The sequence below is a fragment of the Patulibacter americanus DSM 16676 genome, assembly GCF_000420025.1.
Taxonomy (GTDB): Bacteria; Actinomycetota; Thermoleophilia; order Solirubrobacterales; family Solirubrobacteraceae; genus Patulibacter; species Patulibacter americanus.
On sequence record NZ_ATUD01000006.1, the window covers coordinates 1 to 56,628 of the forward strand.

General features: G+C 74.1%; 47 protein-coding genes and 2 pseudogenes (1 of these 49 only partly in view). 36 read left to right on the forward strand and 13 right to left on the reverse strand.

What is annotated here, in order from left to right; translation table 11 throughout:
* Window positions 1-228: pseudogene (locus F593_RS24395) on the reverse strand (hypothetical protein); the annotation flags it as partial.
* 219 nt (window positions 229-447) lie between these two features.
* On the opposite strand from F593_RS24395, the gene F593_RS24400 reads away from it, so the two are divergent.
* Entirely contained in the window at window positions 448-882 is a 435-nt protein-coding gene (locus tag F593_RS24400; protein ID WP_022928816.1) for a VOC family protein, read from the forward strand.
* 6 nt (window positions 883-888) lie between these two features.
* Here F593_RS24400 and F593_RS0111070 read toward each other — a convergent pair whose 3' ends face one another.
* Complete coding sequence (locus F593_RS0111070; RefSeq protein ID WP_022928817.1) at window positions 889-2,265, reverse strand: FAD-binding oxidoreductase; 1,377 nt, start codon at window positions 2,263-2,265, stop codon at window positions 889-891.
* Complete coding sequence (locus tag F593_RS24405) at window positions 2,262-3,044, reverse strand: FadR/GntR family transcriptional regulator (RefSeq protein ID WP_022928818.1); 783 nt, start codon at window positions 3,042-3,044, stop codon at window positions 2,262-2,264. Before F593_RS24405 ends, F593_RS0111070 begins: the two co-directional genes overlap by 4 nt.
* A 53-nt stretch (window positions 3,045-3,097) precedes the next feature.
* Between F593_RS24405 and F593_RS0111080 the strand changes: the two genes are divergently transcribed.
* From F593_RS0111080 to F593_RS0111095, 4 genes are all read left to right on the forward strand, one after another.
* Entirely contained in the window at window positions 3,098-3,526 is a 429-nt protein-coding gene (locus F593_RS0111080; protein ID WP_022928819.1) for a VOC family protein, read from the forward strand.
* 158 nt (window positions 3,527-3,684) lie between these two features.
* Window positions 3,685-4,155 carry a hypothetical protein gene (locus F593_RS0111085; RefSeq protein WP_022928820.1) on the forward strand — a complete coding sequence of 157 codons (471 nt, stop codon included), beginning with the start codon at window positions 3,685-3,687 and terminating at the stop codon, window positions 4,153-4,155.
* Window positions 4,152-5,753, forward strand: coding sequence for a GMC family oxidoreductase (locus F593_RS0111090; RefSeq protein ID WP_022928821.1), 1,602 nt, complete (start codon window positions 4,152-4,154; stop codon window positions 5,751-5,753). The genes F593_RS0111085 and F593_RS0111090 overlap by 4 nt, the downstream gene beginning before the upstream one ends.
* A 189-nt stretch (window positions 5,754-5,942) precedes the next feature.
* The gene (locus tag F593_RS0111095) at window positions 5,943-7,469 is read left to right on the forward strand and encodes an MFS transporter (protein WP_022928822.1); all 1,527 of its coding nucleotides are present in this window, start codon (window positions 5,943-5,945) and stop codon (window positions 7,467-7,469) included.
* Window positions 7,470-7,487: 18 nt separating this feature from the next.
* On the opposite strand, the gene F593_RS24410 is transcribed toward F593_RS0111095, so the two are convergent.
* Window positions 7,488-10,739, reverse strand: coding sequence for an AfsR/SARP family transcriptional regulator (locus F593_RS24410; RefSeq protein WP_022928823.1), 3,252 nt, complete (start codon window positions 10,737-10,739; stop codon window positions 7,488-7,490).
* 212 nt (window positions 10,740-10,951) lie between these two features.
* Between F593_RS24410 and F593_RS0111105 the strand changes: the two genes are divergently transcribed.
* From F593_RS0111105 to F593_RS0111130, 6 genes are all read left to right on the forward strand, one after another.
* The gene (locus F593_RS0111105) at window positions 10,952-11,959 is read left to right on the forward strand and encodes an LLM class flavin-dependent oxidoreductase (RefSeq protein WP_028721615.1); all 1,008 of its coding nucleotides are present in this window, start codon (window positions 10,952-10,954) and stop codon (window positions 11,957-11,959) included.
* 97 nt (window positions 11,960-12,056) lie between these two features.
* Window positions 12,057-12,818, forward strand: coding sequence for a MerR family transcriptional regulator (locus tag F593_RS0111110; protein ID WP_022928825.1), 762 nt, complete (start codon window positions 12,057-12,059; stop codon window positions 12,816-12,818).
* A 148-nt stretch (window positions 12,819-12,966) separates the two neighbouring features.
* Window positions 12,967-14,301, forward strand: coding sequence for an NAD-dependent malic enzyme (locus tag F593_RS24415; protein ID WP_022928826.1), 1,335 nt, complete (start codon window positions 12,967-12,969; stop codon window positions 14,299-14,301).
* Between the two features lie 35 nt (window positions 14,302-14,336).
* Complete coding sequence (locus F593_RS0111120; protein WP_022928827.1) at window positions 14,337-14,924, forward strand: hypothetical protein; 588 nt, start codon at window positions 14,337-14,339, stop codon at window positions 14,922-14,924.
* Window positions 14,925-15,039: 115 nt separating this feature from the next.
* The gene (locus F593_RS0111125; protein ID WP_022928828.1) at window positions 15,040-16,605 is read left to right on the forward strand and encodes a GMC family oxidoreductase; all 1,566 of its coding nucleotides are present in this window, start codon (window positions 15,040-15,042) and stop codon (window positions 16,603-16,605) included.
* A gap of 28 nt (window positions 16,606-16,633) precedes the next feature.
* Complete coding sequence (locus tag F593_RS0111130; protein WP_022928829.1) at window positions 16,634-18,118, forward strand: NAD-dependent succinate-semialdehyde dehydrogenase; 1,485 nt, start codon at window positions 16,634-16,636, stop codon at window positions 18,116-18,118.
* A 10-nt stretch (window positions 18,119-18,128) separates the two neighbouring features.
* On the opposite strand, the gene F593_RS24420 is transcribed toward F593_RS0111130, so the two are convergent.
* Both F593_RS24420 and F593_RS0111140 read right to left on the reverse strand, forming a co-directional pair.
* Complete coding sequence (locus tag F593_RS24420; protein ID WP_022928830.1) at window positions 18,129-18,770, reverse strand: TetR/AcrR family transcriptional regulator; 642 nt, start codon at window positions 18,768-18,770, stop codon at window positions 18,129-18,131.
* An 88-nt stretch (window positions 18,771-18,858) separates the two neighbouring features.
* Complete coding sequence (locus F593_RS0111140) at window positions 18,859-20,043, reverse strand: cytochrome P450 (protein ID WP_022928831.1); 1,185 nt, start codon at window positions 20,041-20,043, stop codon at window positions 18,859-18,861.
* A 181-nt stretch (window positions 20,044-20,224) separates the two neighbouring features.
* Here F593_RS0111140 and F593_RS24425 point away from each other — a divergent pair, with 181 nt between their 5' ends.
* From F593_RS24425 to F593_RS0111185, 9 genes are all read left to right on the forward strand, one after another.
* Entirely contained in the window at window positions 20,225-21,700 is a 1,476-nt protein-coding gene (locus tag F593_RS24425) for an APC family permease (RefSeq protein WP_022928832.1), read from the forward strand.
* A gap of 168 nt (window positions 21,701-21,868) precedes the next feature.
* Window positions 21,869-23,821 carry a primary-amine oxidase gene (locus tag F593_RS24430; protein ID WP_022928833.1) on the forward strand — a complete coding sequence of 651 codons (1,953 nt, stop codon included), beginning with the start codon at window positions 21,869-21,871 and terminating at the stop codon, window positions 23,819-23,821.
* Window positions 23,814-24,647, forward strand: coding sequence for an SDR family NAD(P)-dependent oxidoreductase (locus F593_RS24435; RefSeq protein ID WP_051160511.1), 834 nt, complete (start codon window positions 23,814-23,816; stop codon window positions 24,645-24,647). Before F593_RS24430 ends, F593_RS24435 begins: the two co-directional genes overlap by 8 nt.
* Complete coding sequence (locus tag F593_RS28215; RefSeq protein ID WP_022928835.1) at window positions 24,644-25,453, forward strand: MoaF C-terminal domain-containing protein; 810 nt, start codon at window positions 24,644-24,646, stop codon at window positions 25,451-25,453. Before F593_RS24435 ends, F593_RS28215 begins: the two co-directional genes overlap by 4 nt.
* A gap of 7 nt (window positions 25,454-25,460) precedes the next feature.
* The gene (locus F593_RS0111165) at window positions 25,461-26,177 is read left to right on the forward strand and encodes an SDR family NAD(P)-dependent oxidoreductase (protein WP_022928836.1); all 717 of its coding nucleotides are present in this window, start codon (window positions 25,461-25,463) and stop codon (window positions 26,175-26,177) included.
* 93 nt (window positions 26,178-26,270) lie between these two features.
* The gene (locus F593_RS0111170) at window positions 26,271-27,767 is read left to right on the forward strand and encodes an aldehyde dehydrogenase family protein (RefSeq protein WP_022928837.1); all 1,497 of its coding nucleotides are present in this window, start codon (window positions 26,271-26,273) and stop codon (window positions 27,765-27,767) included.
* A gap of 96 nt (window positions 27,768-27,863) precedes the next feature.
* The gene (gene hpaE / locus F593_RS0111175; protein WP_022928838.1) at window positions 27,864-29,393 is read left to right on the forward strand and encodes a 5-carboxymethyl-2-hydroxymuconate semialdehyde dehydrogenase; all 1,530 of its coding nucleotides are present in this window, start codon (window positions 27,864-27,866) and stop codon (window positions 29,391-29,393) included.
* Between the two features lie 28 nt (window positions 29,394-29,421).
* Window positions 29,422-30,453, forward strand: coding sequence for a 3,4-dihydroxyphenylacetate 2,3-dioxygenase (hpaD, locus tag F593_RS24445; protein WP_084629907.1), 1,032 nt, complete (start codon window positions 29,422-29,424; stop codon window positions 30,451-30,453).
* Between the two features lie 129 nt (window positions 30,454-30,582).
* Window positions 30,583-31,254, forward strand: a complete 672-nt coding sequence (locus F593_RS0111185) for a GntR family transcriptional regulator (RefSeq protein ID WP_022928840.1) — start codon at window positions 30,583-30,585, stop codon at window positions 31,252-31,254.
* Window positions 31,255-31,341: 87 nt separating this feature from the next.
* On the opposite strand, the gene F593_RS24450 is transcribed toward F593_RS0111185, so the two are convergent.
* A complete protein-coding gene (locus F593_RS24450; protein ID WP_084629909.1) occupies window positions 31,342-33,210 on the reverse strand; it encodes an amidohydrolase in 1,869 nt (622 codons plus the stop codon).
* Between the two features lie 71 nt (window positions 33,211-33,281).
* Here F593_RS24450 and F593_RS0111195 point away from each other — a divergent pair, with 71 nt between their 5' ends.
* Window positions 33,282-34,268 (forward strand): helix-turn-helix transcriptional regulator, encoded by a 987-nt coding sequence (locus F593_RS0111195; RefSeq protein ID WP_157251734.1) that lies wholly within the window; start codon window positions 33,282-33,284, stop codon window positions 34,266-34,268.
* Window positions 34,269-34,279: 11 nt separating this feature from the next.
* Here F593_RS0111195 and dapA read toward each other — a convergent pair whose 3' ends face one another.
* The 3 genes from dapA to F593_RS0111210 are packed head-to-tail and all read right to left on the reverse strand — an operon-like array spanning window position 34,280 to window position 38,558.
* Window positions 34,280-35,197, reverse strand: a complete 918-nt coding sequence (gene dapA / locus F593_RS0111200) for a 4-hydroxy-tetrahydrodipicolinate synthase (protein ID WP_022928843.1) — start codon at window positions 35,195-35,197, stop codon at window positions 34,280-34,282.
* A gap of 39 nt (window positions 35,198-35,236) precedes the next feature.
* The gene (locus tag F593_RS0111205; protein ID WP_022928844.1) at window positions 35,237-36,649 is read right to left on the reverse strand and encodes a fumarylacetoacetate hydrolase family protein; all 1,413 of its coding nucleotides are present in this window, start codon (window positions 36,647-36,649) and stop codon (window positions 35,237-35,239) included.
* Window positions 36,650-36,668: 19 nt separating this feature from the next.
* On the reverse strand, window positions 36,669-38,558 hold the full coding sequence (locus tag F593_RS0111210) for an FAD-binding monooxygenase (protein WP_022928845.1): 1,890 nt from the start codon (window positions 38,556-38,558) through the stop codon (window positions 36,669-36,671).
* A gap of 130 nt (window positions 38,559-38,688) precedes the next feature.
* Between F593_RS0111210 and F593_RS0111215 the strand changes: the two genes are divergently transcribed.
* On the forward strand, window positions 38,689-39,348 hold the full coding sequence (locus F593_RS0111215; protein WP_022928846.1) for an IclR family transcriptional regulator: 660 nt from the start codon (window positions 38,689-38,691) through the stop codon (window positions 39,346-39,348).
* A gap of 21 nt (window positions 39,349-39,369) precedes the next feature.
* On the opposite strand, the gene F593_RS0111220 is transcribed toward F593_RS0111215, so the two are convergent.
* Complete coding sequence (locus F593_RS0111220; protein ID WP_022928847.1) at window positions 39,370-40,356, reverse strand: ArsR/SmtB family transcription factor; 987 nt, start codon at window positions 40,354-40,356, stop codon at window positions 39,370-39,372.
* Between F593_RS0111220 and F593_RS24455 the strand changes: the two genes are divergently transcribed.
* From F593_RS24455 to F593_RS28220, 3 genes are all read left to right on the forward strand, one after another.
* Window positions 40,355-40,732, forward strand: coding sequence for a cupin domain-containing protein (locus F593_RS24455; protein ID WP_022928848.1), 378 nt, complete (start codon window positions 40,355-40,357; stop codon window positions 40,730-40,732). The genes F593_RS0111220 and F593_RS24455 overlap by 2 nt on opposite strands.
* 116 nt (window positions 40,733-40,848) lie before the next feature.
* A complete protein-coding gene (locus F593_RS0111230) occupies window positions 40,849-41,280 on the forward strand; it encodes a VOC family protein (RefSeq protein WP_022928849.1) in 432 nt (143 codons plus the stop codon).
* A gap of 129 nt (window positions 41,281-41,409) precedes the next feature.
* Complete coding sequence (locus tag F593_RS28220) at window positions 41,410-41,970, forward strand: MarR family winged helix-turn-helix transcriptional regulator (RefSeq protein ID WP_022928850.1); 561 nt, start codon at window positions 41,410-41,412, stop codon at window positions 41,968-41,970.
* A 242-nt stretch (window positions 41,971-42,212) separates the two neighbouring features.
* On the opposite strand, the gene F593_RS0111240 is transcribed toward F593_RS28220, so the two are convergent.
* Entirely contained in the window at window positions 42,213-42,437 is a 225-nt protein-coding gene (locus F593_RS0111240; RefSeq protein WP_022928851.1) for a hypothetical protein, read from the reverse strand.
* A 155-nt stretch (window positions 42,438-42,592) separates the two neighbouring features.
* Here F593_RS0111240 and F593_RS0111245 point away from each other — a divergent pair, with 155 nt between their 5' ends.
* On the forward strand, window positions 42,593-44,032 hold the full coding sequence (locus F593_RS0111245) for an L-fucose/L-arabinose isomerase family protein (RefSeq protein WP_022928852.1): 1,440 nt from the start codon (window positions 42,593-42,595) through the stop codon (window positions 44,030-44,032).
* 74 nt (window positions 44,033-44,106) lie between these two features.
* On the opposite strand, the gene F593_RS0111250 is transcribed toward F593_RS0111245, so the two are convergent.
* Window positions 44,107-44,571: a hypothetical protein gene (locus F593_RS0111250; protein WP_022928853.1), complete on the reverse strand. Its 465-nt coding sequence runs from the start codon at window positions 44,569-44,571 to the stop codon at window positions 44,107-44,109.
* A gap of 222 nt (window positions 44,572-44,793) precedes the next feature.
* Here F593_RS0111250 and F593_RS24465 point away from each other — a divergent pair, with 222 nt between their 5' ends.
* The 10 genes and pseudogenes from F593_RS24465 to F593_RS0111295 form a co-directional block, all read left to right on the forward strand.
* Entirely contained in the window at window positions 44,794-46,278 is a 1,485-nt protein-coding gene (locus F593_RS24465) for an MFS transporter (protein WP_022928854.1), read from the forward strand.
* A 163-nt stretch (window positions 46,279-46,441) separates the two neighbouring features.
* Window positions 46,442-47,533: a hypothetical protein gene (locus tag F593_RS0111260; protein WP_022928855.1), complete on the forward strand. Its 1,092-nt coding sequence runs from the start codon at window positions 46,442-46,444 to the stop codon at window positions 47,531-47,533.
* A gap of 168 nt (window positions 47,534-47,701) precedes the next feature.
* Entirely contained in the window at window positions 47,702-49,267 is a 1,566-nt protein-coding gene (locus F593_RS0111265) for an anchored repeat ABC transporter, substrate-binding protein (protein ID WP_028721621.1), read from the forward strand.
* A gap of 56 nt (window positions 49,268-49,323) precedes the next feature.
* Complete coding sequence (locus tag F593_RS24470; protein ID WP_022928857.1) at window positions 49,324-50,331, forward strand: choice-of-anchor M domain-containing protein; 1,008 nt, start codon at window positions 49,324-49,326, stop codon at window positions 50,329-50,331.
* Window positions 50,328-51,140, forward strand: coding sequence for an anchored repeat-type ABC transporter ATP-binding subunit (locus tag F593_RS0111275; protein WP_084629914.1), 813 nt, complete (start codon window positions 50,328-50,330; stop codon window positions 51,138-51,140). The genes F593_RS24470 and F593_RS0111275 overlap by 4 nt, the downstream gene beginning before the upstream one ends.
* A complete protein-coding gene (locus F593_RS0111280; protein ID WP_022928859.1) occupies window positions 51,140-52,057 on the forward strand; it encodes an anchored repeat-type ABC transporter permease subunit in 918 nt (305 codons plus the stop codon). Before F593_RS0111275 ends, F593_RS0111280 begins: the two co-directional genes overlap by 1 nt.
* Window positions 52,058-52,222: 165 nt before the next feature.
* Window positions 52,223-52,894, forward strand: a complete 672-nt coding sequence (locus F593_RS24475) for a choice-of-anchor M domain-containing protein (protein WP_022928860.1) — start codon at window positions 52,223-52,225, stop codon at window positions 52,892-52,894.
* 58 nt (window positions 52,895-52,952) lie between these two features.
* Window positions 52,953-54,545, forward strand: coding sequence for a choice-of-anchor M domain-containing protein (locus tag F593_RS24480; RefSeq protein WP_022928861.1), 1,593 nt, complete (start codon window positions 52,953-52,955; stop codon window positions 54,543-54,545).
* Window positions 54,542-55,696, forward strand: a pseudogene (locus tag F593_RS30835) (choice-of-anchor M domain-containing protein). Before F593_RS24480 ends, F593_RS30835 begins: the two are co-directional and overlap by 4 nt.
* Before the next feature lie 74 nt (window positions 55,697-55,770).
* Window positions 55,771-56,628: the 5' portion of a PKD domain-containing protein gene (locus F593_RS0111295; protein WP_022928862.1), read on the forward strand. Its footprint extends 294 nt past the window's final position; the window shows 858 of its 1,152 coding nt (coding positions 1-858); it begins with the start codon at window positions 55,771-55,773; its stop codon lies beyond the right edge, outside the window.

Genomic DNA, 56,628 nt, shown 5'->3' on the forward strand with positions numbered 1-56,628 from the left:
GGCGACGATGGACACGTAGAGCCAGGCCTGGCGGGCGACGAACTCGTCCGTGCCCTCGGTGTCGCCGCCCTTGATGAGCGCGGCGCTCACCAGGATGCCGACGATCACGGCGATCATCGCGAAGAACTCCGTCGTCTTCGTGGCGTGCTTCGTCTCGGTCGTAAGACGCTGGGCGCGGGCCGGGGCGACGTCGGTGCTGCGGGTGTTCGTGGTGGCGTTGGTGGCCATGAGGGACTGCTCCTTGGGGAGGGAAGAGCGGAGAACAGGTGTGCACTCCGCTCGTCGTCCTTGCCCGCCGCTCGCCCTGGCAAACCCGGGGGCCCCGCGGCAGACTGCGATCTCGACGGCTGCCCGGCGGAACCGATGAGTTCTGCGGAGCACGGTCGTCTCCCTTCCAGATCGACCGAACGGCCCCGCTCCCGCGGCGGCCCCCCGAAGGAGTCCCCGATGCCCCGCATGATCTTCCCCAACCTCCCCGTGAAGGACGTCAAGGCGTCCCGCGCCTTCTACGAAGCCCTGGGCTTCCCGATCAACGAGGCGTTCTGCGACGACCAGACCGCGTGCGTCGTGATCGACGAGCACATCATGGTGATGCTGCTGGAGGAGGCGAAGTTCCAGAGCTTCATCAAGAACGAGATCGCCCCGCGGGACACGACGGAGTCGCTGCTCGCGCTCTCCTGCGCCGACAAGGCCGAGGTCGTCGAGCTCGCCGCGAAGGCCAAGGCCGCCGGCGCCGAGGCGTGGAACGACCCCATGGACATGGGCTTCATGTACGGCGAGAGCTTCCGCGACCTCGACGGCCACGTCTGGGAGCTGATGTGGATGGACCCCGCCGCCGCTGCCGGCGACATGGCGGGCGACGCGGAGACCGCCTCGGCCTGATGGACGTCAGACGGCCTTGCCGGGATTCATCGTCCCGGCGGGGTCCCACGCGTCCTTGATCGCCCGGCCCAGCGCGCGGGCCTCGCCGAGCTCCGCGTCGAGGAACGGGGTCTTCAGCGCGCCGACCCCGTGCTCGCCGGAGACGGTGCCGCCGAGGCGCAGCGCGAGCGCCACGATCGCGTCGAAGGCCCCGCGCGCCCGCCGCACGGCGTCCGCGTCGCGGTGGTCGTAGACCACGGTGGGGTGCATGTTGCCGTCGCCCGCGTGCCCGAACGTCCCGATGAGGACCCCGTGCTCCCGGGCGATCTCCTCCACGCCGGCCAGGAGCGCGGGGATCTGCGGCAGCGGCACGGCGACGTCGTCGAGCAGCGTGCTGCCCTTGCGCTCCAGCGCGGGGTAGGCGAGCTGGCGGGCGACGGTGATCATGCGGCCCTCCTCGAGGTCGTCCGAGGCGACGGTGAGCGTCGCGCCCGCGGCCTCGCACAGCACCTCCATCAGTGCGATCTCGCGCGGGCCGGCGTCCGGGCCGGCGTCGGAGCGGGCGAAGAGCACGGCGTGGACGTCGTCCTCGTAGCCCAGCGGCTCGAGCTCCTGCACGGCCTGCAGGGTCGTGCGGTCCATGAGCTCGAGCATCGACGGGCGGACCCGGCGCACGATCGCCGCGACGGCCTCGCCCGCGTCGACGAGCGACGAGAACGTCGCGGCCAGCGTGCTCGCCCGCGGCGGCGCCGGCAGGAGCTTGACGGTGACCTCGGTGATGATCCCGAGCGTGCCCTCGGACCCGCACACCAGGCCGGCGAGGTCGTAGCCCGCGACGCCCTTGCGGGTGCGGTGGCCGACGCGCACGGCGCGGCCGTCGGCGAGCACGACCTCGCAGGAGAGCAGCGCGTCGCGGGTGACCCCGTACTTCACGCAGCACAGGCCCCCGGCGTTCGTGGCGACATTGCCGCCGATCGTGGAGAACTCGCGGCTGGCGGGGTCGGGGGCGTACCAGAGGCCCTCCGCGGCGGCCGCCGCGCCGAGGGCCGCGTTGACCACGCCGGGCTCGACGGTGGCGGTCAGGCCCGCGGCGTCGAGCTCGACGATCCGGTCCATCCGCTCGAGGCTGATCACGAGCCCGCCGTCGATCGCGTTCGCGCCGCCGCTCAGGCCGGATCCGGCGCCGCGGGGGACGATGGGCACGCCGTGGGCGGCGGCCGCGTGCACGGCCGCCTGGACCTCGGCGGTCGACGTCGGGCGGACGACGGCCGCGGGGACGCCGGCCGGCAAGAGGCCCGGTGCCGCCTGGTCGTAGCGGTACGAGGCCAGCAGGTCGGGGTCGACGAGGACGTCGCCGGCGGCGGCCAGGTCGGCGAGCAGGGCGTCGACGGCGACCGCGCTCACGCCACGGCCTCCGGCGCCTGGTCGGCGGGGTCGGCCACGGGCCGCGGACCCGAGGGCGCGGGGTCGTCGATGACCGTCGTGCGCTCGTAGAGGGCGCGGATGTGGTCGCCCACCAGGCGGGCGGCGTCGTCCGCCTGACCCTCCCGCACGGCGGCGAGGATCGACGCGTGCTCGGCCCGCAGGCGGTCGAGCTCGTCCGCCACCTCGGGCAGCCTGTGCAGCGCGGTGCGCAGGTGCTCGGATATCGAGCTGCGGACGGCGAGCATCACGAGCCGCAGCGCGCTGTTGCCCGACGCCTCGACGAGGGCCAGGTGGAACTGCACGTCGGCGACCTCGAACGCGTCGACGTCCGTGCCCGCGGCGTCCATCGCCGCCAGCGCCGCGGTGGCGGCGGACAGGTCGGGCCGGGGCCGGCGGGCGGCCGTCGCCGCGAGCGCCGCACCCTCGAGCGCGCGGCGCAGCTCGATGAGGTCTCCGAGCGGGACGCCGCCGAGGCGCAGGAGCGCGGTGAACGCCTCGCCGACGGGCCCCTCGGAGAGCACGTCGACGGCGGTGACCCGCAGTGGCGCGGTCGGGCCGGCCGCGACCACGAGGCCCTGGGCCTGCAGGGCGCGCAGCGCCTCGCGCACGCTCGTGCGGCCGACGCCGAAGCGCAGGCAGAGCTCGCGCTCCGACGGCAGCTCGTGCCCGGGGCCGAGCTCGCCGTCGAGGATCGCGGCGCGCAGCTGGGCGGCGACCTGCTGGTACACCGGCCGGCGCTCGAGCGCTTCGTAGACCATGCCGCCACCCTACCCCCCGACGGGCTGGTCAGACAAGCTAGCCTGGCGGCACCATGACCCGTTCCCTGGTTCACACCTGCGTCCGCGTCCTCGACGTCGACGCGTCCCTCGTCTTCTACCGCCGCCTCGGCTTCGAGGAGCGCGGCCGCCTCAACTTCGAGAGCGCCTACAACGTCTACCTGGGGCTCCCCGGTGGCGGCGACGCGCTCGAGCTGACCGTCAACGTCGGGCAGGAGGAGCCCTACGCGCTCGGCACGGGCTACAACCACATCGCCGTGACCGTCGAAGATCTCCCCGCCCTCCTGGAGGAGCTCGCCGCCGCCGGCATCGAGCCGGAGAAGCCGGCGTTCCACCCGGGCGGCCGCGAGGACCTGCCCCTGATCGCGTTCGTGCAGGACCCGGACGGCTACCGCATCGAGCTCATCGACGGCGGGCGCTTCGACACGCCGCAGGACGGCCCTCACCCGTCGACGACGGCCTGATCGGCGCACCCGAGGCGGGGCGGCGGCTTTCCCACCCCGCCCCGCCGGGGGGCCTTTGCGTGTCCGCGGACACATTGGACTTGTCAGACCAGCAGTCAGGGGTCTAGGCTCGCGGCCATTCCGGGCCCTGACCCCGGCTGACGAGAGGAGAGGACCCGATGGCCACCACGCCGAGCACCCCGGTCGCGACGACCCTGACGTCGCCCGCGAGCCGTGAGCTGCTGAAGGACGTCGCCCGCGCGATGTTCCCCCACCCGTCGTTCCCCGATGCGCCGTACGAGCGCGCCGTGGGCACGATCCTCGAGGCCGCCGAGGCCGACGTCCGCCTGCGGGCCCAGCTCGAGCAGGGCCTGCGCGACGTCGACGTCGTCGGCGGCTCCCCGTTCGCCGAGCTCGACGACGCCGCGCGCCTCGCGGTGCTGCGCCGGATCGAGGGCACCGCGTTCTTCGAGCACGTCCGCACCCGCCTGGTCACCGGGCTCTACGACCAGAAGCCGGTGTGGGACCTGCTGGGCTACGAAGGCTCCTGTCCCGACGGGAACGGCTACCTCGGCCGCGGCTTCGACGACCTGGACTGGCTCCCCGAACCGCAGATCGTCGACCCGCACCGCGACGAGATCGTCCGATGAGCACCGTCCAGATCCGCGGGCGCTTCGACACCCCCACCTTCGCCGAGGACGACGAGGACGTCGTCGTCATCGTCGGCTCCGGTCCCGGCGGCGGCACGCTCGCCCACGAGCTCTGCGAGCGCGGCATCCGCTGCGTCGTCCTCGAGGCCGGGCCGCACCTGACCGCCGAGGACTACGTGCAGGACGAGTGGGAGGCCTTCAACCAGATGGCCTGGCTCGACCCGCGCACGACCTCGGGCTCCTTCCGCCTGGCGAAGGACTTCCCGAACCTGCCCGCCTGGACCGTGAAGGCCGTGGGCGGCACCGCGACGCACTGGGCCGGCGCGACGCCGAGGTTCAAGGCGCACGAGTTCCAGACGGCGACGCGCTACGGCGCGATCGACGGTGCGACGCTGCTCGACTGGCCGATCGGCCTGGAGGACCTTGAGCCGTACTACGACCGGGCGGAGGAGAAGATGGGGGTCACCCACGTCGGGGGCCGCCCGCCGCTGCCGGCGAACAACAACTTCAAGGTCATGGGCAACGGGGCGAAGGAGCTGGGCTACCGGCACATCGCCACGGGGCCCTACGCCACGAACTCCGCACCCTTCGACGGCCGCCCCGCCACGGTGCAGGACGGGTTCAACTTCCAGGGCGACAAGCAGGAGGCCAAGTGGTCGCCGCTGGTCTCCGAGCTCCCGAAGGCCGTGAGGACGGGCAACCTCGACCTGCGCGCCGGCTGCCACGTCGTGCAGATCACCCACGACGCCCGCGGCCGCGCCGACGGCGTGCTCTACCTCGACGAGGAGGGTGGCCTGCACAAGCAGCGCGGCCGGGCGGTCTGCGTGGCGGGCAACGCGATCGAGACCGCGCGCCTGCTGCTGCTCTCGGACTCCCCGCTGTTCCCTGACGGCCTGGCGAATTCGTCCGGCCAGGTCGGCCGCAACTACATGCGCCACCTGACGGCCTCCGTCTACGGCCGCTTCGACCGCGAGGTCAAGATGTGGCGCGGCGAGACGATGGCCGGCGTCGTGGCGGACGAGTCCCGGCACGACACCGACCGCGGGTTCGCCGGCGGCTACTACATGCAGCTGATCTCGCTCGGCGTGCCGTTCCTCGCAGCGTTCGTCGAGCCGGGCGGCTGGGGCCCGGACTTCACGGCCACGATGGACGCGTACTCGAGCACCGCGGGCATGTGGCTCGTCGGCGAGGACATGCCGCAGGCCGACAACCGCGTCACGCTGAACCAGGGGATGACGGACGCGCACGGCCTGCCTGTCCCGCACGTGCACTTCGACGACCACCCCAACGACGTGGCGATGCGCGAGCACGGGTGGACGCAGGGCACGAAGCTCTACGAGGCCGTAGGCGCGACGAACGTGCACCGTACTCCGCCCTACCCGTCGACCCACAACCTCGGCACGTGCCGGATGAGCGCGCGGCCCGAGGACGGCGTCGTGAACGAGTGGGGCCGCGCGCACGACGTGCCGAACCTCTTCGTCTCGGACGGCTCGCAGTTCACGACGGGCGCGGCGGCGAACCCGACGCTGACGATCGTCGCGCTCGGCATCCGCCAGGCCGAGCACATCGCGGCCGAGATCGGCCGCGGGGCGCTCTGAGGGAGACGCCCAGGGCCGTCCGGCGCCTCCCCGGTCACGGCGGGGAGGCGCCCCGTGACCAGGGAGACCCGTCGGCGGACGGCGGCGGATCCGGCACCGGCGTGGCGGGGAGCGCACGGGTGCCCCGGCGGGCCGCCCGTGTGAGCGGCGTGTGCGGGTGCTGTGAGCGGCCCCGCGGATGCTGCCGGCATGAGCACCACCACCGCCGCGCCACAGGCGCCCGCGCCGCCCACACCGGCGCCCACCTCGTCCCGCACGTACACGTCGCTCCGCGCCGCCTGGATCCCGCTGGCCGCCCTCTGCCTCGCGTTCTTCGTCGAGATGGTCGACAACACGCTGCTGTCGATCGCGCTGCCCACCATCGCCCGCGACCTCGGCACCGGCACCACCGGCCTGCAATGGGTCACCGGCGCGTACTCGCTGACCTTCGGCGGCCTGCTCCTCACCGCCGGGTCGATCGCCGATCGCTGGGGACGACGGCGGGTCCTCTCGATCGGGCTCGCCGTGTTCGGCGCGCTGAGCCTCTGCGTCGTCTTCGTGCAGTCCGCCGAGGAGCTGACCGCGCTGCGCGCCGGCCTCGGCGTCGCCGCCGCGGCGATGGCGCCGATCACGAACTCCCTCGTCTTCCGGCTCTTCGACGACGCGGCGCTGCGCATGCGCGCGATGACCCTGATGATCGTCGTCGGCATGTCCGGGTTCGTCCTGGGCCCGGTGCTGGGCGGCAGCGTCCTGACGCACGTGAGCTGGGAGTGGCTGCTCGTCGTCAACGCGCCGATCGCGCTGATCGCCTACATCGGCGTGCGGATGGGCGTCGCGGCCGACCGTCCGGAGGACCTGACCGCCGACCGGCTCGACCTGCCCGGCGCGGTCCTCAGCGTCGCCACCATCGGCCTGGCCTGCTACTCGCTCACGAGCGGCATCGAGCACGGCTGGGCGTCCATCAGCACGGTCGCGGCGGTCGTCGGCGCCCTCGCCGCCGGCCTCGGCTTCGTGTGGCACGAGCGCCGCGCCGCCGCACCGATGCTCGACCTGGGCCTGTTCAAGAACGGCACCGTCCGCGGCGCCGCGATCGCGCAGACCGGGACGTCGATCGCCATGGCCAGCGTGATGTTCGGCCTGATCCTGCACTTCCAGTACGCCTACGGCTGGAGCCCCATGAAGGCCGGGCTGGCGAACCTGCCGCTGATCGCGACGATGATCCTCGCGACCCCGATCTCCGAGGGCCTCGGGAAGCGCTTCGGGCACCGCGTCGCGTGCCTGGTCGGTGCCGCGCTGCTCGCCGGCGGGCTGGCCGGGCTGTCCTGGGGCGTCTCCCACGGGTACCTCGCCATCGCCCTCTCGATGGTCGTCATGACGATCGGCCTGCGGACGATCATGACCATCTGCGCGGTCGCCCTGGTCGACGCGATGCCCGCGAACCGCACGTCGATGGGCACGGCCCTGAACGACACGGCGCAGGAGGTCGGCACGAGCGTCGGCACCGCCGTCGTCGGCACGCTGATCGCCGTCCTCGTCACCACCGCGCTGCCCGCCGGGACGTGGAGCCCCGAGCTCGTGAGCTCGTTCTTCCACGGCGAGCGGATCACGTTCGGCATCCTCGCGGTCGTCGTCGGCCTGGTCGCCGGGTACGGCGCGCACACCCTCACCGACTCGCGGTCCGTCGAGGAGGATCACGGGGAGGAGCCGGCCGTCGCGGGCAGCGCACAGCCGGCCTGAGGCCCGCCGGGGCGCCGGTCAGCGGCCGAGCCGCGCCGGGTCGAGCAGGGCGAGGGCCGCGTCCCGGCCGCGCCCGCGGCCGGACCGGTACCCGGCCTCGAAAGCCTCGTCCCCGAGGGTCTCCCGCAGGTGCGCCGTCAGCCGCACGATCTCGGGGTCGGTGGCGTCCGCGGCGCCGCGCAGCCGGGCGGCGCCGCCGAGGGCCTCGGCGGCCGCCGTGGCCTCGCCGATGGCGCTCGCGAAGGCGGCGACCGCGACCCCGACCAGCGCGACGATCGGCCCGTCCTGGGTCCCGGACGCCGCCGGGTATGCGAGTCCCACGTGCTCCCGTGCGGCGTCGAGGTCGTGGTCCGCGACGGCGACCAGGGCCGCGGAAGCGTGGACGCCCGCCACGATGTGCCCGCGCTCCGGGCGGGTCGGGGCGACGCGCTCGAGCGTCCGGAGGGCCGCGGCGGTCAGCTCCCGGGCCTCCTCCTCGTCGCCGAGCTGCCAGCCGATGCGGGCCAGGAACGCCCCGGCGAACGCCGCCTCGATGCCGCCGACGTCGGTGGCGTCCCGCGAGCGGCGCGCGTAGTCGCGGGCGCCCTCGAGGTCGCCGCGGCGCCAGCGGACGCCGGCGATGTCGAGCAGCAGCCGCGCGTTGTCGCCGTCGGCACCGACCTCCTGGAGCAGCGCGCGCGCCTCCTCGAGCGCCGCGGCGGCGGCCTCGAGATCGTCCTCGAGCGTCAGCAGGCCGCCGAGCGCGGTCAGCGCCGCCGCGAGCCCCCAGCGCTCGCCGAGCGCGCGGAAGGCGACGAGGGCCTCGCCGACGTGACGCCGCATGCCCTCGACGTCCCCGTCGTTCTCCGCCGCGTGCGCGAGCGCGAGCGGGACGGTCGCGCGGACCCACGCGTCGTCGTTCTGCAGCGTGCGGGCGAAGAGGCGCTCGGCGCGGGCGGTCTGCCCGGAGAACCAGGCCATCACCGGCACGAAGGCCGCGGCGACCGGGCGCGACGAGAGGTCCAGCCCGTCGAGCTCGTCGAGCAACGCGGCGAGGTCGGTGCGGACGTCGGCGCCCGGCGCGTCGCCCTGCACCACGAGCAGGCTCTCCGCGACGAGGCGGTCCAGGGGGTCGGCGTCGCCGGGCACGGCCTGTGCGAGCCGGACGGTCGCGATCACGTCGTTCGGGCTGCCGGAGAGCACCCAGAACCACCCGAGGGACAGTGCGAGGCGCAGGGCGGCGCGGGCGTCGCCGTCGTCGGCGAGCCAGCGCAGGGCGGCGAGCAGGTTGTCGCGCTCGGCCTGGAGGAGGGCGAACCACGGCAGCTGCTGCGGGCCGCGCAGGTGGGCGTCGGCCTGCTCCGCCAGCGCGGCGAAGTAGTGGGCGTGCGCTGTCCGCGTGCCGGTGAGCTCGTCCCGCTTGCCGAGCTGCTCGACCCCGTACTCGCGGATGGTCTCGAGCATCCGGTACCGGGGCGCGTCGCGGTTCACGAGGACGAGCAGCGAGCGGTCGACGAGCGCCGCGAGCAGGTCGAGCACCGCGTCGGCGTCGAGGCCGTCGCCCGCGCACACGGCGGCCGCGCTCTCCGGGGTGACGCCGGCCGGGAAGACGGCGATGCGGCGGGCGACGAGGCGTTCGTCCTCGCTCAGCAGGTCCCAGCTCCAGTCGACGACGGCTCGGAGCGTCTGCTGCCGGGGCAGCGCGGCGCGGCTGCCGCCGGTGAGCAGGCGGAACCGGTCGTCGAGGCGGGCGGCGATCTGCGCCACCGGCAGCGACCGCAGGCGGGCGGCGGCGAGCTCGATCGCGAGGGGGAGCCCGTCGAGGCGCCGGCAGATCTCGACGACGCTGCCGACGCTCGCCGCGTCCACGACGAAGCCCGGCGAGACGGCGGCCGCGCGATCGGCGAACAGGCGCACGGCGGGGTGCTCGAGCGCGGTGGGCGCGTCCGCGTCGGCGGCGGGCAGGCCGAGCGGCCCGACGGTCTCCAACCGCTCCCCGGCGATGCCCAGCGGCTCGCGGCTCGTGGCGATGATCCGCAGCCGGGGGCAGTGGGCGAGCAGCCGGTCCGCGAGGACGGCGGCCGCCGTGATCACGTGCTCGCAGTTGTCGAGGACGAGCAGGCAGTCGCGCTCGGCGAGGACGTCGAGCAGGTGCGCGACCGGATCAGGGGCGGACGGCCCGCCGCCCGTCGTGGGCGCGACGCCGCCGGCGTGCTGCAGCAGCCGGGCCTCGCGCAGGCCGAGCGCCCCGAGGGCGGTCGCGCCGACGTCCGCCGGGTCGCCGATCGCCGCGAGCTCGACCATCCAGACGCCGTCGGCGGCCCGGTCCTGCCGGCGGCCCGCGACCTCGCCGGCCAGCCGCGTCTTGCCGGCCCCGCCGGGGCCGACCAGGGTGAGCAGGCGGTGCTCGTCCAGGAGCGCGTCGAGACGCTCCACCTCGTCGTCGCGACCGACGAAGCTCGTCACGGGGTGACGCAGGTTCGTGCGGCGGGGGGTCGCGGCGGCCGGGGCGCCGTTCGTCGCCCGGGCACCGGCGTCCGCGGTCGGCGCCCTCGCGCCGGCCGTCCCGTCGATCACGGCCTGGTGGGCGGCGCGGAGCTCCGCGGAGGGCACGGCGCCCAGCTCGGCGTCGAGGCGCCGGCGGATCCCCTCGTAGGCGTCGAGCGCCTCGGCGGCCCGGCCGGCGGCCGCCAACGCGCGCATCCGCTGCGCGACGAGCCGCTCGTGGAGCGGGTGGTCCACGGTCAGCCCGTCGAGCTCCGGGACGAGGTCGGCACCGCCGCCGAGCAGCAGGTCGGCCTCGACGCGGTCGACCGTCGCGGCGACGCGCAACGCCTCGAGCCGGTCGGCCGCCTCCGCGGCGAACCGCTGCTCGCCCGCGAGCTCCCCGAGCGCGGGACCGCGCCACGTGACGAGCGCGCGGCGGAGGACGTCGGCGGCGCCCGGCGCGTCGCCGGCCCGCAGCGCCGCCGACCCCGCCCGCGCGGCGGCCTCGAAGGCGAGGGCGTCGACGTCCGCGGCGGCGACCGCCAGGCGATATCCGGCGGCGCCCGAGACCACAGCGTCCGTCCCGAGCGCGCGCCGGAGCCGCGAGACCAGGGCCTGCAGCGCGTGGCCGGCGTCGCGCGGCGGCGTCTCCTCCCAGATCGCGTCGATCAGTGCGGGGCGCGAGACGTCGCGCCCGGCGTCGAGGGCCAGCCGGGCCAGGAGCGCGCGGACGCGGGCCCCCGCGACGGGCACGGGGCGCTCGTCGCGCCAGACCTCCAGACCGCCGAGGATGGCCACGCGCACGCGCCCACTCTTGCACGGGCTGGCGGCGGCCCCACCGACGGCTGCGCACGCGCCACCCGCGGGGGCAGGCGCGTCGTCCTCCCGACGCGGTGGACGCGCGCAACCCGCGTCCCCACGGGCCCCGGCGGGCGTCGCGCTACCTTCGGGGGAGGGGTCCGGGAGTCGCCCGGACCGCGTGCCCGGGGTGCTCCCGGGCCGGCTGGGAGGTCTTCATGGGGACGCGGTTGTCGGTACTGGATCTGGCCACGGCGGGCGGCGGCGTCTCGCCGCGGGACGCGCTGCTCGGCAGCGCCGAGCTCGCCAAGCGCGCCGAGGAGTGGGGCTACGGCCGCTACTGGTTCTCGGAGCACCACAACATGCCGAGCATCGTCTCGTCGACGCCGGCGGTGCTCGCGGGCTTCATCGCGTCGCACACGGACCGCATCCGGGTCGGCTCGGGCGGCGTGATGCTGCCGAACCACTCCCCGCTGATCATCGCGGAGCAGTACGGCACGCTGGCCACGCTCTACCCGGGCCGCGTCGACCTGGGTCTCGGCCGCGCGCCGGGTACCGACCTCGACACGGTGCGCGCGATGCGCCGCTCGCCCCAGGCGTCGGATCGCTTCCCGCAGGACGTCGTCGAGCTGCAGCGCCTGCTCGGCCCCTCCCAGCCCGGGCAGACGGTCCGCGCGATCCCGGGCGAGGGCACCGAGGTTCCCCTCTACATCCTGGGCTCCTCCCTGTTCGGCGCCCAGCTGGCCGCCCAGCTCGGGCTGCCCTACGCGTTCGCCTCGCACTTCGCGCCCGCCGAGCTCCTGAACGCCGCGCGCGTGTACCGCGAGGAGTTCCAGCCGTCGGAGAAGCTCGCCGAGCCCTACATGATCGCCTCGATGAACGTGTTCGCCGCCGACACGGACGACGAGGCCCGTCTGCTGCACGCGACGGCGCTCGAGAAGATGGCCCGCGCGCTCAGCGGCCGCGCGCCCGACGGGGACCGCGAGGAGACCGAGGCGATCCTCCGCTCCCCGGTCGGCCGCCACGCGATGCAGATGCTCCACTACTCCGCCGTGGGTGACGCCGACGGTGTGGGCGAGCAAGTCGCCGCCTTCGCGGACGGCTGCGGCGCCGACGAGGTCATGGTCGCGATGAACGTCGCCGACCTCCCCGCCCGCATGCGCTCGTACGAGCTGCTCGCGTCGCGGATCGTGCAGGACGCCGCGCAGACGGTCGCGGGCGGCTGAGGACCGGCGGGGCGGACGCCTCGCCGAGGGTCGGGGGACGCGGGTCTTCGCCCGATCCCTTGACCCTCACGCCACGTGAGGCCCCATAGTCCGACTCGTGGACGAGCACACGGTGGGAGAGGTCGCCCGGTTGTCGGGCGTGTCGGTGCGGACCCTGCACCACTACGACGCGATCGGGCTGCTGACGCCGAGCGGGCGCAGCGAGGCCGGCTACCGCCTGTACTCGGCCACGGATCTGGCGCGGCTGCGCCGGATCCTCGTCTACCGCGAGCTCGAGCTCGGCCTGGAGGGGATCCGCCAGATCCTCGCCGACCCCGACGCACGGGCCGCGGATCACCTGCGCCGGCAGCACCGCCTGCTCCGCGACCGTCGGTCGCGGATCGACGAGCTGCTCGGCGCGATCGAGCACGAGATGGAGGCACACGAGATGGGCATCGCACTGACCCCGGAGGAGCAGTTCGAGATCTTCGGCACCGACCGCCTGGAGGAGCACGCGGCGGAGGCGAAGGAGAAGTGGGGGGACGAGGACACGTGGCGGGAGTCCGCACGGCGCACGGCCGCCTACACGAAGGACGACTGGACCCGGATCAAGGCCGAGGCGGACGCGAACATCCAGGGGTTCGTCCGCGCGATCGAGGCGGGCCTGCCCGCCGACGGGCCCGAGGCGAGGGCGCTGGCCGAGGAGCACCGGCGGCACCTCGACCGCTGGTTCTACCCGTGCACCCTCCATGCGCACCGCGGGCTTGCCGCCCTCTACGTGTCGGACCCGCGGTACACGGCGCAGTGGGATGCCGCCGCTCCCGGGTTCTCCCGGTACGTCCACGACGCGATCCTGGCCAACGCGTCGGGCTCGGCGTAGGCCACGCGGTGGCGGGGGGGCTCGGGTCGTCCCACCCCCGGATCCGGGGGATCCGGGGCCCCGCGGAGCCCCTCCCGCGGCCCGGTGGGCGATCCTGTCCTGCGGCGCCCTCGGCACGACCGCCGACGCCGAGACAGGAACGACACCCATGGCCCTCGACTGCACCTACCGCCTGCACATCCCCCACCGCGTCGGGCAGCTCGCGAAGCTGACCACGCGGATCGCCGAGCACGGGGGCGTCATCGGCGACATCGTCACGGTGTCCGTCGCCCGCCACGAGGCGTTGCGCGAGATCACCGTCGAGGTGCGCGACAAGGCGCACGCCGACGAGCTGGCCCGCGCGCTGGGCGAGCTGGAGGACGTCTCCGTCTCCTGGTACCACGACCGCGCGTTCATCGCCCACGAGGGGGGCAAGCTGCGCACCTCCGGCAAGCCCGTGACCACGGTGCAGGAGGTGCGCGACGTCTACACCCCGGGCGTGGCGCGCGTGTCCCAGGCCATCGCGGAGCACCCCGAGCTGGCGGACCGGTTCACGATGATCGGCCGGTCGGTGGCGATCGTCACCAACGGCAGTCGCGTGCTCGGCCTGGGCGACATCGGCCCGGTCGCCGCGATGCCGGTGATGGAGGGCAAGGCGCTCTTCTACTCCCAGTTCGTCGGGTTGACGGCCGTGCCGATCCTCATCGATAGCCACGACGTGGACGAGATCGTCGAGACCGTCCTGCGGATCGCCCCGGGCTTCGGCGCGATCCACCTCGAGGACATCTCCGCCCCCGCCTGCTTCGAGATCGAGCGCCGGCTCGACGAGGCGCTGCCCAAGCCGGTGATGCACGACGACGTCCACGGCACCGCCGTCTCCACCTTCGCCGCCGCCCTGGCCGCCTGCCGCCACGTGGGCCTGCGGCTCGACAAGGCCGTCGTCGGGCAGATCGGCCTGGGCGCCGCCGGATCGGGCATCGCCAACCTGATCCACGACGCCGGCGTCGACCGGCTCGTCGCCACGGACCCGAACCCCGCCGCCCGCGAGCGCGCGGCGGCGAGTGGGCTCGAGGTCGTCGACGGGGTCGAGGCCGTCATGGCCCAGGCCGACGTCGTCATCGCCACGAGCGGCCAGCCCGGGCTGATCCGCCCGGAGTGGGTGCGCCCCGGCACCGTCGTCCTGGCGCTCACGAACCCGGCGCCCGAGATCGAGCCCGAGGCCGCGCTCGCCGCCGGGGCCGCGTTCGCCGCGGACGGCACGAGCGTGAACAACGTCCTGGGCTACCCGGGCATCTTCAAGGGCGCGCTCGAGGCCGGCGCCACCCGCATCAACGTCGAGATGAAGCGCGCCGCGGCCTGGGCGCTGGCCGGCCTGACGGTCGAGTCCGAGCTCGTCCCCGACGTGCTGGACCCCGCGGTCCACGCCGCCGTCGCCGAGGCGGTGCGCAAGGCCGCGATCGAGAGCGGGGCCGGCGCGGGGCGGGACGAGACGCCGCTGCGGTAGGGCGACGGAACGCCCGGTCCGGGACACTCCCGCACGTGTGGACCACGAGACGAGCCGGCGGCCGACGCCGGGCCGACGCCGCGTGGGCTCTCGCGGCGGCCCTGGCCGTGACGGCCCCCCTCGTGACCGGTTGTGGGTCCGGCCGGGACGAGCCAGCTGGATCCCCGGCGCTCCGCGAGTTCCGGCAGCAGTTCGCCGTGCTCCGGGCGGCTCCGGGCCAGGCCGACGAACCTCCGAAGGGCTCCGACCTGGCCGGCACGCCCGAGCTGCGTCGCGTCGGCCCGCGGGCGGTCATGGGCGCGAGCCTCTGGCTCGCGTTCGACGCCGAGACGTCCAAGCTCTGCCCGTGGCTCGAGGAGGATCCGCCCGGGACGCTCCAGAGGGCGTGCCTGACGCCGAGCGAGACCCGCGACGGCAGCGCCGGGCACGCCACCGCGGGAGGGCACGGACAGGACCGGGCGGTGACCTACGGCATCGTCCGTGACGGGCCGCGGTGCGCGGTGCTCCTTCGAGCCGACCGGACGAGGGTCGAGGTGCCGATCGTCCGGAACGGGTGGATGACCGAGACCCGCTTCAGCAACGCCCTGCAGAGCGTCGCCTACCGCGACGCCCCCTGCGACTGACGACACGCGACGCAGCCCCCGCCTCGCCGCCGTCCCCGGGAGCCGCGCTCGTCCGTGCGGCGGCCTCAAAAGGATTTTGCCCTCATTTCCTATATGACCGGCTACGCTGCCCGCCATGACATCTCCGGAGGGCAGCGCCGCGCGGCAGCTGAAGGACGCCGACACGATCGTCGTCGGCGGCGGGTCGGCCGGCTCGGTGGTTGCGCGGCGCTTGGTCGACGCGGGCCAGCGGGTGCTGCTGATCGAGGCGGGATCGGCGGCCGAGAACCCCGCCATCCACGACCCGGGCCGGGCTGGCGAGCTGTGGCTCTCGCCCCAGGACTGGGGCTACCACACGGTCCCGCAGCCGCACGCGGCCGGACGCCGCCTGCACCTGCCGCGCGGCAAGGTGCTCGGCGGCTCGCACGCCCTGAACGCGATGATCTGGGTGCGTGGGGCGCCGAGCGACTACGACGCCTGGGCCGCCGCCGGCTGCGACGGCTGGGCGTGGGACGACGTCCTCCCCGTCTTCCGCGCCATCGAGGACTACGACGGAGGGGCGTCCGAGCTGCGGGGCGCGGGCGGCCCGCTGACCGTCGCCGGCGACTACCCGCGCGCCCCGATCCACGAGGCGATCGTGGCGGCAGCGCAGGAGGCCGGCGTGCCGCTCAACCCCGACTACAACGGCGAGCGGCCCGACGGGGTCTCCTGGATGCAGCTGACGATCCGCGATCGCCGCCGCCTGACCACGGCGGGCGCGTACCTCGAGCCGCTCGCGGACGACCCGGGGCTGGCCGTGCGGACGGACGCGCCGGTCGAACGACTCCTGCTCGAGGACGGTCGCTGCGTCGGCGTCCGGGTGGTCGGTCCCGACGGGCCGGAAGACCTCCGCGCCGACGAGGTCGTGCTGTCCGCGGGGGCGATCGGCTCGCCGCTGATCCTGCTGCGGTCCGGCATCGGGCCGGCCGGGCACCTCGCCGAGGTCGGTGTCGAGACGGTCGTCGACCTGCCCGGCGTGGGGGAGAACCTGCACGACCACTACCTCTCGCCCGTCATCCTGGGCGCCGAGCGGCCGATCGACGCGCCCGTCGTCGGCGGGACGCCCGCCCAGACGCACCTCTTCTGGCGCTCGCGCGAGGGGCTGCCGGCCCCCGACGTCCAGCCGATCTTCTTCGCGGTACCGATGTACGAGGAGTGGATGGAGGGGCCGGCGAACGGCTTCTCGCTCATGGCCGGCATCGTCCGGCCCGAGAGCCGCGGCCGGCTGCGGCTGGGCGGTCCCGGCCTCGACGACGAGCCGCTCATCGACCTCGGCACGCTCGAGGCCGAGGCGGACGTGGACGCCCTCGTCGCCGCGGTCGAGCTGTGCCGCCGCATCGCCGGGCAGGACGCGCTGCGGGCGTGGGGGACGGCCGAGCTCTACCCCGGACCCGACATCGCGGACCGCGACGCGCTGCGCGACTACGTCCGCCGGACGGTCATCACCTACCACCACCAGGTCGGGACTTGCCGCATGGGCGTCGACGAGGGGGCCGTCGTCGACCCGCGCCTGCGGGTGCGAGGCGTCGCCGGGCTGCGCGTGGTCGACGCGTCGATCATGCCGGTCGTCCCGAGCGGCAACACGAACGCGCCCGCGGTGATGATCGGCGAGCGCGGCGCGGCCTTCCTGCTGCAGGACCGCGCCGGAGCCGTTGTAGGATAGGAAATCCTATAGGACACGGTCGCGGGCGATGCCCGCCGGAGGCAGCATGATCGAGGACACGACGCGGGAGCTCCCGCTGCGCACGCCGCCGCAGGCGCTCGTCGACGGGCGCTGGACGGCGCTGGGAGGCGCGACGTTCGCGGTGACGGACCCGTTCGACGGCGCGGAGCTGGTGCGGATCACCGACGCGGGGCCCGCCGACGCCGACGCCGCGATGGAGGGCGCCTGGGAGGGGTTCCTGGCCTGGCGGTCGACGCCCGCGCGGGAGCGCGCCACCGTCCTGCGTCGCGCGCACGACCTGCTGCTCGTGCGACAGGAGGAGCTGGCGACGCTGATCGCGACCGAGATGGGCAAGGCCCTGCCCGACGCGCGCGGCGAGGTGGCCTACGCCGCCGGGTTCCTCCTGGAGTACGCCGAGCGGGCACCGCGGATCGAGGGGCGCCACGCGCTGCACGAGCGGACCGGGGCGCGGATTCTCACCCAGCAGGACCCGGTCGGGCCGTGCGTCCTGGTGACGCCGTGGAACTTCCCACTGGCGATGGGCGCGCGCAAGATCGCCCCGGCGTTGGCGGTGGGCTGCTCCGTCGTGGTCAAGCCGCCGCAGCAGACGCCGCTGACGATGCTGGCGCTCGCCGGCATCCTGCTCGAGGCCGGGGTGCACCCCAAGGCGGTCTCCGTCGTGCCGACGACGGATTCGCGCGCGACGACGTCGGCGCTGATCGCGCACCCGCGGACCGCGAAGCTCTCCTTCACCGGATCGACGCCGGTCGGGCGCGACCTCGCGCGGCAGGGCGGCGAGGCGCTCCTGCGGATGTCGATGGAGCTGGGCGGCAACGCCCCCTTCCTCGTCTTCGAGGACGCCGACCTGGACGCGGCGCTCGAGGCCGCCCGGATCGCGAAGTTCCGCAACGGCGGCCAGGCGTGCACGTCGGCCAACCGGTTCCTCGTGCACGAGGCGGTGGCGCCCGCGTTCGTCGACGGCCTCGTGCGGATCGCCGACGCGTTCGTGCTCGGACGCGGGACGGATCCGGCGACGACGCTCGGGCCGATGATCGACGACCGGGCCGTCGGCAAGGTGCGGGAGCTCGTGGGGGACGCCGTCGCCCGGGGCGCCACGGTCCGGGCGGGCGGCGACGGCCGGGCCTCGGGGCGCCTCTACCCCGCCACGGTCCTGACGGACGTCCCCGCGGGCGCCCGGATCCTGCGGGAGGAGGTCTTCGGGCCGGTCGCCCCGGTCGTGACGTTCGGCAGCGAGGCCGAGGCCGTGCGGATGGCCAACGACACGGAGTACGGCCTGGTGGCCTACGCGTTCACCCGTGACGCCGCGCGCGCGGACCGGCTCTCGCGGGTCCTCGACGTCGGCATGGTCGGCCTGAACACGGGCCTCGTGTCGAACCCGGCCGCACCCTTCGGGGGCGTCAAGGCCTCGGGCTTCGGGCGCGAGGGCGGCCCGGAGGGGCTCGAGGAGTACCTGCAGACGCGGTACGTCGCCTCGCCGGCGCCGGGCGCCTGAGGTCGGCGGATCAGTCCGCGGCGGACGCGTCCGCGCCGGTCCCCTGGGTGGCGCCGACGCCGTCGCTCGCCTGCGCCCCTCGGCGCGCGTCCTCGAGCAGCCGCTGCAGACGGCGGACCGCGCTGTCGGTGTCGTCGGACCGGCCGTGGAGGAGCTGCTGCACGATGAGCCCGTCGAGGGCGGCGAAGACCACGCGGGCGAGCGCCTCGTCCTCCTCGTCGAACCCGGCGCGCACGAGCTCGCGGCGCGCCGCGGCGATGTACATGGCGTAGGTGTCGCGGATGGCCTCGCCGATCTCGGGCTGTCTGCGGCTGTCCAGCGCGAGCTCGAGCTCGAAGCGGAAGGGGGCGTCGTCTGCGGCGATGACGGAGCCCAGTTCGGAGGCGAACCCCGACAGGTCGCCGGTCTCGCGCTCCAGGCCGGTGCGCTCGGCGGAGCGCGCGGCCGAGGCCAGGACCGTCGCGCGCAGCAACGCGTCGCGCGAGCCGAAGTGGTGGGCCACGAGCCCGTGCGTGACGCCCGCCTCCTGCGCGACGGCGCGGTAGGTGAGGCCCCGCAGGCCCCGCTCGCCCACGACGCGGACCGCGGCGGCGATCAACGCCGCCCGCCCGCCGCCGTAGCCGGGGCGGCTCGACTTCTCCTGCGCGCTCACCCGCCGAGCATAGGCCGCAGGGTCGGGGCCGGCACCCACGGGACTGATCGAACGGCGGATGCGATGGGTGCTCCCTGGGGCCCGCTGCTCAGGCGTTCCACCGCACGTGGAGCTCCCGGGGCGCCCGGAAGGCCCACCCGCGGACGACGGCGGGCCGCTCCGGGTCCAGGTGGAGCCCGGGGAGCGCGGAGACGACCTCCTCCAGCACGATGCGCTCGAGCTGCCGGGAGAAGAAGTGGCCGGAGCAGAAGTGGGCGCCCTTCCCGAACGCCATGTGCGACCGGCGCTCGCGGTCGAGGTCGTAGCGGTCGCCCTGTTCGAACCGCCGCTCGTCGCGGTTGGCCGAGGCGACCGCCGCCAGCACGATGTCGCCCTCGCGGATCAGGGTGCCCTCGACCTCGACGTCCCGGGTGGCCTGGCGCTCGACCGTGCCGATCGGCGCGATCCAGCGCAGCCCCTCGGTGACGGCGTCCGGCGCGAGCGAGGGGTCCTGGACGACCCGGGCGTACTGCTCGGGACGACCGAGGAGCCCGAGCAGCGTCGAGCCCACGGCGTGGCCCGGCTCCTGCATGCCGCCGAGCAGGATGACCTTCAGCGACGGGTAGATGTGCGCACGGTCGCGCGGGTCGCCCTCCGGTCGGCCGCCGTGGAGCATGTGGGAGAGCATGCTGTCGTCGGGCCGGCGCTCGAGGCGGTCGAGCACGGGGTCGAGGCGCTCCTCGATCTCCCGCGTCACGGCGTCGGCACCGACGAACCCGGCGGGGGTCGCCTCGACGTTCGAGACCCCGACGTTCAGCTCGTGGAACCACCAGCGGAGCGTGTCGTCGTCGACGCCGAGCCCCAGGAGCTCCCCCAGCGCGTGGACGCTCACGGGCTCGAGCAGCTCGCCCATGAGCTCGGACGCCCCGCGCGGCGCGAGCTCGGCCAGGCGGGCACGGGCCAGCGGGCGCACCAGGTCGTCGATGTACCCGTTGACCTGCCGCGGGCGCAGCCGGGGGTCGACCGCCTGGCGCAGGTCCCGGTGCGCCGGGTCGATCGTCGTGAGCACGTTGGGCGTGCCGAACACCCGGTTCAGGGTCGGGTGGCGCTCCGCGCCGCGGAACGCGTCGGCGTCCGTCCCGACCTGCAGGCACGCGTCCCAGCGGGTCACGAACCAGACGCCGCCCCACGCCGCCCAGGCGACGGGCGCCTCGGCCCGCAGCTGCGCGTAGTGGGGATACGGGTCGAGGTCGAGCTCCTCGGGGGTGAAGTTCACCTGCGGTGTGGTGCCCATGCGGTGCCGCCCGGTCTGTCGTCGAGTGCGCGTTGACACACGGCTGTCCATCCGGATAGCGTGGTCAACGAAATCCTATACGACCTGCGGACAGCGTTGGAACGGAGTGGCGGCAGGATCGCTGTCCGGGTCTCGCCTCCGCGGTCCCGCCCCGCAACCGCCCACTCCGCAAGGACCAGACATGAGCAGCACACCCGAACAACGCGGTGCCCTCGCCAAGAACGCGCTGGGGCCGTCCGGCATCGTCTTCCTCGTCCTCGCGGCCGTCGCACCGCTGACCGCGATGGTCGTCATCGCGCCGCTCGGCATCGCGCTGGGCAGCGGTCACGGGATCCCGGGGTCGTTCCTCGTCGTCTCCGTGATCCTGCTGCTCTTCGCGATCGGGTACGCGCAGATGAGCCGGCACGTCGTCAACGCCGGCGCGTTCTACGCCTACGTCACCCAGGCGATCGGGCGGACCGCCGGCCTGGCCACCGCGTTCGTCGCGGTCCTCGGCTACAACACCTTCGTCATCGGCGCCGTCGCGACCAGCGGCTTCTTCACGGCCGGCGTGTTCAACGACGTCCTCGGCATCGACCTGCCGTGGCAGGTCTGGAGCGCCCTCTCCGTCGTGATCGTCACCGTCCTCGGGCGGCGCGGCGTCGACGTCAGCGCCCGCATCCTGGCCGTGGCGCTGATCGCGGAGAGCGCAATCCTCGTCGTCTTCGACATCTCCGTCCTGCTCGACGGCGGCTTCGACCTCGGCTCGTTCGCGCCGTCGGCGGTCTTCGGCGCCGGCGCCGGCATCGGGCTGCTCTTCGCCTTCACGTCGTTCCTGGGGTTCGAGGCGACCGCGATCTTCGCCGAGGAGGCGCGTGATCCCAAGCGCACGATCCCGAAGGCGACCTACGCGGCCATCCTCATCATGGGCACGTTCTACGTCCTCACCACGCTGGCGATCGTCTCCGCGCTCGGTGCGGCGCAGGCCGACGCGGTCGACCCCGCCGACGCGGGCGGGCTCGTGTTCGCCGTCGCCAACGAGCACCTCGGCGCGTTCCTGACCGACGTCATGCAGCTCCTGCTCGTCGTCAGCCTGTTCGCGGCCCTGCTCGCGCTCCACAACTCCGCCACCCGCTACCTCTTCGCCATGGGCCGCGCCCGGGTGTTCCCCCAGGTCCTGGCGCGGACGCACCGCACCATGGGGTCCCCGCACGTCGCCAGCGGCGTGCAGATGGGTCTCTCGGCGGTCGTCGTCGCGATCTTCGCGATCGCGGGCGCGGATCCGATCCTCGTGATCGTCCCCTCCATGACCGGGTTCGGGACGCTGTGCATCATCGCCCTGCAGGCGGCGGCCGCCGTCGCGGTGGTGGTCTTCTTCCGCAAGCGCGGTGACGGGCGGTACGCCTCGACGTTCGTCGCGCCCGCCCTGGGCGGGATCGGCCTGATCGGCGCCTTCGTCATGGCGACGGCGAACTTCCCGACGATCGCCGGGACGGACTCGCCCATCATCACGAAGCTCCCCTGGCTGCTGCTCGCCACCGTCGTCCTGGGCGTGGTCGTGGCCGAGCTCCTCAAGCGCCGCCGCCCCGACGTCTACGAGGGCCTCGGGGCGAGCTTCGTGGGTGACGCCGCACCCGCCGAGGCGGAGGCGGAGCCGCCCGTCGTCGCGGGTCGCTGATGCAGGCGGCCGGCCGGCGTCCGTCGCCGGCCGGCTCCGCGGGGCCGGCCATCGGAAAAGCTATCCGAAGGCATTGACGCCGACTATCCACTTGGATAGATTGACCGCATCGTGTGACGGGCGTCCGGTTCGGCGCCCGTCCACCCCGACCCGGAGCCAGCGAGTCCCATGAGCACCACCGCCCCCCGACAGGCCTCGGCCGTCGCCCATCCCCTGGACCCGCTCACCGCGGACGAGATCCGGTCGGCCGTCGCGATCGTCCGCGCCGAGCGCCCCGACCTGGGCCGCCCGACGTTCCCGCTCGTGGTGCTGCGCGAGCCGCCGAAGGCCGAGGTCGTCGCGTTCACGCCGGGCGACCCCATCGCCCGCCGGGCGGACGTCGTCGCCTACGAGCGCGACGGGGGGCTGACGCACGAGGTCCTGGTGGACCTCGCGGCCGACTCCGTGCTCGCCTGGGCGACGATCGACGAGGCCCGGCCGCCGATCCTGCCGGCCGACTTCGGGGAGGCGGCCGAGGCCCTGCGCAAGGACGCGCGGTTCGCGGCAGCCCTGCGCCGCCGCGGAATCGACGACCCGAGCCTGGTGCAGGTCGACCCGCTGAGCCCGGGGGCGTTCCCGCAGAACCCGCCCGGCCGACGCCTCACCTGGGCCACGCCGTACCTGCGGCCCCGGCCGGAGGACAACCCCTACGCGCGGCCGATCGAGAACCTGCGCGCGGCCGTGGACCTCGACACGCTCGAGGTCGTCGAGGTGCTCGACGGCGACGTCGTCCCCCTCTCGACCTCCGACGGCAACTTCATCGAGGAGCGCCCGGACGCCCCCTACCGCGACGACCTCAAGGCGCTCGAGATCGTCCAGCCCGACGGCGTGAGCTTCACGCTCGACGGCCACGTGCTCTCGTGGCAGCGCTGGCGCGTCCATGTCGCCCTGCACCCCGTCGACGGGCTCGTGCTCTCCGACGTGCGCTACCAGGACGGGGACCGGCTGCGGCGGATCATGCACCGCGCCGCGCTGGCGGAGATGGTCGTCCCCTACGGCGACCCGCACGACGGCTTCTACTGGCGCACGTACTTCGACGCCGGCGAGTACGGCATGGGGCGCTGCACGAACTCGCTGCAGCTCGGCTGCGACTGCCTGGGGGAGATCCGCTACATGGACGCCGTCGTGGCGGACCGCGCGGGCGAGCCCCAGCCGATCCACAACGCGATCTGCATCCACGAGGAGGACGACTCGCTCCTCGCCAAGCACCACGACCCGTTCACGGGCCACGACTACGTGCGGCGCTCGCGCAAGCTCGTGATCTCGTTCATCGCCACGATCGGCAACTACGACTACGGCTTCTACTGGTCGCTGCACCAGGACGGTCGGATCGAGATGCACGCGAAGGCGACGGGCATCGTGCTCACGCGCGGGGTGCACCCGGAGGACGAGCTCAAGCACGCCGAGCGGCTCGCGCCCGACCTCGCCGCGCCGCACCACCAGCACCTCTTCAACGTGCGCCTCGACATGGCGGTCGACGGCGACCGCAACACCGTCGTCGAGCGCGACCTGGTCGCCTCGGACGCGGGCCCCGACAACCCCTGGGGCCAGGCGATGGAGGTCCGGTCGACGCCCATCCGCCGCGAGGCCGAGGGCCGCCGCCGGATCGACCCGCTCGCCGCCCGCACCTGGCAGGTCCAGAACCCCGGGGTCACGAACGCGCTGGGCAACCCGGTCGCGTACGAGCTCGTCCCCGTGAACGGCCCGCTCATGCTGGCCAGCGCCGCCTCGAGCGTCGGCAAGCGCGCCGGGTTCGCCCGCGAGCACCTGTGGGTCACGCAGTTCGCCGAGGACGAGCGGCACGCCGCGGGCGAGCACCCCAACCAGCACCGCGGCGGCGCCGGCCTGCCGACGTGGATCGAGCAGGACCGCCCGCTCGAGAACGAGGACGTCGTGCTCTGGCACACGTTCGGGTTCTCCCACGCGGTCCGGCCCGAGGACTGGCCGATCATGCCCGTCGACCAGATCGGCTTCGCCCTGCGACCCGTCGGCTTCTTCGACCGGACCCCGGCCCTCGACGTCGCTCCCAGCCGCCCGGGCGCGAGCGGCCACGGCGCCGCCGGGGGCTGCTGCCATGACTGAGGCTCCGCGCGTCGCCCTCGTGACGGGCGGCGGGACCGGGATCGGGGCCGCCACGGCCCGCCGGCTCGCCAGCGACGGGTGGCGGGTGGCCGTCGCGGGCCGGCGCGAGGCGCCGCTGCAGGCCGTCGCCGCCGACACGGGCGCGGAGGTCGTCGTCGGCGACGTCTCCACGCCGGAGGGCGCGGTCGCCGCGGTCGCCGCCACCGTCGAGCGCCTCGGCGGCCTGCACGGCCTGGTCCTCAACGCGGGCGTCATGGTCCCCGGCACCGTCGAGACCCTCAGCGTGGAGGAGTGGGAGACGACGCTGCGCGTCAACCTGACCGCCCCGTTCCTGCTCTCCCGTGCCGCGCTGCCGCACCTGCGCGCGGTCGGCGGGGCCATCGTGACCGTGGGTTCCGTCGCGGCCCTGCGGGCCGGGCCCCAGGCCGCCGCCTACGCGGCGTCGAAGGCCGGGGTCACGATGCTCACCCAGGCGATGGCCATGGACCACGGTCCCGAGGGCGTGCGGGTCAACGCCGTCGCCCCCGGCTGGGTCCGCTCCGAGATGGCCGACGAGGAGATGGACGAGTTCGGCGGGCCGCGAGGGCTCGACCGCGAGGCCGCCTACGCGGCGGTCACCGCCACGGTCCCCGCCCGCCGCCCCGGCAGGCCGGACGAGATCGCGGACGCGATCGTCTGGCTGCTCTCCCCCGGTGCCTCCTACGCGCACGGCACCGTCCTCTCCGTCGACGGTGGCACCGCCGTCGTCGACGCCGGCACCACCGCCTTCATGACGGAGCCGTCCGGCGTCCCCTCCCTCCCCGAACCGACAGGAACCCCCCGATGAGCACCACCCAGGACTACCTCCCCAGCGACCAGTGGCCGTCGCTCAACGTGCTGGACGGCAATGGGTTCAACGACTTCGACCTGCCCGTCACGGACGCCCTCGAGGGGCAGAGCTTCGCGATCGCGTTCGACGGCGCGGGCCAGCTGGAGCTCGCCGTCGGCCCCGATGGCCGGGTCGAGTGGACCCGGACGACCGCGGACGGCACCGAGGAGCGCGGCACGGATCAGGCCCGCATCGCCGAGAACGGCGCGGGAATCTTCCTCCTGACGTGGATCCGCGGCGGCGCCAGCGAGCGCGCCGACGTCGTGGTGCTCGACACGAACGCGGGGCTGGCGACGGTCCTGCACAGCGTCGTCGAGGGCGAGGCGTCGCAGTCCACCCCGGTGACGGGCGACATCCTCCACGGCCGGATCGAGGGCGCGGACGGGAGCGCCGCCCTCCACGCGCGCTCCGCCGACCTCGTCGGCAAGCGCGTCCTCTACGTCTACGGGCCCGACAACGCCTACGAGCACGTCTACCTGCACGAGGGCGCCTACGCCTGGCAGTGCCTGGCCGGTGCGGAGAAGGGCCTGGCCGACGTGGACTGGAGCCGCGCGATCCGGATCACCGACGACGTCTTCTTCTTCGTCTGGCGCGAGAAGGTCGTGCCCTGCGAGGGCGCGGTCCTCATCAACCTCGCCGAGCACCGCTCCACGGGGCGCATCTACGGCTGGGACACCGAGGCCCGCGAGTACAACGCGGTCCAGATGGGCGCGCGGTCCAAGGTGCTCTCCGAGACGCACCCCGACCCCGCCGACTGGGCGTAGGGCGACCATGGACCTCGCCCTCTCCGGCCGCTCCGTGCTCGTCACGGGCGGCGGCTCGGGCATCGGCCGGGCCTGCGCCGAGCTGTTCGCGGCGGAGGGGGCGCGGGTCCTGACGCTCGACCTGCGCGGCGACGTCGACCTGCGGGCGGACGTGACGGACGAGGACGCCGTGCGCGCGGCCGTCGACCGGGCGGCCGCGCTGCACGGCGGGCTCGACGTGGTCGTGTGCTGCGCCGGGATCTCCGGCCCGGTCGGCACGCCGGTCACCCAGGTGTCGGTGACCGACTGGGACGCCGTCTTCGCCGTGAACGTGCGCGGCCCGTTCCTCGTGGCCAAGCACGCCGCCCCGCACCTGGCGGCGGCACCGGCCGCGGCGATCGTGATGCTGGCCTCGGACTCGGCCTTCGTGGCCGCCCCGGGCATGGCGCCCTACTGCGCCTCGAAGGGCGCACTGCTCATGCTGGCGCGCGCCCTCTCCGTCGACCTCGCGGACGACGGGATCCGCGTGAACTGCGTGTGCCCCTCCGTGGTCGACACCCCGATGTCGCGGGCGGACCTCGGCGTGGTGGAGGACGGCTTCGCGAGCGCCGCCTTCCCGGTGCAGACGGCGCAGGACGTCGCCCGGCAGGTCGCGTTCCTCGCCTCGCCGGCGTCCGCGCCGGTCAACGGCACGCACCTGCTCGCGGACTTCGGCACGACCGCGCGCTCGTCGCTGCCGGCGTGAGCCAGGGCCGCGGTGCTCACGCGAAAAAGCGCCGCTGGCAATAGGAAATTCTATAGGATCATCCGCACGGAATCGAACGAGGGCGAGCACCAGATGAGCACCACCACGAGCACCATCGCCGGGGTCCAGGTCCCCGCGGTCCCCACCCAGCTCTACATCGACGGCAACTGGCAGGACGCGGCGGAGGGCGGGACGTTCACCGTCATCGCGCCCACCACCGAGGAGCGCATCGTCGACGTCGCGGCCGCGACGGCCGCGGACGTCGACCACGCCGTCCGGGCCGCCCGGGCCCAGATCGACGGCGGGGCCTGGTCGCGCATGAGCGGCGCCGAGCGCGGCGTGCTCCTGCACCGGCTCGCCGATGCGATCGAGCGCGACGCCGAGACGTTCGTGACGCTCGAGGCGCTCGACATCGGGCGCCCGGCCTTCGAGCCGCGCGCCGTGGACATCCCCAACACGATCGACGTCTACCGCCACTTCGCGGGCTGGGCCGACAAGATCGACGGCCGCGCGCTCACCCCGCCGCCCGCGTTCGGCCGCGAGCGGTTCGCCTACACGCGCCGCGAGCCCGTCGGCGTCGTCGGCGCGATCGTCGCGTGGAACGCGCCGACGATGATCGCCTCGTGGAAGCTCGCCCCGGCCCTGGCCGCGGGCAACGCCGTGGTGCTCAAGCCGGCCGAGGACGCGTGCCTGACGGCGCTCTACCTCGCCCAGCTCGCCGACGAGGTCGGGTTCCCCGCCGGCGTCCTCAACGTCCTCCCCGGCCTGGGTGTCGACGCGGGCGCCCCGCTCGTCTCGCACCCCGGCGTCGACAAGATCAGCTTCACCGGCAGCCCGGAGGTCGGGCGCGGCATCGGCGTGCAGTGCGCCCAGGACATGCGCCGCGTGACGCTCGAGCTCGGCGGCAAGAGCCCGCAGGTGATCCTGCCGGGTGCTGACCTCTCCGCCGTGATCCCCGGCGTGGCGGGCGGGTTCCTCGCCAACCAGGGCGAGATCTGCGCGGCCGGCACCCGGATCTTCGCCGCGCGCGAGGTCTTCGACGACGTCGTCGCCGGGCTCGCCGAGGCCGCCAACGGCGTGACGCTCGGCGACCCGTTCGACGAGGGCACGACGATGGGTGCGCTCATCAACCGCAAGCAGTTCGACCGCGTCAACGGCTACATCGCGGCCGGCCAGGACGAGGGCGCCGAGCTGGCCGCCGGCGGTGGGGGCCTCGACCGCAACGGGTTCTTCGTCAAGCCCACGGTGTTCGCGGCCCGCGAGAGCGGCGGCAACGATCTGCGGATCGCGCGCGAGGAGATCTTCGGGCCCGTCGGGCTCGTGATCCCGTTCGACGACGTGGACGACGCCGTCCGCCAGGCCAACGACACGGCCTACGGCCTCGGCGCATACCTCTGGACGGGCGACCTCTCCGTCGCGCACCAGGTCGCCGCGCGCCTCCGCGCCGGCAGCGTGTGGATCAACGGCCCGGGCGCGCCGGACGCGCGGCTGCCGTGGGGCGGCATGAAGACCTCGGGGATCGGGCGCGAGCTCGGGTTCGCGGGCATCGAGGCGAACACCGAGGAGAAGACGGTGGTCATCTCCTTCTGACCTGGCAGGCGGTGCGGCGGGCCTCCCGCCGCACCCCCAGGGGGCAGCAAGGAAATCGTATATGATCATCGTGTCCGCACGTTCCGGAGGAACACCATGAGCCAGACGCAGCCCGCACCGCCCCTCGAGATCGCCCGCACGACCGAGCTCGGGCTCCAGCGGCACTTCATCGACGGGACGTTCCGGGAGAGCGTCGCGGGCGGGACCTTCGAGAGCCTCGACCCCGCCACGAACGCCGTGCTCGTGCAGGCCGCGGACGGTCAGGCGGCCGACGTCGACCTGGCCGTGGCCGCCGCCCGCCGGGCGTTCGACGAGGGCCCGTGGCCCCACATGAAGGCCGATGAACGTGCCGCCGTGCTGCGGCGCATCGCCAACGGCATCCGGGACCGCGCCGCCGAGTTCATCGAGCGCGAGGTCCGCGACATCGGCATGCCGGTGAAGCAGATGAAGGGCCTCGCCGCCCGGGCCGCCAAGAACTTCGACTACTACGCCGACGTCTTCCCCGAGCTGACCGGCAAGTCGTTCCAGGTCGGCGACGAGTTCGTGAACTACACGATCCGCAAGCCCGTGGGCGTGGCCGGGATGATCATGCCCTGGAACGCACCGCTCATGCTCTCGACGTGGCGGATCGCCCCGGCGCTGGCGGCGGGCAACACGATCGTCCTGAAGCCGGCGGAGTGGTCGCCGCTGACGGCGACGCTGCTGGCCGAGGTGCTGCACGACGCGGGGGTGCCCGAGGGCGTGTTCAACGTCGTCCACGGCTACGGCGAGACGGCCGGCGCGCCCCTGTCGAAGCACCCGGGCGTCAACCTCATCTGCTTCACGGGCGAGACGACGACGGGGTCGACGATCATCGCGGCCGGCGCGCCGACGCTCAAGCGCAGCTCCGTCGAGCTGGGCGGCAAGTCGCCCGTCGTCGTGTTCGCGGACGCCGACCCCGAGCAGGCCGTCGACGCCGCCCTCGCGCAGATCTTCACCCTCAACGGCCAGCGCTGCACCGCGGGTTCCAGGCTGCTGGTCCAGCGTCCGATCTACGAGCAGATCGTCACCGCGATCGCCGAGCGCGCGAAGAACATCCGCGTCGGCGATCCGTTCGACGAGGCCACCGAGCTCGGGCCGTTGATACGCCCGGAGCACCACGGCCGGGTGCTGGAGTACATCCAGTCCGCCCGCGACGAGGGCGCCCGCGTCCTGGCCGGCGGCGAGGTCCCGGAGGGCATGGACGAGGGCAACTGGCTGCAGGCCACCGTCATCGCCGACGTCACGGAGCGGTCCAAGGTCTTCCAGGAGGAGATCTTCGGGCCCGTCCTCGTCGCGATGCCGTTCGACGACGAGGACGAGGCCGTGCACCTGGCGAACGCCACGGAGTACGGGCTGGCCGCGTACGTGTGGACGAACGACATCCAGCGCGCGCACCGCGTGGCCCACCGGATCGACACGGGCATGTGCTGGATCAACTCCCAGAACGTCCGCGACCTGCGCACGCCCTTCGGCGGCGTGAAGGCGTCCGGCATCGGGCGCGAGGGCGGCGACTACGCCTTCGACTTCTACTGCGAGACCGAGATCGTCCACGTGGCGCTCGGCTCCCACCACATCCCCAAGCTCGGTCTCGGGGACCAGGACTAGGCGCCCCCGGGCGACCGCGAGGAGAACCATGAGCAACGTGAACGAGCTGCTGGCGACCGGGCCGAGCGAGACGCCCTTCGACATCATGCGCTGCGCCTACGGCGAGCTCGTGGTGACCGACCTCGACGCCTCGGTGCACTTCTACGGGGACCTGCTCGGCATGGTCCTGACGGAGCGCACCGAGGACGCCGCGTACTTCCGCGGCTGGGAGGAGCGCGGGCACCACTCGGTCGTGCTGCGCCAGGGTCCCGTCGCCGGCGTGGGCCGCCTCTCCTTCCGGGTGCGGCGCGACGCCGACCTCGAGCTGCTGCAGCAGGAGTTCGACCGCCGTGGTCTCGCGACGTCGTGGACCGACGGCGACCTGGCGGGCATGTCGCGGGCGCTGCGCGTGACCGACCCCTTCGGCTACCCGCTCGAGTTCTTCCACGCGATGGAGCAGGAGGAGGTCCTGCTGCAGCGCTTCGACATCCAGCGCGGCGCGCCGATCATGCGGTTCGACCACTTCAACCTGCACGTGCCGAACGTCGAGGAGGCGTTCCGGTTCTGGCAGGAGCTCGGGTTCCTCTGCTCGGAGTACATCTCCACGGACGACGCGGCGACGGAGACGGTCACCGGGGCGTGGCTGCGCCGCAAGCCCGGCGTGCACGACGTCGCGCTGACGGCCGGCCGCGGTCCGCGCCTGCACCACCTGGGGCTGTACGTGGGCGAGACCGGCGGCATCATGCGCGCCTGCGACCAGCTCGCCGCCGCCGGCTACGCGAAGGCGATCGAGCGCGGCCCGGGGCGCCACGGCGTGTCGAACGCGTTCTTCGTCTACCTGCGGGATCCGGACGGCCACCGCATCGAGCTCTACGCCTGCGACTACTACACGGGCGATCCGGACCACAAGCCGCTGCGGTGGTCCGTCAACGACGAGCGCTGCCGCTCCTTCTGGGGCACGAAGGCCCCGGACTCGTGGTACGACGAGTCGTCCCTGCTGCTGGACGCCCAAGGCGCCACGGTGGAGACCCGCGCGTCCGGGGTGGACGAGCGCGCGCAGCACTCCGAGGTCCTGGCCTAGCGGCCCCGCGCCCCGCGCGCGGGCGGTACGACGCCGTCGCGTCCCGCGCGCGGGGCGGCACGACGGCGTCGGGATCGCGGCAGAGGATCCCGACGCCGTTCCTATACGGTCGCGTGGGATGATGCGCGGGTGCCCCCCGTGAAGCCCGCGCGTCAGACGAAGCAGGAGCGCGTGTACGTCGCGGTCCGCGAGCGCATCGTCTCGGGGCAGTACGGCCCCGGGTTCCGGGTGGTCATCGACACGATCGCCGAGGAGTTCGGCGTCTCGGCCCTGCCGGTCCGCGAGGCGATCCGCCGGCTCGAGGCCGAGGGGCTCGTCGTCTACCGGCCCAACGCGGGCGCCCAGGTCGCCCCCGCCGAGCCGGCCGTCTTCGAGGAGGAGATGTCGGTCCTCGCCGTCCTCGAGGGCTACGCGACCGCGCTGGCGGCCCCGCTCCTGACCCAGGCCGACCTGACCCGGCTCGACGCGACGACGGACGAGATGGTCGAGGCGATGGAGGCGATGGACGCGCTGAGCTTCGGCCGCCTGAACCAGCAGTTCCACCAGGTCTTCCACGAGCGCTGCCCCAACCCGTCGCTGGTGCGGATGGTCCGCGACGTGAACGACCGCCTGGCCGTGATCCGCCAGACGGTCTTCGTCCAGATCCCGTACCGCGGCCGCGCGTCGGTCGAGGAGCACCGCGCGCTCGTCGCCCTGCTGCGCGACGGGGCGGACGCCACGGCGATCGAGACCGCGGCGCGCGAGCACAAACTCCACACCGTGGCGAGCTTCCACGACTGGAAGGCCCGCAACGGCGGGTAGTTCCCGGGGCGCCGCGGTCGCCCCGCGGACGTCGGGGCAGCGACCGGCGCGGCGCGTGAGGCGCCGCCGCCGGGCCGCACTGGCGGGTCAGACGTTGCCGGCCATGATCTCCTTCGAGAGGCTGCAGCAGCAGCCGCCGGCGTCGAGGCAGGCCTTCGCGTGCGCCCGGCTCGACGACGCGCTGAGCCGCGAGTTGGCGAGCGCCGCGCGGGCGCTCCCCCGGCGCTCGTGGACGACCTTGCCCGCGACGAGGGTCGTCGTCACGTCGATGTCGGTCACCTTGTCCGGGCGGGTGCGCAGCACGTCGTCGCCCAGGACGACGATGTCGGCGGCGTAGCCCGGCTGCAGCATGCCCTTCCACGACTCCGCCCGGTCCTGCCACGCCGGCGTGCTCGTGTAGGAGCGGATCGCCTCGCGCATCGTGATGCGCTCGTCCTTCCCGGCGACGCCGCCGAACTGCCCGCGGCGCAGGACCGCGCCCTCGATGCCCTGCCGCCAGTCCGGCGGCGTGACCGGGGCGTCGGAGGAGCTCGAGACCCGAACACCCGCGTCCAGCGCCGAGCGGTACGGCCACTGGTAGTCCGTGCGCTCGGGCCCGATCACGCCGTCGAGCGTGCGGCCCAGCAGGTACTTGACCGACGCGTTCATGTTCGCGCCGATGTCGTGCTTGGCCATCTGCTTCAGCGTGTCGCGCGGCGTCAGGTCCGCGTGGATCACGTAGTGCCGCGGGTCCTTGCGCTTGTGGGCGCGCATCGCCTTGAGGTAGCCGGCGACGACCGCGTCGATCGCGGCGTCGCCCGTGGCGTGCGCGCCGATCTGCATGCCCTTGCGGTGGGCCAGGCGGATGATCGCCTCCAGGGTCGCGAGCTGCTCGGCGGGCGTCGCGCCCGCGACCGTCAGGGACCCGTTCGTCCCGTCGAGGTAGGGCTTCTTCAGCCACGCGGTCTTCGCGGCCGTCGGGATGCCGTCGGCGAAGACCTTCATGCCCGCCACGCGCAGCAGCTGCTCGTCGTCGCCCTTGGACGGCCGGTAGCCCGAGAGGATCTCCTGGGCCGACGCCAGGGAGGCGCCGGCGCTGAGCAGCAGCGTCAGGCGCATCGGCAGCCGGCCGTCGCGCGACAACGCCCGCAGGCGCTTCAGGCTGCCCAGGTCGATGCCCGGATCCGTCAGGCTCGTGATGCCCAGCGCGTGCAGGAAGCCGAGGCCGTTGATCAGGGCCTTCTGGTTCTCCTCCTCGCTGAACGGCGGCACGATCCGGCGGACGAGGCCGGCCGCGCCCTCGCGCAGCACGCCCGTCGGCTCGCCGGCGGCGTCCTTCTCGATGACCGCTCCGGGGGGCGCGGGCGTGTCGCGGGTGACGCCCGCGAGCTGCAGCGCCTTCGAGTTCACGACCACCGCGTGGTAGTCGAACGAGGTCAGGATCACGGGGTGCTCGCCCGAGACCGCGTCGAGGTCCTGGCGGGTCGGGGCGCGGCCGATCCGGTTCTCGTTCCAGCCGCTGCCACGGATCCAGGAGTCGCCCGGGCCGGCCTCCGAGGCCGCGCTGCGCACCGCGGCGACGAGCTCGTCGATCGACGCGGTGTCGACGCCCAGCGTCAGCGGCGGCAGCGCCAGGCCGAAGCCGCTGAAGTGCAGGTGGGAGTCGTTGATGCCGGGCATGACCGTGCCGCCGCCGGCGTCGATGACCTTCGTCTTCCGCGTCGCCAGGCGCCGCAGGTCGCGGGTGCGGCCCGTGGCGAGCACGACGCCGTCGCGGACGGCGACCGCCTGGTCCACGCGGAACCGCCGGTCGAGCGTCAGGACGCTGCCGTTGACGATGAGCAGGTCGGCGGTGCGCAGCCGGGGCTTGCGCCGGCGCCCGGTGGCGGCTGTCGCCGATCCGGTCGACAGCAGGCCGCCGGTGGCGACGGCTGTCGCGCCGGCGACGAACCGGCGCCGATCCATGGTTGACCGCATGTGCCCTCCTCGGGCTCAGGTGATGGGATTTCCCAACCTCGCCGTTAGCGGATTAGCATGCAATCCCCTATATGAACCATTCACTCGCGGTGTCGATGCAGCAGGCCCGCGCCGTCGCGGCGGTCGCGACGGAGGCCGTGCGCCATGACGGCGGTCCGGGCCGGGTCCACCGGGCCCTCGACGCCGTGGCCGCCGTCACGGGGTGCGACGCCGTGGTCCTCGCCGCGTGGGATCCGGTGCGCCGCGAGCACCGCCCGGTCGAGCGGTGGGGCTACGTCGCCGACGACCTCGCGGACGGCAGCGGGGACATCGCCCGGGACGCCGGCTACCAGCTCGCGCGCCGCACCCGGGCGCCGTTGCGGCTCTCGGACGTCCGTCGCCGGCGCCCGGCGATGGACGGCGTCCTCGCCCTGGACCGGTTCCAGGAGGGGCTGACGCACTGCCTCTTCACGGCGGACGGCCGGTACACCGGCGTGCTGAGCCTCAACACCTTCGAGGGCGGCCCGTACGACGAGGCCCGGCTTGCGACGGTCGTGCTGGCCGGCCCGTTCCTGGCCGAGATCGTCGACGTCACGGCGTCCCTGCGGTCGGTGGCCGCGGCGCTGCCGCCGGCGATGCCCGCCGTGGTGCTGCACCGCGACGGGGAGATCACCGCGTTGGGTGACCGTCCGGTCTGTGAGCAGCTCGCGCCGGGGTCCGCGCTCCTGGCCCGCGCGCGTCTGCGCGCGCCGATCGGACCGGGGGTCGCGGGGTTCCTGGTCGACGACCCCGCGGGCCGGCTCGCCCAGGTCGTCGTCGTGCGACCGGGCGACCCGGGGGCGGACGGCGCCCTGCTCGTGGGCCTCGCGCCGGCCACGCCGACCCTGAGCCGGCGCGAGCTGCAGGTCGTCGCGTTGATCGCCGACGGCTTCACGAACCCCGAGATCGCCGAGCGGCTGCAGGTCAGCCGCCACACCGTCGCCACGCACCTCGGGAACATCCTGGAGCGCCTCGGCACCCCCACGCGCGGCGCGGCGGCGGCGCGCGCGGTGGCTGAGGGACTCCTGCTGGACGCGTGAGCGCGGGCCCGCTAGGGCAGGGTGACCGCGGTGCCCGCGAGCAGCTCGCGGACGCGGGCCTCGCCGTCGGCGCTCAGCGGCGAGAGCGGGATACGGGCGTGCGCCGAGGGAATCAGGCCCAGCTCGTGCATGACCCACTTGGCCGGCACGGGGTTCGTCTCGGCGAACGCGGCGTCGACGAGCGGGTGCAGGGCGTAGTGCAGCTCTTGCGCCCGGGCGTGGTCGCCGGCGACGAACGCGTCGTAGAGCTCCGCGCACGGCTCGGGCGCGAAGTTGCCCATGCAGCTCAGGTGACCGCGGCCACCGAGGCAGAGCATGGGGTAGTTCAACAGCTCGATGCCGGAGAGCGCGATGAAGTCCGTCCCGCAGAGGTTCAGGACGTAGGACACGTGCTCGAAGTCGCGCGTCGTCTCCTTGATGCCCACGATGTTGTCGTGCGCGCGCCGCAGCCGGGCGACGGTCTCGGGGGTGATGTCCACGGCCGCACGCACGGGCACGTTGTAGGCGATGATCGGCATCTCCGGGAACTCCTGCGCGATGCGGGAGTACCACCGGAACAGCCCCTCCTGCTGCGCCCGCCCGTAGTACGGGGTGACGACGAGGGCGGCCGCCGCGCCCAGGCGCTGCGCCTCAGCCGTCAGCTCGAGCGTCTCGTCCATGAGCGCCGTGCCGGTGCCCGGCAGGAAGGGTCCGCGGTCGCCGAGCGCCTCTGCGGCGGTGCGCATGACCTGGATCCGCTCCGCGACGGTCTGCGAGGTCGGCTCGCCGGTCGACCCGCCGACGGAGATGCCGTGGGTGCCGCGCTCCATCTGCCAGTCGATGAGCTTGGGGATCGAGTCGAGGTCGAGCGACCCGTCGTCGAGGAACGGCGTGACGAGCGGCGTGATGGAGCCGCGGACGGCGTCGGGGTTGCGGGCGTAGGTGCTCACGGGGTCCTCTCGGGTGGTGCTTGCGGGGGTGGGGGCGGATCAGTCGGCGCGGCCGCGGGCGGCGCGCCAGGCGTCGTACTCGGCGCGGCGGGCGTCGCCCAGCGGGTAGATCCCGCGGATCGACTCGCCGGCCTGGACCCGCTCGAGCGCGAAGGCCTCGCGCTGCTCCTGCTCCCACGCGTCGTGCGCGATCTCCTCCGCGAACGCGGCGGGCAGGACGATCACGCCCTCCGCGTCGCCCACGACGACGTCGCCCGGGATCACGAGCACGCCGGCGCAGGTGATCGGCGTGTCCACGTCGAGGGGGATGTGCTTGAGCCAGAGCGACTCGGCGTTGGGGAGCTGGAAGTACGTGGGCAGCTCGAGCTCGGCGACGCCGGGTGTGTCCCGCACGCCGCCGTCGGTGACGATGCCGGCGGCGCCGCGGGCGAGCGCGCGGGCGACGAGGATGTCGCCGATCGTGCCGGCGCCGCGCTCGCCGCGGGCCTCCATGATCAGCACGTCCTCGGGCGAGATCGACTCGACGGCCTGCTTCTGGGCGTCCTCCTTGCCCTTGCCGGCGTCGCGGATGTCCTGCCGAAACGCCACGTAGCGCAAGGTGTGGGCGTAGCCGACCATCCGCAGGTCGGGGCGGCTCGGGCGCAGCCCCGTCAGGAACGTGGCCTGCACGCCGCGCTTCGCGAGCTGCACGGTGAGGGTGGCCGTGGAGACCTCGCGCAGCTGCGCCTTCGCGTCGTCCGTGAGCGTCACGGGGCGGGGGGCGTTGATCCCGGTGGCGAACGCCCGCGCGGCCGCGGTCGTCTTCGGAAGGGCGCCGTAGGGCTTGAGCGGCTCGGGGGCCTCGACGACCGTGCTGGTGACGGAGCCGTGGCCGACGAGCTCGACCTCGACGACGTCTCCGGGCGAGACGACCCCCGTGCCGGTCGGCGTGCCCGTGAGGATGACGTCGCCCGGCTCGAGGGTGAAGAACCGCGAGAGGTCGGCGACGAGGTCGGCGAACGGGAAGAGCAGGTTCGCCGTGGTGTCGTCCTGGACGACCTCGCCGTTGACGCGCGTCACGAGCCGCAGGTCGGCGGGGTCGAGGCCCTCGGCGGCGACGACGGGTCCGAGCGGCGTGTAGCCGTCCTGGCCCTTCGAGAGCAGGTTCGACCCGCGGTCGGCCCAGCGCAGGTCGTGCACGCCGGCGTCGTTGGCGGCGGCGTACCACCCGATGTGGCCGAGGGCGTCCTCCGGGGCGACGTCCTTGGCCCGCGTGCCGATGATGACGGCGACCTCGCCCTCGAACGCGAGCAGCTCGGTGCCCTGGGGGCGGACGAGCGCGCCGTCGCCCGTCACGGACGACGGCGGCTTGAGGAAGTACGAGGGCTCCGCCGGCGTCCGGCCCCGCTGCTCCGCGCGGCTGCGGTAGTTCAGGTGGACGGCGAAGACCTTGGACGGTGCGGGCGGGGTCACATCGGAAATCCTATATGTCTCAGCCGCCCGAAGCCAGGACCGGGGCGAAGAACGCGGCGAGCTCGTCCGTCGCCTCCAGGGGCAGGACCGCCGCGACGTACTGGTCCGGGCGGACCACGACGATCACGCCCGCCCGGTCGACGCCGCGCGCCCCGAAGATGTCGTCCTCGGGGTCCGTCGCGTAGACCTTCTCGTAGTCCACGAGGGTGAACGGGCCGGTCCGCGGCAGGAACACCGCCGGGACGCGCTCGAGGGCGACGTCGGCGAACCCCTGCTGGAGGACGACCTTCACGTCGAACCACGCGTCGTCGTCGGCGTCCTGCGGCGTGGCCCGCAGCGGCGAGTCCGGCGCGTCCTGCAGCCATCCGGCGAGGGCGGTCAAGGCGGAGTCCTCGCCGGCCGCCGCGCCGTCGGCGAACGCGTAGATCCGCCAGCGGCCGTCGGCCCGCGCGTGGTGGCCGAGCTGGATCGGCACGCCGTCGCACACCCGCACGACCGGTGCCGACCGGAACCGCTTGCCGATCGGGAACCCGGTCGCCCGCTCCTGATGCTCGGTGCCGCCCGTGATGGGCGAGCGCTCGTACTGCGTCATGAAGCCGGCGGGGAACTCGAACGTCTTGACGTAGAACTCCTCGAGCGCCGTCGGGTCGGCGAGCGTCCCGGGCTTGGCGGCCATGAGCGTCGACCACTCCCGGTCGAAGTCGATGAGGTTCTTGGCGATGACCTGGCGCTCGGCGGAGTACGTCTGCAGCAGCGTCTCGGGGGCGCGCCCGTCGAGCACGTGCCCCAGCTTCCAGCCCAGGTTGAACCCGTCTTGCATCGAGACGTTCATCCCCTGCCCGGCCTTCGCGCTGTGGGTGTGGCACGCGTCGCCCGCGATGAACACGCGCGGGGTGCGCCGGCCGACCTCGGCGGCGTCGACGTCGTCGAAGCGGTCCGTCAGGCGGTGGCCGACCTCGTAGACGCTGCTCCAGGCGACGTGGCGCACGTCGAGCACGTAGGGGTGGAGGATCCGGTTGGCCTGCGCGACGATCTGCTCGATCGTCGTGCTGCGCACCCGCCCGGCGTCGTCCTCGTCGACCTCGCCCAGGTCGACGTACATGCGGAACAGGTGGCCGCCCTCGCGGGGGATGAGCAGGATGCTCCCGCCGTCGTGGGACTGGATCGCGCACTTCGTGCGGATGTCGGGGAAGTCCGTGACGGCGAGGACGTCCATCACTCCCCAGGCGTGCTTGGCCTGCTTGCCCTCGAGCCGGCGGCCGATGGCCTGGCGCACCGGGCTCCGCGCGCCGTCGGCACCGAGCACGTACCGGGCCCGGACCGTCCGCTCCTGGCCCGCGTGGCGGCCCAGCGTGTGGCGCACGGTCACGGCCACCGGGTGGTCCTCGCCGTCCTGCACCTCGAGGCCGACGAACTCGATCCCGTAGTCCGGCCGCATGCGCGCCGGGGCGTGCAGCATGGCCTCGAGGAAGTAGTCCTGCACCCGCGCCTGGTTGACGATGAGGTGCGGGAACTCGCTCACGCCGGCGGGGTCGTCGGCGCTGCGGGAGGCGCGGGCGATGCGCGTCGGGTCCTCCGGGTCGGGCTTCCAGAACGACATCGTCGTGATCCGGTAGGCCTCCTCCGTGATCCGGCCGGCGAAGCCGAACGCCTGGAACGTCTCGACGCTGCGGGCCTGGATGCCGTCGGCCTGACCGACCTCGAGGCGGCCCTCCCGCCGCTCGATGAGCCGCGTGGTGATGCCCGGGAACTGGGCGAGCTGGGCGGCGGCGATCAGCCCCGCGGGGCCGGCGCCCACGATGAGGACGTCGACCTCGTCGGGGAGCTCGTCGGGGCGCCCGGTGGCCGCCGAGTCGGCCGGCTGGACCCGCGGGTCCCCGGAGACGTATCCGTGATGGTGGAACTGCATGAGTCTCTCCTCGACGCCCTTCCCGCATGGCCGCATCGTTCTATTATCGAATGATGCGTTCTCATATAGGATCCGACCGTAGCGGAGCCGGCGGCACCCGGCAAGGCCTCGTGCGCGCCAGAATCACGACATGACCGAAGCGAAGCGGCCGACGGGCTCGCAGACCCTCTCGCGCGGCATCGAGGCGTTGAAGGTGCTCGGCGACGCGGAGGGTCCCGTGACGATCAGCGAGTTGACCGGCCGCCTCGGGCTGCACCGGTCGATCACCTACCGCATCGTCCGCACGCTCGAGGACCACGGGCTGGTCACCCGCGACGCGGGCGGCGGTCTCGCGCTCGGCCCCGGCTTCGCGGCCCTCGCGCGCAACGTCGCCGGCGGCCTGCAGGCCGCGGCGCTGCCGGAGCTGACGCTCGTGGCCAACGAGCTCGGCATGACGGCGTTCCTCGCCGTGCTCGACGGTGAGGACCAGGTCGTCACGCTCGCGAGCGTCGAGCCGCGCCACGGGGCGGCGACGGTCGTGCAGCGGCCCGGCAGCCGGCACTCGATCCACGCCGGCGCCCCGGGGCGGGCGATCCGTCGGCAGCTGCAGCCCGGGTCGTCCGAGGCCGCCTACGAGACGAGCCACGACGAGGTGATCGCCGGGCTCTCGTCCGTCGCCGTCCCCCTGGCCGTGCCCGGACAGCACCCCGTGGCGGTGGCGGTCGTCTACGTCGGTCGGCCGCTGGACGCGGCCGAGATCGGCCACCGGCTGGCGCGCGCCGCCGAGGCGATCGGCGCGGCGCTGCGGTAGAGCGCGGCTTCGCCCGCGCCCCTACCGCCCCACGAGCTCGTCGCCGAGCCGCGTGCGCGCGTGGAGCACCCGGCGGCGGTCGCGGCGCGAGGCGACGAGCCCGGCGTCCCGCAGGACGGCGAGGTGCTGCGAGGCGCTCGCGGGGCTGACGCCGAGGCGGGCGGCGACGTCCGTCGTGCACGTCGGTGTGCGGCAGGCAACGAGCACCCGGGCCCGCGTGGCCCCGAGGAGGGCGGCCAGCGCGGGCTCGCGATCGGTGGTCTCCTCGTCCCACAGTAGGCCGACGCCCCGGGCGGGGTAGATCAGGGTCGGCTGCCACGGCTTCCGCGTGATGACCCCGAGGCGCGTCGCGAACGCGGAGGGGACGAGGACCAGGCCACGGCCCTCGAGCCGCAGGTGCTCGTCGTGGCGGTGGTCGACGAGCAGCGTGCCGTCGCACCAGCGCACCGTGGGGTGGAGGTCGGCGAAGAGCGCCGCCGGCCCCTCCTCCGTGAGCCGGCGGGCGCGGTGGTGCAGATCGGCCTGCAGCAGGGCGACGATCTGCGGCCACCACGGGGCGACGGCCCGGGCGAAGTAGGCCCCGAGGGTGTCGACCAGCCCGTCGAGCGAGCGCACGCGCTGCGGCGGATCCATGTGGTTGAGCTCCCACGCGACCTGGGCGGCCGGCGTGGCGCGCATGCGCGCGAGGTCGTCGTCGATCGACGGCAGCGGCGAGTCCGGGGGCGGCGTGAGGAAGTCGGGCATGTAGGCGCGCGGCGGCGTGAGGGCCAGGGGCTCGCCCAGGTCGAGCCCCGATGTGCGCCTGCGTGCCTCCACGATCCACGGGAGGTGGAGCGCCGCATGTGCGGGGTCGCGCAGGGCCGTGAGGCTGGCGGCCAGCTCCCAGCCGGCCGAGATCGCGAACCGCGTGGCGGCGAGGTCCCGCAGCCCGAAGTCGATGCGTACGCCGATTCGGGTGAGGCTAAATCGTTGGCGTGCCGCTGTCCACGGGAGGAAGGTCGCAGCCATGGTCACCCCGTCGTCACCCCTCCTCCCCGCGGTCACGGCCCTCGACGACCTCGCCACGAGCTCCGGCGTCGCGCGCTTCCAGGGCGCCGTCGACGGCGGCGCGGCCAGGCCGGCCGCGAGCTTCTTCGTCGTCCGCACCGCGCCCGGCGGTGGCTCGGCGCTGCACATCCACCCGTACCCCGAGGTCTTCGTCCTGCTCGAGGGCACCGCCGAGCTGCGGGTGGGGGAGGTCTCCGTGGCGCTCGCGGCCGGGGGCGTCCTCACCGCTCCGGCGGGCGTCCCTCACCGGTACCGCAACACCGGCGACGCGCCGCTCCTGATGTTCAGCATCCACCCCGCCGAGGCCGTCGCCCAGACCCTCGTGCCGCCGACCTGACCACATCCCTCTCTTCCCGCGAATCCGGGACGACGCGTCGTCCCGTCGATCCGCACCCCGAACACCACCCACCCAACGAGGGCCGACCACCGGCCCGCACCCGCCGAGGAGGCACCATGCGCATGATCTTCCCCAACCTGCCCGTGAAGGACGTCGGGAAGGCCCGAGCCTTCTACGAGGCGCTCGGTTTCTCCATCAACGAGGCGTTCTGCGACGACCAGACCGCGTGCGTCGTGATCGACGAGCACATCATGGTGATGCTGCTGGAGGAGGCGAAGTTCCGCGGCTTCATCAAGAACGAGATCGCCCCGCGCGACACGACGGAGACCCTGCTGGCGCTCTCGTGCGCGAGCAAGGACGAGGTCGTGGACCTGGCCGCGAAGGCGAAGGCCGCCGGGGCGGAGCCGTGGAACGACCCGACCGACATGGGCTTCATGTACGGCGAGAGCTTCCGCGACCTCGACGGCCACGTCTGGGAGCTGATGTGGATGGACCCCGTGGCCGCGGCCGAGGGCATGGCCGCGGACGTCGAGCCGGCCTCCGCCTGACGCCGGCGGGTCCGGGCCGAGGCGCGTCGCGCGTCGGCCCGCACCCGTCCCGTGTCGGCCCGTACCCGTCGCGCGCCCCCGGGCGATCAACCCTGCGCCCGGGCGGTCCGCCGGTAGCCTGAGCCGCCGATGCGTCGACCCAGTGACGAACAGCCGGCACGCGAACCGCACGCCGATGCCGCCGCCGGGCCCTCCGAAGGACGCACGACCTACGACGACCCGATCGTCCCGGGCGACGTCGAGGACCTGCAGTCGTCGGTGAACTACCTCGCGATGTGGGCGGCCTCCGGCCGGCTGCGGCGCGACCTGATGGACGCGAGCGCCTTCCCGCTCCCCGATGACGTGCCTGCGTTCCTCGTCCTCAACCGGCTGGTCTACGGCGGAGCCACCCGGCCGACGGTGCTCGCCGACGCCCTGCAGACGGGACCGTCGAACGTCTCCAAGATCGTGCGCCGCCTCGAGGCGGCGGGTCTCACCGCCCGGGTGGCCGACCCGACGGACGAACGCGCCGTGCTGGTCACGATGACCGCGGCGGGGCGCGACGCGGCCGAGCGCATCGCCGCGGCCGGGCTGGGACTCGCGCACGACGAGCTCGGCCACCTCACCGCGGACGAGGTGGAGACGCTCCGCGTCCTGCTCGCGAAGGTCGCCCGCGGCCTCGTGCGGCGGTACCCGTTCGACCGCGTCTGACGGGGGCGCCGGGACGAACGGGGGTGCGTCGCCGTCGCCCGGGCGTTCCGGACGTCGTCGCACGCGGTCCGGTCGGAGGCGGCAGGCGCGTGGCGCCTACGAGCTGGCGAGGGTGATCGTGCACCGCGGTCCGGGGGCTGCGGCGAGTCGCGCATCGGCGGTGAGGAGCCTCCACGGCGAGGACTGCCCGTGCCTCGCCGTCGTTCAGGAGGGCAGCGGCGCGGCGGACGCGTCGACGACGATCACGCGGCGTCGCGGCGGCCGGACGCGACGTCGGCGACGAGATCCGTGGTGTCGACACGGAGGTCGGGCAACCCGCCCAACAGTGCGGGATTGTCGGCACTGCGCGAGACCTCGCCGAGCGCGCGCACGGCGAACGCGGAGACGGACATGGCGTCGCGGGCGGCGAGCCGCTCCAGGCGTTCGGCCACGTCGTCGGGAACGTTGCGCAGATGCAGCGTCCGCATGTTGCAGAATGCTAGTACCGACGGCAAGTGGTGGGCCGGGGCGGACCGAGCGTCCGTGCCCGTCGCCGCGCTGCGGCGCTCGGCCGTCCCGGTGGTGCCGTCCCCTCGACGGTTGGAGTTGTCCTGAGGACAGCATCACGGTACGGTGGGGCGCGATGGCGAACCCCCGCACCGACCTCCCGGGCCTTCCGCCCATCACCCGGCGCAAGGTGCGCATCGGCCTCGTCGCCGGCGGGCTCGGCACGTACTGGCCGCAGTTCCCGGGGCTCCTGCCGCAGCTGCAGGCGTCGGCGCGTCACGTGTCGGAGCGGTTCGCGGCGATGGACGCCGAGGTGACCGACGTCGGGTTCGTCTCCGACGCGCAGGAAGGTGCGGCCGCCGCCGAGGCGCTGCGCCGGGCGGACTGCGACCTCATCGTCCTGTTCCTCACGACCTACCTGACGAGCTCGATGGTGCTGCCGATCGCGCAGCGGGCGAACACGCCCGTGCTCGTGATCGACCTGCAGCCGACGGCGCGGATGGACCACGCGACGTTCGACACCGGCGACTGGCTCGCGTACTGCGGCCAGTGCGCGGTCCCCGAGGTCGGCAACGTCTTCCGCCGCGCCGGCGTCCCCTTCCGCTCCGTCTCCGGCCACCTGCACCACGAGGCCGCGTGGGCGCGGATCGAGCGGTGGATCGGGGCGGCGAAGGTCCGCGCTGCGCTCCGCCACGGCCGCCACGGGCTGATGGGGCACGTCTACCCCGGGATGCTCGACGTCTCGACCGACCTGACGCTCCTGCCCGCCACCTTCGGCAGCCACGTCGAGGTGCTCGAGTTCGACGACCTGCGCGTGCGCGTCGAGGCGGTCACCGACGCCGAGGTGTCCGCGCGGGTCGACCTCGCGCGTGAGATCTTCACGGTCGACGACAGCGTCCAGGACGACGACTTCGCGTGGGGTGCCCGCGTATCGGTCGGACTCGACCGGCTGGTCGAGGACTTCGCGCTCGACACCCTGGCCTACTACCACCGGGGGCTCGACGGCGAGCTCCACGAGCGGCTCGGCGCGGGGATGATCCTCGGCGCGTCGCTGCTGACCGCCCGCGGGCTGCCGGCCACCGGCGAGTACGAGCTGCGCACCTCGGTCGCGCAGCTCGTCACGCAGGTGCTCGGCGCGGGCGGGTCGTTCTGCGAGATCCAGTCCCTCAACTTCGACGACGGCGTCGTCGAGATGGGCCACGACGGCCCCGCCCACCTGGCCGTCGCCAGCCGCGACCCGCTGCTGCGCGGCCTCGGCGTGTTCCACGGCAAGCGCGGCTACGGCGTGTCCGTCGAGTTCGACGTGCAGCACGGCCCGGTCACCCTGGTCGGCCTGGGCCAGGACCGCGACGGCACGCTGGCGCTCATCGTCAGCGAGGGCACCGTCGTTCCGGGCCCGCTGCTGCAGATCGGCAACACCACCAGCCGCGTCGACTTCGGTCGCGACCCGGGCGAGTGGGTCGACCAGTGGTCCGCGACCGGCATCGGCCACCACTGGTCGCTCTCGCTCGGCCACCGCCGCGCGGAGCTCCGCGCCGCGGCGGACCTGCTCGGGGTGCCGTTCCGCGAGGTCTGAGGCCGAGGTCGCGGCCGGCCCGCCGCGACCGGCTGCGGTCGCGACCCCGGTGCCGCCGCGACCACCGCGGGGCGCTAGAGGTTGTAGCGCGTGATCTGGATCGTCCGGTACCAGCGACCCTCGTGGCGGATGGAGTACGAGCGGTTGATGCGGGTCTTGTCCGGGACCTGCATGGTCGCGGTGTACGACTCGCCGCGGGACCCGGAATCGCCCATGCCCCCCTCGTTCACCCACTTGCCGTCCACGCGCTTGTCGCTCGACATGCCGAACCCGTTGAACACCTTGCGGTCGCCGAACTGCACCTGGATGCAGTAGCGGTGACGGTCCGCCTTCGTGGCGGTGACCACGACGCGGCCGAAGTCCAGGGTCGAGCCCCCGTCCTTGAAGCGGTACACGGAGCGGCGTTCGGGGTTCAGCGCCTGCTCGCAGGCGTCCGGCGCCGTGGCGGCGCTTGCGGGAGCCGCGGCGGCGCCGGCCACCACCGGGACGGCGAGCGCGGCCAGGACGAGGGCGACGGGGGAGCGGGGGAAGGGACGCATCGCGGCCATGCTCTCATCCGCGCGGCGATCCCGGGGTGAGAACGCCGTGAGGGTCGCAGCCGGTCCGCTCGTGGCCGTTCACCGAACCGTGAAGATCCGGCTGGCCAGCGGGATGTACCCGCGAGGGGCGCCACTGGCGCGGGCAACGCCGTCCACGCGGGCGCGCGGGCCGCATCCCGCGTGCTCAAGGGGTTTCGCGAGCATGCTTGTAGCCTGCCGCCCATGTCCTCCCCAGCGTCAGCCGGCCCGCAACACAACCGCTGGGCGATCCTGGCGCTGATCGGGGTGGCGCAGCTCATGGTCGTCCTCGACGCGACGATCGTGAACATCGCGCTGCCGTCGGCGCAGGAGGACCTGGGATTCTCGAACGACAACCGTCAATGGGTCGTCACGGCCTACGCGCTGGCCTTCGGCAGCCTGCTGCTCATCGGCGGCAAGATCGGCGACCTGTTCGGGCGCAAGTGGACCTTCGTCGGCGGCCTGATCGGGTTCGCCGTCGCGTCGTTCCTCGGCGGTCTGGCGCCGTCCTTCGGCGTGCTCGTGCTCGCCCGCGCCCTGCAGGGCGTCTTCGGCGCGCTCCTCGCCCCGGCGGCGCTCGGGCTCCTGACCGTCACCTTCGCGGACTCCCCGGACCGCCCGAAGGCGTTCGGCATCTTCGCCGCGGTGGCGACCGCGGGCGCGTCCGTCGGCCTGCTGCTCGGCGGCGCGCTCACCGACACCCTGTCGTGGCGCTGGTGCCTGTACGTCAACCTCGTGATCGCGATCCCGCTGGCGGTCGTGGCGCTGCGCCTGATCGAGAACGAGCGTCCGGCGCACCGCCCACGGATCGACTGGACCGGGGGCGTCCTGGCCTTCACGGGCCTGTTCGCGCTCGTCTACGGCTTCTCCGAGGCCGAGCGCGATGCGTGGGGCGCGCCGACGACGATCGTCTCGCTGGCCGCGGCGGTCGTGCTGCTCGTCGCGTTCGTCCTGACGCAGCGCCGCGTCAAGAATCCGCTGCTGCCGCTGCACATCGTGTGGGACCGCGCCCGCGGCGGGGCCTACGCGTCGATCGTGGTCGCGGCGTCGGGGATGTTCGCCGTCTTCCTGTTCCTCACGTACTTCATGCAGCAGAACCTGGGCTACTCGCCGTTGAAGACCGGCGTCGGCTTCCTACCCATGACCGTGATGATCTTCATCACCGCGCCGACGATCCAGACGAAGGTGCTGCCCCGCGTCGGGGTCAAGCCGATCGTGATGACGGGCATGACGCTCGGGTTCCTGTCGATGCTCTTGTTCTTCACCCGGCTGGACCCGTCCTCCACCTACGCCGGGGGCGTGCTGCCGGGCCTCGTGATGCTCGGCATCGGCATGCCGTGCGTGTTCGCGCCGTCCTTCGCGACGGCGACGCTCGGCGTCGACCGCAGCGAGGCCGGCGTCGCGTCGGCCATGGTCAACACCTCCCAGCAGGTCGGCGGCGCGGTCGGCACCGCCGTCCTGTCGACGATCTTCACCCACTCCACGGCGGACTACATCGCCACCCACGCCCGCACCGCGACGCTCGCCAACGACGCCTCCGTCCACGGCTACGCGTCCGCGTTCACCTTCGCGATGGGGCTCTTCGCCGTCGGCCTGGTCATCGCGACCGTCGTGCTGCCGCGGCGGATCACGCCGCCGCGGCCGCCGGCGGCGGGGACCGCGGGGCGACCGGCGGAGGGCGCCGCCTGATCGGGGCCTGAGCCCCGAGGCTGCGGGCCCGTGGGGGCCGACCACGTGCGAGGATCGCGCCATGCGGCGTGTGCGTGGACCCGGACGAGGTGCGGCCGCGGCTGCCGGAACTCCGGATCGGCGGCGGGGGCCAGGCGCGCGCTCGGCCCGGACGGCGGCCGTTGTGGCCGCGGTGCTGACGGCCCTCCTCGGCGCCGCGCCCGCCGACGCGCGATCCATCCACGACCCGGACATCGGCTGGCCGACGGCGCTCCGCGAGGAGCTGGGCCTGCCGGTGCTGCGCAGCGCGCCGTGTCGCGCCCGAACGACCCGGGCCAAGATCCGCCTGCAGAACCGGGTGTCGCGCGCCGAGCCGCCGTTGCGCGGCATCCTCCGCTACGGCGAGGCCGACGTGTGGGGGTCCGCCTGGTACACGAACTGCGACGGCGGCCGGCTGCAGGTCGGGATCGCCAGCGGCGCGCCGGCACCCGCCACCCGCCGCATCGTGCGGACGCTGCGTCGGCGACTCGCGAAGCGCGGCCTGACGAACGACGTGCGGCTCGTCGCCGTCCGCTCGACCTACAAGCAGCTCGACGAGCAGGCCGAGCTCGTCGACACGGCGGTGGTCCCCGGTGCGCTCGAGGCCGGCCACATCTCGACGGGGATCCGCACGACCCGGAACGCCGTCTCCATCGACGTCTACAACACCATCCCGCCTGCCGACCTCGTCCGCCTGCGCGCGTTCGCCCGGGACGCTCCCGTCAACGTCGTCCTCGACGTCGAGCCGCCGGCCGACCCCGACGCACCCGTCGCCACCTACCCGGGAGCGATCGTGCTCGACCGCCGTGCGGTCCGCCGGGACCGGCGCGAGCTGCCGGTGGTCATCGACGACCAGAGCTGCTTCGGGGACGAGTCGTTCGACTCCGCTGCGCGCCTCGCCGCGGTGCGGGTCCGCCGGGGCCGCCACGCCTGGATTCTCACCGCCCGCTTCCGCGTGAACCCGGACTGGCCGCGGTTCTCGACGTGCGTCGGCTCCTCCGATCCACGCCTCCGCGTCCGGACGACGGTGCGGCTGCCGTCGCGGCTGGGGCACCGGGGGATCGTGGACGGCGGTGACGGCCGCGGCGGGTCCCGGCCCGTGCTCCTCGAGCCCCGCGGCGCGGTGGCGATCCGCTCCCTCGTCCCGCGGTTCGTCTACGCGGGCGACGCCTGTGACCGGCCCGCCGTCCGCCGCGCGTTCCGTGGCCGGCCGAAGAGCGGGTGGTGCTTCTTCTGAGCTGCCCGGCTGCCCGTGACGTGCGCCATCGGGTCGGCCCCCTATCTGAGACTGAGTCTCAGTCTTTGCTAGGGTCGCCGGCATGGGTTGGTGGCTACCGCGGCAGGCGTCGCACGGACGCTCGTGGTCGCGGCCGGTCGCGGCGCGGCCGGCCAGCCCGGCGGCGGCATGATCCGCCGGCTCGGGGGCATCCTCCTCGTGTCCGTGGTCGCCGCCGCGCTGCTCGCAGGGTGCGGCACCGGGGGCTCTGCCGGCGCCCGTGCCGGCGACGACCGGCTCCAGGTCGTCGCGACCACGGGCCTGCTGCGCGACCTGGTGCAGAACGTCGGCGGGGACCGCGTCGACGCGGTCAGCCTCGTGCCGGACGACGCCGATCCGCACGCGTTCGAGCCGACGCTGCGCGACGTGCGCGACGTCGTCTACGCCGACGTGGCGTTCAGCAACTACATGCTGCTCGAGCAGCAGAGCATCATCAAGACGCTCGACGCGAACCTGCGGCCCGGGGTGCCGAACGTGTCGCTGGCCGAGGACGCCGTGAAGTACGCGGCGGAGATCATCCCGCTGGTCGAGAGCGTCAACCTCGACACGATCTGGCTCGGGCTCCGTGCCCGCGGCGACGGGCGCCGGTACGGCGCGGACCGCTCCAGCGAGGTCCTGCTGTCGGCCACCGCGGCCTCGGGTCCGGGCGACGTCCACGGCTACCTGACGGGGACGTTCGGCGAACCCGACGTCTACTTCGACTCCTCGGACGGCTTCGACGCCGGGAACGGGTTCAAGGACGACACCGCACGGCTGCCCGCCGACGCGCACACGCACATGTCGTGGGTGTTCACCGCCCCCGGGATCTACCGCGTGCGGTTCGCCGCGAGCCTGCAGACGGAGCCGACCGCCCGGCCGATCCCGCTGGGGGAGCGGACGTTCACCTTCGCCGTCGGCGTCAAGCCTCCGGTCGCGGCAGGCGCCCGGACGACGGTCCTGAACCAGGGGCACGCCGACCTGACGGTAGACCTCGACCGCCGCGACATCCTCGCGCTGCACGACGGGGGTGGGGCAGGGCACCGGCAGGTCGAGCACGCCGCGGACGACCTGGTCATCGAAGTGCCGTCGAAGGCGATCGCGGAGGTGCCGGCCGGGCGGGAGTTCCGGTTCCTCGGGCGGCCGGGCGCGCAGATCTACCAGCTGCCGCAGGCCGTGCTCGGCAAGCACGTGCACGGCGAGATCGACCCGCACCTGTGGCAGGACGTGCGCAACGCGATCGCCTACACGAAGATCATCCGCGACACGCTCATGGAGCGTGACCCTGCGGGGGCGGCGGAGTACCGCCGCAACGCCGAGGCGTACCTGCAGCGTCTCGACGACCTCGACGCCCACGTCCGGCGCACGATCGCGGCGATCCCGCGCGACCGCCGGTACCTCGTGACGACGCACGACGCCTTCGCGTACCTCGCGCACGCCTACGGGGTCCAGATCGCCGGCTTCGTCACGCCGAACCCGGCCGTCGAGCCGTCGCTGGCCGAGCGGCGCAAGCTCACGCAGACGATCCGCAACCTCGCCGTCCCCGCCGTCTTCCTCGAGCCGAACCTCGCCGCACGCTCCTCCACGCTGACCGAGGTCGCCGAGGACGAGGGTGTCGAGGTGTGCCCGATCTACGGCGACACGTTCGACGACCGCGTCACCACGTACGTGGAGCTCATGACGTTCAACGCCGAGTCGCTGCGGCGGTGCCTGTCGTGACCGCGCGCCGTCGCTCCCCGACCGCCGGGTCGTCCCCCGAACCACGAAGGACTTCCATGCGTCCGACCGTTCTCCCGGTCCTCCTCGCCCTCCTCACCGCCGTGCTGCTGACGCTGGCCGGCGGATCCGCATCGGCATGGGCGCAGGCCCCGGGGGACGACGACCGGAACCTGGAGCAGCAGATCGCGAAGGGGCAGCGCGTGGCCCCGGGCCGCAGGACGCTCGACTCGGGGCACGTCGACGTGGGCCCGCGGTTCGTCGACGGGCGGTGGACGCTCATGGTCCACGACGACGGCGCGAAGGCCGCCGCGGGCGGGCGAAGCGTCTGGCGCCACCCGGACCGGACGGTGCTGCGCGTGACCGACGACGCGGTGCTGCAGGTGCCCGACGACCCGAAGTACGGCTTCCTCCCGGCGCCACCGGGGAGCGACGTCCACGTGGTTCCGCAGACCCAGAACCCGGACGTCGTGTGGCTGGGCTGGAACACCCAGGACCCCGACGTCATGGAGCGCATCGACCGTGGCGTGACCCTCACGCTCACCGACGTGCAGGGACCGGGTGACCTGGTCGTCTACCTGCAGTCGGGGGACTTCGCCGAGCCGAAGGTGCTGTGGAACTCGACGGGGGCACCGAAGCCGTTCTTCGTCGACGTCGACACCCACACCCACGCCAACTGGGTGTTCACGAAGCCCGGCGTCTACCTGGCCCAGGTCCGCGTCTCGGCCGACCTGATCGACGGCACGAAGGTGTCCGACACGCGGCAGCTGCGCTTCGCGGTGGGGTCGGGCACGAGCGTGGACGACGCGTACGCGGCGGAGTGGCGCGGGGCACCGGTCCGGGCCCAGGCTGACACGGGGGGCGGGTCGACCGGGACCGCCGGGACGGCTGCGGAGCCGGCCGACGACGGCGGGACGTCCGCTGTCGTGGTCGTGGGGATCGCCGTGGTGGCGGTGGCGGTGGCCGTCGGGCTGCTCCTGGTTCTGCTGCGGGGCCGCCGGGCGAAGCTGCGTGCCCGGTCCGGCCGGCTGCCGGCCGACGCCCCGGGCACGGACGGGCACCGATGAACACGGTGGTGGACGCCTCCGCGGTCCCGGGCGCACCGGTGCCCGACACCGCGTCGGCGGGTCCCGCCCTCGAGGTCTCTGGGGTCTCCGTCCGCCTCGGCGGGCGGTTCGCCCTGCGCGAGGCCGAGCTGCGCGTGGCCCGCGGCGAGCTCGTCGGGCTGATCGGGCCCAACGGGGCGGGCAAGACGACGCTCCTCCGCGCGGCCCTCGGGCTGCTGAAGCCGGCGAGCGGGCGGGTCCGCGTGGAGGGCCGCGACGTCCGTCCCGGCCGCGTGGCCATCGGGTACGTCCCTCAGCGCCACGAGTTCGCGTGGGACTTCCCGATCTCGGTCGAGAACGTCGTGATGACGGGACGGACCGGGCGGCTCGGGCTGTTCCGTCGCCCCGGGGTGGAGGACTGGCGGGCCGTGGACGACGCGCTCGAGCGCGTGCGCATGGCGGACCTGCGCACGCGGCCGGCCGGCGAGCTCTCCGGCGGCCAACGCCAACGCATGCTCGTGGCCCGGGCGCTGGCGCTGCAGCCCGCCGTACTCCTTCTCGACGAGCCGTTCACCGGCCTCGACATGCCCACGCAGGAGCTCCTGTCGGAGCTCTTCGTCTCGCTCGCCCGGGAGGGTCGCGCCGTGCTGATGACGACCCACGACCTGGCGGCAGCGCTCTACAGCTGCGACCGTTTGGTGCTCCTGAATCGCACGGTCGTGGCCGAGGGCACCCCGCGTGCCTTGTCGGAGGACGCGGGCGCGTGGATGGAGACGTTCGGCGTCGCCGCCGACAGTCCGCTGCTGCGGATCCTGAAGGCGGTGGCCTGATGTCTCCGGCCGAGTTCCTGACGGATCTCTTCAACCCCGATCTGGCGTTCCTGCCGAAGGCCCTCCTGATCGCGGTGATGTCGTCGATCGTCTGCGGCGTCGTCGGGTGCTACGTCGTCCTGCGTGGCATGGCGTTCATCGGCGACGCGGTCGCCCACGCCGTCTTCCCCGGGCTCGCCGTCGCGTTCGTGCTGAGCGGCAGCCTGGTCATCGGGGGCACCGTGGCGGGCGTCCTCACCGCCGTGCTCGTCGCCGTGTTCTCCCAGAACCGGCGCCTGAAGGAGGACTCGATCATCGGCGTCTTCTTCGTCGCGGCCTTCGCGCTGGGCATCGTGATCATCTCGCGCGCCCCCGGCTACGCCGGCTCGCTCCAGCAGTTCCTCTTCGGCTCCATCACGGGGATCCCCGACGAGGACCTGTTCATCGTCGCCGGCACCGGCCTGGTCGTGCTGGGCGTCGTCCTCGTGCTGCACAAGGAGCTCGTGACGATCTCGCTCGACCGCGAGACCGCCCGTGCGCTCGGCGTGCCCGTCTTCTGGCTCGACCTCGTGCTCTACGTGCTCGTGACCCTCGCGGTGGTCATCAGCGTGCAGACGATCGGCAACATCCTCGTGCTCGCCCTGCTCATCACGCCGGCCGCGACCGCCCGCCTGCTGACGGACCGGCTCGGGGTGATGATGGTGCTGGCCCCGCTGATCGGCGCGGTCTCGGCGCTCGTCGGCCTGTACGTCTCGTGGTCGTGGGACTTCCCGACGGGCGGGACGATCGTCCTGGTGCTGACGGCGGCGTTCCTCGCCGCGTGGTTCCTCGCGCCGCGGCAGGGGCTGCTCAGCAAGGCCCTGGCCACCCGCCGCGATGCCACCGGGACGCCGCCCGTCGCCGCCGCGGGTGGCCAGGGCGTCGACGGTCCGGTGTGACACCCGGTCGCGCGGGTGTCGCCCATGATGGCCGCCTGGGTCCGCTAAGCTGAGAATGAATCTCACTATTGTTTCATTGGGTCGCGTGCCCCGCCCCCGCTGTCCCCCGGGCACGGGCGTCGTACGACCCGGCGCCGCCACGTCCCTCCGCCTCCAGGTGACCCCATGACCGCTTCATCCTTCATCCCCCGCCGTCGCACGCCCGCGGCCATCGCCGCCGTCGGCGCCTCCGCCCTCGTCCTCTCCGCCGCGGGGCCGCTCGCGGCGACGCCCGCGTCCGCCGCGACGACGATCAGCTCCGGCCACGTCGACGCCGTGAGCGGCCGGATCGTCAAGGGGCGCCTGCGGATGTTCGTGAAGGACGGGTCCACGGGCTCCGGCCGCGTGCAGTGGCGCGATCCCTCCACGGTCGTCCTCCGCCTGAACGATCGCGCGAAGGTCAAGCTGCCCGGCGGCCTGTCCTTCGTCGGGCCCACGGGCTCGTCGGCGTGGCTGATCCCCCAGGTCCAGCGCTCGGGCGTCGTCTGGGCCGGGTGGAACACGGAGGAGCTGAGCACGAAGCAGCTCCGCGGGCCGCTGCGGTGGAGCCTGCGCAAGGTCACCGGGCCCGGCCGCGCCGTGATTTACCAGACCGGGTCGTTCGGCGATGCCTCCGTGCTCTTCAGCTCCGCCAAGCGCTTCCCGCAGTCCACGTCGGTTCCGCTCGGCGTGCACGTGCACGGCAACTGGGCCTTCACGAAGCGCGGGACGTACCGCATGAGCTTCGCGCTCCAGGGCACGTCCCGCGCCGGCCGCAGCCTGAAGGCGAACGGCACGCTGCGCGTCCGCGTCGGGTGATCCGCGGCTGATCCCGCACGCCCCTTCCCGAGCCCCGATGACCCCGAGGACCCCTTCCATGCCCCGTCCCGCCCCGTCCCGCACGCCCCGACGTGCCATCACGGTGCTCGCCGCCTCGGCGATCGCCGTGCTGACCCCGCTGTTCGGGACGGCGATCGCCGACGCCCGGCCGTACGTGCTGCACAAGGGGCACGTCGACGCCATCGCGCCCCTCGTCCAGGACGGGAGGTTCCAGCTCCAGGTCAACGACGACACGCTGCTCTACGGGCCCAAGGCGTACCGCGGCGTCGACGACGTGCTCTTCGCCGTCAGCGACGAGGCGAAGGCCATCTCTCCGGGAGGCGCCTACGCGCTCTTCGCGCCGGCCGGGGAGCCGCTGTGGCTCATCCCGCAGGGCCAGAACCCGGCAGCGGTGTGGGCGGGCTGGTCGACCGAGAACGACTCCCTCCGGAACGGGGCGTTCGCCGGCGGTGCGGCGGGGCTGTTCGACTTCGAGCTCGTCGACCACGACGGCCCCGGCGAGGTCTACGACTTCCAGACCGGCGGCTTCGGGCAGATCATGCCGGTCTGGACGAGCGACCGCGCCCTGCGGGCGGCCAATCCGGCGTGGAAGGACCGGTGGACCGTGCCCGCGGGCAGCCACGTCCACTCGAACTGGGTCTTCACGCGGCCGGGTGCGCACCACCTGACGTTCCGGGTCTCCGGCACGCGAAGCTCCGACGGGGCTCGCCTCTCGGCGACCGCCCGCTACCACTTCTTCGTCGGTGCGCTGCCGTCAGCGCCGCCGGCGACCGGGGGTGCCACGGACGGCGCCGGGGTGCCCGACCTCGAGGTCGACGGCCTCGACCAGGAGAACACCGCCGGCGCGACGGTCAGCCTCCGCGCCGCGCAGGACCCGGTGACGGACCGCTCCGACGTTCGGTGGTTCTCGCGGGCCGACGCCGAGGCCGAGTGGGCGCCCCTCGCCGGCGCCGCGGGAGCGACGACGACGGTCACGGCCACGGACGAGCTCGCGGGACGCCAGATCCAGGCGCGGCTGTACGACGCCCAGGACGTGCCGATCGCCCGGTCCGTGCCCCAGGCGCTGCGCGTGCAGGGCGCCGTCCCCGCGCCGGGTCCGACGCCGACCCCGGATGTCCCGGCCCCGACGCCCGACGCGCCGACGCCCGACCCGGTTCCGACCCCCGCACCCGCATCCGCACCAGCTCCCGCGCCGGTGCCGGCTCCGGCATCGGCCCCCGGGGCGGCCGTCGCCGGCGGTGCGTCGTCGGCCCCACCCATCAAGGGTGTGCGGATCGCCGCGTCGGCGGGGCTGCGCACGGTGGCGCGGTCCGGGGTGACGGTGCGGCTGGCCGCGCCCGTCCCCGGCTCGCGCGTCAGCGCCGAGCTGACGGCGACGGGCGCCGCCGCGCGCCGGCTCGGCCTCGCCGCGCCGGACGGACGCCGCACGGTCGCCCGGGCCAAGGTCCTGCGCACCGGTGCGGGCGACGAGGTCCGCCTCGTCGTCCGGCCGTCCGCGGCGGTCCGCGCACGCCTCGCACGCAGCCGGGCCACGGCGGTCTCCCTCCGTCTCTCGGTCGTCGTGACGTCCCCGCAGGGGCAGCGCAGCCGCGTCACGCGCACGCTCGTGGTCCGGGGCGCGGCACGATGACCCGCACCACGGTGCGGCATCGCCGCGGGGTCGTGCTGCTGACGCTCGTCGGCAGTCTCCTGGGTGCGGGTCCGGCGAGCGCCGCGGACCCGGTCACGTTGTCCGCGGGGCACGTCGACTACGGGGTCCGGGTCGTCGGCGGGGCCCTCCGCAGCCAGGTCAAGGACGGCACGGGGCCGACGGTCGTATGGCGCGAGCCCGGCGACGTGCGGTTCCGCCTGACCGCCGCCGCGCGGACGACCGTGCCGAGCTCGTCCTCCTTCGGGTTCCTCGGCACGGCGGGCGCCACGACGTGGCTCGTCCCGCAGAGCCAGAAGGCCGACGTCGTGTGGCTGGGGTGGAACACGGAGGAGCTGACCCCGGCGAGCGGTGCCACCGGAACGGTGACCTGAAGCCTCGACGAGGTCGCCGGGCCCGGGCGGGTCGGCGTGTTCACGACCGACGCGTTCGGCTCGCCGAGCATCATCTTCGACAGCGGCGACGGGCTGCCCGACCGGCACACCGTGCCGCTCGGCGTGCACGCGCACGGCAACTGGGGCTTCTCGGCCCCGGGCACCTACACCCTGCGCTTCACGCACCGCGCGACGGTCGGCGGCGCCGTCCAGGAGGACACCCGGACCACGACCGTCGTCGTCGACGACGTGACGCCGGGCGGCGGCAACCCCGGCGGCGGTGCGGGCAGCGGCCCGGCACCCGCGCCGGGCGGCGGATCCGGCGGGGGAGCCGGGAACGCCCCGGGCGCGGGACCGGCCCCGGGCGGGGGCGGCGGCACCCCCGGCGCCGGCGGCGCCGCTCCGGCCTCGTCGTCGGTCGCTGTCCGCTCCCGCACGGCGCGCATGACTTCGGGCCGCCGGGTGGCGCTGCGCGTGCGTTGCGTCGCGGCGAAGGGCACGTGCCGCGGCACCGTGACGCTCACGTCCGCCTCCCGCATCACGGTGGCCGGGAAGCGCCGCACCGTGCGCATCGGCCGGGCGTCCGTCGCCGTCCCGGCGGGGAAGACGCGGACGGTTCGCGTGCGGGTCGCCAGGCGGCTCGCGGGCGAGCTGCGCGGTCGCCGATCGCCGTCGCTGAAGGTCCGCGCCGCGGTCCGGGCGACCGTCGACGGTCGGCCGCGGACCAGGACGTCGCGGGTCGCCCTGCGGGTGCGGTGAACGTGGCCGGGACCCCTGCTGGGTCCGTCGTCGCGGCACCCGGTGCCGCCCGATCGACATCGCCGCTCCGTGCCGTGGCCGCCGGGTTCGCCCTGGTGCTCGGGGTGCTGACGGCCCTGCTCGGGGCCTCGGGTGCCGTCGCGGCCCCCGCCGTCGAGGTGACGGTCGGAGGGCGCCCGACGACGCTCACGGCCGACCGGATCGCCGCCGAGGCGGACGTCGCGGGCGACAACTGGGGTGGTCCGGGAGGAGGCGTCCCCGGAGGCGACGCGCTGTCGTTGCGCAAGGTGGTCGAGCTCGCCGGCGGCGATCCCGCACGGGTGCGGGGGCTCGTCCTCACCGGCACGGACGGCCGCGCCGTGGAGCTGGACGGGGGTGCGCTCGAGGAGCCGCCCCCGTTCGGCACCGGGCCGGCGATCCCGCCGCTCTTCTGGGCCGACGGCGACGGCGTGCACTTCGCGCGCTCCGCCGCCGACGGCACGCTGGAGGACCGCATCGACGTCGCCGGCGACGGGCGGTTGACCCTCGCGGTCGACGGCGGAGCGACCGTGGCGGTGACGGCCACGGCGGACCGCCGCAGCGCGCGGACGCGTCAGACGGTGCGCTTCGTGGCCGAGGCACCCGACGCCGGCGAGGGCGCGACGTTCCGGTGGCGGTTCGGCGACGGCACGACCGGGGAGGGCCGCGAGGTCCGACATCGATTCGACAAGACGGGGAGCTATGACGTGACGGTGACGGTGACGGACGGGGACCGGGAGGGCACCGCTGAGCCGGTGTCCGTGCGGGTCGGCCGCGGGAAGGCGAAACGGGCCGCGGACCCGGCGCGGTCCCCCGGCACGAAGCGGACGTCCACCGCGCCCAGGTCGGGCGTCGACCGTGCGCCCTCGTCGGCCGGCGGCGACGCCTCGAACCCGTCCTCGACCGGCCCGTCG

What these genes read in the sequence shown, in the direction of transcription:
- hpaD (WP_084629907.1), top strand. Translation starts at nt 29,422, where the DNA reads ATGAGCAACGTGAACGAGCTGCTGGCGACCGGGCCGAGCGAGACGCCC.
- F593_RS0111220 (WP_022928847.1), bottom strand. Translation starts at nt 40,356, where the DNA reads ATGGCTGCGACCTTCCTCCCGTGGACAGCGGCACGCCAACGATTTAGC.
- F593_RS0111085 (WP_022928820.1), top strand. Translation starts at nt 3,685, where the DNA reads ATGGCCACCACGCCGAGCACCCCGGTCGCGACGACCCTGACGTCGCCC.
- F593_RS0111080 (WP_022928819.1), top strand. Translation starts at nt 3,098, where the DNA reads ATGACCCGTTCCCTGGTTCACACCTGCGTCCGCGTCCTCGACGTCGAC.
- F593_RS0111125 (WP_022928828.1), top strand. Translation starts at nt 15,040, where the DNA reads ATGACATCTCCGGAGGGCAGCGCCGCGCGGCAGCTGAAGGACGCCGAC.
- F593_RS24470 (WP_022928857.1), top strand. Translation starts at nt 49,324, where the DNA reads ATGCGTCCGACCGTTCTCCCGGTCCTCCTCGCCCTCCTCACCGCCGTG.
- F593_RS0111195 (WP_157251734.1), top strand. Translation starts at nt 33,282, where the DNA reads ATGAACCATTCACTCGCGGTGTCGATGCAGCAGGCCCGCGCCGTCGCG.
- F593_RS24465 (WP_022928854.1), top strand. Translation starts at nt 44,794, where the DNA reads ATGTCCTCCCCAGCGTCAGCCGGCCCGCAACACAACCGCTGGGCGATC.
- F593_RS28220 (WP_022928850.1), top strand. Translation starts at nt 41,410, where the DNA reads ATGCGTCGACCCAGTGACGAACAGCCGGCACGCGAACCGCACGCCGAT.
- F593_RS24430 (WP_022928833.1), top strand. Translation starts at nt 21,869, where the DNA reads ATGAGCACCACCGCCCCCCGACAGGCCTCGGCCGTCGCCCATCCCCTG.
- F593_RS0111130 (WP_022928829.1), top strand. Translation starts at nt 16,634, where the DNA reads ATGCCCGCCGGAGGCAGCATGATCGAGGACACGACGCGGGAGCTCCCG.
- hpaE (WP_022928838.1), top strand. Translation starts at nt 27,864, where the DNA reads ATGAGCCAGACGCAGCCCGCACCGCCCCTCGAGATCGCCCGCACGACC.
- F593_RS0111090 (WP_022928821.1), top strand. Translation starts at nt 4,152, where the DNA reads ATGAGCACCGTCCAGATCCGCGGGCGCTTCGACACCCCCACCTTCGCC.
- F593_RS24475 (WP_022928860.1), top strand. Translation starts at nt 52,223, where the DNA reads ATGACCGCTTCATCCTTCATCCCCCGCCGTCGCACGCCCGCGGCCATC.
- F593_RS0111140 (WP_022928831.1), bottom strand. Translation starts at nt 20,043, where the DNA reads ATGGGCACCACACCGCAGGTGAACTTCACCCCCGAGGAGCTCGACCTC.
- F593_RS0111105 (WP_028721615.1), top strand. Translation starts at nt 10,952, where the DNA reads ATGGGGACGCGGTTGTCGGTACTGGATCTGGCCACGGCGGGCGGCGGC.
- F593_RS0111210 (WP_022928845.1), bottom strand. Translation starts at nt 38,558, where the DNA reads ATGCAGTTCCACCATCACGGATACGTCTCCGGGGACCCGCGGGTCCAG.
- F593_RS0111280 (WP_022928859.1), top strand. Translation starts at nt 51,140, where the DNA reads ATGTCTCCGGCCGAGTTCCTGACGGATCTCTTCAACCCCGATCTGGCG.
- F593_RS0111095 (WP_022928822.1), top strand. Translation starts at nt 5,943, where the DNA reads ATGAGCACCACCACCGCCGCGCCACAGGCGCCCGCGCCGCCCACACCG.
- F593_RS0111215 (WP_022928846.1), top strand. Translation starts at nt 38,689, where the DNA reads ATGACCGAAGCGAAGCGGCCGACGGGCTCGCAGACCCTCTCGCGCGGC.
- F593_RS24415 (WP_022928826.1), top strand. Translation starts at nt 12,967, where the DNA reads ATGGCCCTCGACTGCACCTACCGCCTGCACATCCCCCACCGCGTCGGG.
- F593_RS0111230 (WP_022928849.1), top strand. Translation starts at nt 40,849, where the DNA reads ATGCGCATGATCTTCCCCAACCTGCCCGTGAAGGACGTCGGGAAGGCC.
- F593_RS24480 (WP_022928861.1), top strand. Translation starts at nt 52,953, where the DNA reads ATGCCCCGTCCCGCCCCGTCCCGCACGCCCCGACGTGCCATCACGGTG.
- F593_RS24425 (WP_022928832.1), top strand. Translation starts at nt 20,225, where the DNA reads ATGAGCAGCACACCCGAACAACGCGGTGCCCTCGCCAAGAACGCGCTG.
- F593_RS24435 (WP_051160511.1), top strand. Translation starts at nt 23,814, where the DNA reads ATGACTGAGGCTCCGCGCGTCGCCCTCGTGACGGGCGGCGGGACCGGG.
- F593_RS0111165 (WP_022928836.1), top strand. Translation starts at nt 25,461, where the DNA reads ATGGACCTCGCCCTCTCCGGCCGCTCCGTGCTCGTCACGGGCGGCGGC.
- F593_RS24400 (WP_022928816.1), top strand. Translation starts at nt 448, where the DNA reads ATGCCCCGCATGATCTTCCCCAACCTCCCCGTGAAGGACGTCAAGGCG.
- F593_RS0111250 (WP_022928853.1), bottom strand. Translation starts at nt 44,571, where the DNA reads ATGCGTCCCTTCCCCCGCTCCCCCGTCGCCCTCGTCCTGGCCGCGCTC.
- F593_RS0111265 (WP_028721621.1), top strand. Translation starts at nt 47,702, where the DNA reads ATGATCCGCCGGCTCGGGGGCATCCTCCTCGTGTCCGTGGTCGCCGCC.
- F593_RS24405 (WP_022928818.1), bottom strand. Translation starts at nt 3,044, where the DNA reads ATGGTCTACGAAGCGCTCGAGCGCCGGCCGGTGTACCAGCAGGTCGCC.
- F593_RS24450 (WP_084629909.1), bottom strand. Translation starts at nt 33,210, where the DNA reads ATGCGGTCAACCATGGATCGGCGCCGGTTCGTCGCCGGCGCGACAGCC.
- F593_RS0111245 (WP_022928852.1), top strand. Translation starts at nt 42,593, where the DNA reads ATGGCGAACCCCCGCACCGACCTCCCGGGCCTTCCGCCCATCACCCGG.
- F593_RS24455 (WP_022928848.1), top strand. Translation starts at nt 40,355, where the DNA reads ATGGTCACCCCGTCGTCACCCCTCCTCCCCGCGGTCACGGCCCTCGAC.
- F593_RS0111240 (WP_022928851.1), bottom strand. Translation starts at nt 42,437, where the DNA reads ATGCGGACGCTGCATCTGCGCAACGTTCCCGACGACGTGGCCGAACGC.
- F593_RS0111170 (WP_022928837.1), top strand. Translation starts at nt 26,271, where the DNA reads ATGAGCACCACCACGAGCACCATCGCCGGGGTCCAGGTCCCCGCGGTC.
- F593_RS28215 (WP_022928835.1), top strand. Translation starts at nt 24,644, where the DNA reads ATGAGCACCACCCAGGACTACCTCCCCAGCGACCAGTGGCCGTCGCTC.
- F593_RS0111275 (WP_084629914.1), top strand. Translation starts at nt 50,328, where the DNA reads ATGAACACGGTGGTGGACGCCTCCGCGGTCCCGGGCGCACCGGTGCCC.